We start from the raw sequence: 50,800 nt of genomic DNA, 5'->3' as shown, positions 1-50,800 counted from the left end.
TTTTTCTTTGCACACGAGGCCGCGGGTGCGCTTCGCGCCCGGCATTCCCTGCGCCCTCCCGGGTGAGAGACTCTTGCAAAGCCCGGACGCATCGCGTCGCGGGAAGGTGAACCCGTATCCTTGTGCCCGTCGTTGCGGGGCTTGACCCGGCAATCCATCGGCCACAAAAAGCGAAGTCGGATGAATGCGCGGTTCAAGTCCGCGCATGAGCGGCGAACAACTTGAGAGATTGCTGGATGCAGACGCCTCGTGAAATTCTTGAAGACCTCTGGAATCTGGCTGGCGGCGATGCCGCCGCGCTCAGTGCCGTCACGCTGTCAGGCGAAGAACCGCAATTGCCGTCGTCTTTTCGGGTCGCGGCCGCGGCGGAAGTGAGCATCGCTGCGGCCGGACTGGCGGCGGCCCGGATCTGGCAATTGCGCAGTGGCGAGGAGCAGCAGGTCGCCATCGATATGCGCCACGCGGTGGTCGAGTGCCGCAGCGAGCGTTACCTCCGCCTCGAGGGCACCCCACCGCCGCCGGCTTGGGATGCGATCGCCGGAATCTACAAGACGCGCGATCAGCGTTTTGTTCGGCTGCATACCAATTTTCCGCATCACCGCGATGCCGTCTGCCGCGTTCTGAACTGCAAGGCGGAACGCGACGCGGTTCAGGCCGCCTTGATGCAATGGGATGCCGAGCCGTTCGAGACCGCTGCATATGCGGCCGGCGGCGTGGTCTCGATGATGCGGTCCTATGAAGAGTGGTCGGCGACGCCACAAGCAAGAGCACTGGCTGCCCTGCCGGTCGCTTCGATCGAAAAGATCGGCGAGGCCGCGCCGAAGCCGTGGCCCAAGGGCGACCGGCCGCTTTCGGGCTTGCGTGTGCTCGACCTGTCGCGGGTGATCGCGGGACCCGTCGCGGGCCGCACGTTCGCGGCACATGGCGCCGACGTACTGCTGGTGTCCGGCCCCGGGCTTCCGGCGATTCCGTGGCTGACCATCGATACCGGCCGCGGCAAGCTCTCGGCTTTTCTCGATCTCAAAAGCGTCGAGGGACGCAACAAGCTGAAAGGGTTGCTCGCGGAGGCCGATATTTTTTCGCAAGGCTATCGGCCACAGTCGCTCGCCCATCTCGGCTTCTCGCCGGAGGAGGCAGCAAAGATCAATCCCGGCATCGTTTACGTGTCGCTATCGGCTTACGGGCATACCGGACCGTGGGCGGAGCGGCGCGGCTTTGATTCGCTGGTGCAGACGTCGACCGGATTCAACCATGCCGAAGGACAGGCGGCCGGCATCGACGGGCCGAAGGAATTGCCGGCGCAGATCCTCGATCATGCGACCGGCTACCTGATGGCGTTCGGCGCCATGATGGCTAAAGCGCGGCAGGGCTGCGAAGGCGGCAGCTGGCATGTCCGCGTCTCGCTGGCGCAGACCGGACGATGGATCTGGAATTTCGGACGTGTTGCCGATGGCCTTGAGACCGAGGACCTGAAAGGCGACGCGATCAAGCCATTTGTCGAACAGACGCCATCCGGCTTCGGACCGCTCCAGGCGATCCGTCATGCCGCGCAGTTGTCGCGAACGCCGGCGTTCTGGTCGCGGCCGGCAGTGCCGCTCGGGAGCCATCCGGCGCAATGGCCGGCCCGATGAATGATGGGCAAATGCCCACAGCTTTTGCCCACGCCGATTGTGGTTGACGGTTCCCGCATGCCGACCTTGACTATCCATCAGGGACGGAATGCCGGAGTTCATCATGCGGAGCGCAGAGCACCAGGGCCCAGTTCACGGCCAGCCCGGGACCTCCGATCAGATCTTGAGCGAGATCCGTGACTACTGCCGGGCGACGCAGACGGCGGAATCCACGTTCGGACGGCTCGTCGTGAATGACGGAAAGCTGGTATCGCGCTTGCGCGATGGGGCGAAGATCACGACCGGCACGCTCGACAAGGTTCGCAACTACCTGTCCGAGCATCGCAGCGTCGCCACGCCGCCCGGCGGCGGTCCACCGGTGCAACCGAAGCCCGGCAACGGAGCGCTGGTGAGGCCGGAGGCGGCGCCTCCCGGATTCCGGTTCTTCGATAACAGGCAGAAGTATCTCCTGTTCGTGTCCACCTGTAGCGAGAAGACTGACGTTGCAAACCGGATATCGCTTGAACTCGGCAGCTTGCAGCCGGCGCCACCGGCGCTTCGGATATTCGACGCGGGCGTGGGAGACGGCACCGTGTTGTCACGCGTCATGCGGGCACTGCATGCGCGCTTTCCCACCATGCCGCTTTATGCCGTCGCGAAAGAGATCAGTTACGAAGACGTCCGCCTGATGCTTGAGAAGATGGCGGACCGTCTGTTCGAGCATCCTGCGACGGTGCTGGTCGTTACCAATCTTTATTATGCCGAAGCGCCCTGGCTGACGCCGCGCTCGGCAACCGCGGCACAAGGTCTGATCTGGAAGGATGTCGCGCTGTCGGGCAACACGGCCCACGGTTTTGCCGAGCAGATCAGGGAGCTGGAAGGCTTTCTCGCCCAGAACTGGCGCGCCGGAATCAGCCCAACCACCGGCAATCCGGTTTATGCGCGGCCGATCGTGCTGACGCTGCGGCGGGAAGACCATTCCTTCCTGCTCGATCCGATCATGCCGCGGCCCGGCCGTGTCACAGCCGACTATGACCTTGTCATCGCATCGCAGCCTTATCGCGCGAGGGCCAGCGTCGAGTTCAAGGCATCGAAGGTGATTGGTCCACTGGTGCGGTCCTTGCGGCCGGGCGGTCGGCTGATCGGCATCCACTCGCACGGCAACGATCCCGGAATGGAGATCATCGAAGGCGTCTGGCCGGGCGACAATCCCTTCACGTCCGATCGCCACGCCATACTGCGCCAGGTCAAGCACGAACTGGGCGCGGCGGCCCGGCATTACAATTTCAATGCGTCTTCGGATGCGCGCTCGATTTTCCGCTATCACATGCACACACTTCCGGATGAGGTCAGTGGGCCGATCGGAACCTCCACGCTGTTTGCGGCCTGGAATGCGGCGATCTATGTCGCGCAGATTGAGGACAACAGGCTTTCGGAAGTGGTTCGCGACGGGCGATATCTCGAGGCCACCGACCGCGTCCTGAAAAAGTACGGCGGCTTGTGGTTCAACGATGAGACCTATGTGATTTCGCGCCGACGCGCGCCGGCCTGACGTTCGGGAGCGCGCGATGACGGCATCGGATCAACTCATCTCCAGCGAATTCGCGGCGCTCGTGTCGACGGCCTCCGTCGAGATCTCATCGGATGGTCATCAACTGTCTGCGCTGCAGGACAATTTTGATCGCGGCACCAGCGTGACGATCACGTTTCTGCCGGGCGACAATTACCGCCGTAACATCGAGACTGCGGCCGCGCTGCGCCGGGCCGGCTACAACCCCGTTCCTCACATCGCCGCGCGGGAGATGACCTCGCGCGATGCGCTCGGCGATTTCCTGCAGCGGGCGCGGGGAGAAGCGGATGTCACGCGCATTCTCGTCATCGCCGGGGATGTCGCGGCCGCAAAAGGGCCCTTCCGGTCGAGCCTTGATGTGTGCCACAGCGGATTGATCCAGGCGAACGGGATCGAGTCGGTGAATGTTGCGGGTCACCCCGAAGGTCACCCGTACCTCGCGCAGCAAAACGCCTTCAAGGCTCTTGGCACCTGGCGGGACTGGGGTCGGCAGGCCGGCATTCAGGTCGAGGTCATCACGCAGTTCTGTTTCGAAAGCGCGCCGATCCTCGGATGGATCAGCGAATTGGAGGCGCACGGCGGAGGGCTTCCCGTCATCGTCGGCCTTGCCGGTCCGGCGACGCCGGCGACCTTGATCAAATTCGCTCTCCGTTGCGGGATCGGAACCTCGATCAGATCCGTGCGCAACCAGATCGGCCGCTATAGCCGCCTGCTGACCGATGCCGGGCCGGGTGACGTCATTCGCGGATTGCAATCCGGCTGCGAAAAATCGAAGGCTTCAATTGCCGGATTTCACCTGTTTCCATTCGGCGGACTGCGCAAGGCCGCCGAATGGCGGCGCAGCTATAACGGGCGCGCACCGCGCAGTGCGGTTCCGCTTGGCCGTCACCCGCCGCAATGGCCGGCGCGGTGAGCGCCGGCCACAGGAGTCAAATCATGCTATGCGAAACCGTAGAGCCGGGCCGGATTGTCGACCAGGATCTTCTTGCGGGTCGCGGCATCCGGCGCCCAGACCGCGAGCTGATTGAGCACGCGGGCGTCGCCGATCTGATAAAGCGGCGTCAGGTCGGTCGGCTTCCTGCCCGGCGGCGTCACGGAATCCGGATGCGGCCAATCCGTGCCCCAAACCAGACGGTCCGGGTTGGCGGCGATCAGGGCCTTGGCGAACGGTACGGCGTCCGGATAGTCCGGTGCCTTGTTCGACAGGCGATAGGCGCCGGAGATTTTCACATAGGCCTTGCCGCTCTTCACGGCCTCGATCAGTTCTGCCCAGCCGGGCTGTTCGAGACCCTTCGCCGCTTCGGCGCCGCCGAAGTGATCGAACACCACCGGCACCGGCGAGGAGGCGAGGACATCGGTGATGTTCTTGAGCAGGGGAAGAATGGTGTAGACCTGAACGTGCCAGCCGCGGCCCTTCACGCGATCGATCGCCGCCTCGAGGCGCTTGCGGCCGACCGAGGGATCGTTGATGCCCCCGGTGGCCAGATTGACGCGGATGCCCTTGATGCCGGCCTTGCCCATCGCATCGAGATCGCTCTCAGGCGTCTTGTCGTCGATGACGGCGACGCCGCGCGCCGTATTGCCGCGGAATTTCATGCCGTCGAGCGTCGCCCGGTTGTCGGTGCCGTAGACGCTCGGCGTCACGATCACGACGCGCTCGATGCCGAGCGCCTTGTGCAGCGCCGCCATTTCCTCCGGCGAGGCAGACTCCGGCGTGTAGACGCGTCCGGCAAAGAACGGAAACTTGTCGGGCTCGTGAATATGCGTGTGGCAGTCGCAGGCGTGGGCAGGAACTTCGAAATTTACCTTGGTCGATGGCTGCGACGCCTTGGCGAAAGCTGCCTGATTTTGCATCGCGACGCCGGCGGCAACGGATGCAAGCAAAAGGTCTCGTCGATTGAGCATGGTCGTCTCCTCTTCCAGTTCTTGTTGATTATTCGGCGGCACTTGGGTTCGGTACAGCAGCGGGGGCGCCCGCCGCGCGCGCCGCAAGGAACGTAATGACGGCCGCCATCAGCGAACAGGCGGCCAGGAAATAAAGTCCGGCACCGAAGCTCTTGGTGGATTCCCTGATCCAGCCAACGACGAACGGGCCGACATAGCCGCCGAGATTGCCGACGGCATTGATCATCGCGATCGCGCCTGCCGCTGCAGTTCCTGTCAGGAACATCGATGGAATCGGCCAGAACGCCGTGCGCGAGCCGTAGATGCCGACGGTGGCGACCGCCATTCCAAGCAGGGCCCAATAGGATGCGCCGGACCAGCCGGCGTAGGCAAGTCCGAGTGCGCCCAATGTTGAAGCGGCGATCAAATGCCAGCGCCGCTCCTTGTTGCGGTCCGACGACCAGCCCCAGGCGATCAGGCCAACCGTGCCGACGACATAGGGAAGCGCAGAGACGACGCCCGTCATCATGTCGGTTAGACCCATTCCCTTGACGATCTGCGGCATGAAGAAAACGATGCCGTAATTGGCAGTCACAGACATGAAGTAGATCGCCGACAGCGCAACAACCCGTCCATCGGCCAGCGCCTTTGTCCAGGTCAGATGTCCACCGCTCGCGACCTCGCGGCTTTCGCTGTCAAGTCTCGCTTGCAGCCAGTTTCTTTCGTCCTCGGCAAGCCAGTCGGCGTGCGTCGGCCGGTCTGTCATGATCCGCAAGATGACTAGCCCAAGCAGGACCGCCGGCAGGGCCTCGATGATGAAAATCCACTGCCAGCCTTTGAGCCCGAGCACGCCGTGCATGCCAAGAATGGCGGCAGAGGCGATCGACGCGACGGCATTGGCGACCGGCTGTGCGATGAAGAGGGTTGAGATAACGCGGCCGCGGTATTGGGCCGGAAACCAGTAGGTGAGATAGAGAATCATGCCAGGAAAAAATCCGGCTTCCGCGGCGCCGAGCAAAAATCGGATGGTCAGGAAGCTGGTGGAACCGGTCACGAGCGCGGTGAGGGCTGAAATGATTCCCCAGGTTATCATGATCCGGGCGATCCAGATTCGCGCACCGATCCTTTCCAGAATGAGGTTGCTGGGAATCTCGAACAGGAAGTAGCCGAAGAAAAAGATTCCGGCGCCCCAGCCGTAGAGATAGGCGCTGAGACCCAGATCCTTGTTCATGGTCAGTGCAGCGACGGAAACGTTGCTGCGATCGATATAGGCGATGCAATAGGCGAGAGCGACCAGGGGCAACAGCCGCCAGGAAACCTTTGCGATCGTTTGGCGCTCGATTGCGGTTGTGGCTTCCGTAGCCGCCATGAAATTCCTCTTGCTTGTATTCAACTTCTTGAAGACGCTTTGCTATCGCGCCTGCCTGATGCTTGTGGAAGGAGCTAGTTGGAATGGGTGATAAAAGTCCCGCATTGCCTGGAGAAAAAGCAGGAGGGATACGACGTTCAGGAGGTTGACAAGCTTGGTCGGCGGCGGCTGACGAAAACAATCATTGCCGCGATCAGCATAATCGCACGCCGCAGCTGTCTCATGGCACGCTTCTCTCCCTCCCGGGCGTTATGATCCCCCGGCTTTGTCGTCACACTATCGAGATAAGCCTCGGGCGGGAAGGGCCCTAAGCTCGATGGCTATCAGGCCTTTTCGGCCGCCACCACCTTGCTGACGGCGGGCCGCGCCGCCATGCGGTCGCGGTGCGCCTTGACCTTGGGGAAGCGCGCCGGGTCGACGCTGTCGCCTTCCAACCAGTTCGCGATCGTGAAGAGGTAGGGGTCGCAGATCGTATACGTATCGCCCATCACCCAGGGTCCCTTGATCATTTTGGTTTCGATCAGCTCGAAGCACGCGCCGACGGTTTCAGGTACCTTGCGCTTCATGGCATCGATCGCCGCAGGATCATCGACCCAGCGTGTGCCACGCATGCGATGGGCGTGAGCGACGTGAACGGTCGAGCAGAGATAGCTGTTGAACGCCTGCACCTCGGCAAAGCCGAAGGGATCGTCCAACGGCGCCAGCTTTGCCTTCGGATAGGATTGGGCGATGTAAGCGAGCATCGCGGGCGTCTCGGTCAGAATGCCTCGCTCCGTCACCAGCGAAGGGACGCGTCCCTTGGGGTTGATGACGAGATATTCCGGCGAGCGCTGTTCACCGGTTGCGAAGTTGATCTTGACGGTCGAATAGTCGGCGCCGGCCTCCTCAAGCGCGATATGGGAAGCCAGTGCACAGGTGCCCGTCGCGTAATACAATTTCATCATCGTCGCCTCCCATGGGAATTTCCGGCGCTCGTCCACTTTTTGCCGAAGCGAACCATGCCATTGACAAATCCGATATCGCAGCCGAACGAACAGGGAAAGCGGTATGTCGCATGTCGCCAATGCGGCAGGCGGATGGCGTTGTGCCGGCCCGGGCGGCGCTGAGGAAAAATCGATGCCGAAGATGTTCTCCGATCCCGAGGCCATTGCGGAAGACATCATCCGCGACCTCGGCACCAATCTTGTCGTCGGCTTGCCGCTTGGTCTCGGCAAGGCCAACCACGTCGTCAACGCGCTCTACGCGCGGGCGGCTGCGGACCGCTCGATCCATCTCACTTTGTTCTCGGCGCTGACGCTGGAGAAGCCTCACCCGTCCAGTCTGCTCGAGCGGCGCTTCATTTCGCCCGTCATCGATCGGCTGTTTGGCGGCTATCCGGACCTCGCTTATGCCGGGGCGCTACGGGCGAACCAATTGCCTCCCAACGTAGAGGTGAACGAGTTCTTCTTTCTGGCTGGCCGATGGCTGCACGTGCCGTTTGCTCAGCAGCACTATATCTCCGCGAACTATACCCATGCCGCATCCTATCTGCTCGCGCGCGGGCTCAATGTCATCGCTCAGCTCGTCGCCAAGCGCACGTCCGATGGGGCCGCCCGCTACAGCCTGAGCTGCAACACCGACATGACTCTCGATTTGCTGCGGGCGCGTGCCGAGGGGCGTGCGACGTTCAAACTGATTGGGCAAGTGAATTCCGAATTGCCGTTCATGCCCGGCGCCGGCGATCTTGCAGGCGAGGAATTCAGCGCTGTCCTTGAGAGCCGGGAGACTGAGTTTCCGCTGTTCGCGCCACCCTCCGAACCCGTGACCGACACGAAATACGCGATCGGACTGCATGCGGCCGGTCTCGTTCGCGACGGCGGTACGTTGCAGATCGGCATCGGCCAGGTCGGCGATGCGCTGGCGCAAGGCCTGATCCTGCGCCATCGCGATTCCGCTCAGTTCGCCGCCACGATGAAGCGCCTTGCGCCCGCGACTCCACCGTCTGAAACCTCTTCGTTCGAAAAGGGGCTTTACGGCGTCAGCGAAATGATTTTCGAGGCTTTTCTCGGCCTGATCGATGCCGGCATCATCAAGCGAGAGGTCGACGATGTTCTGCTACACGGCGCATTTTTCTTAGGACCAAAATCGTTTTACCGCGCCTTGCGCAGCATGACGCCGGAGCAGATCGCGCGCATCCAGATGACCGCGGTTTCGTTCACCAACGAACTCTATGGCGACGAAGATCGCAAACGTCACGCACGTGTGGATGCGCGCTTCGTCAACAACGCGATGATCGTGACCCTGCTGGGAGCCGCTATATCCGACGGCCTCGACAACGGCCAGGTCGTGAGTGGCGTCGGCGGACAATATAACTTCGTGGCGCAGGCATTTGCTCTGCAGGGCGCACGCTCGGTCCTGACCGTCGAGGCGACCCGATGGGCAGGGCGCCGCCTGGAATCCAATATTCGCTGGAACTACGGCCACGAGACCATTCCGCGGCACATGCGTGATGTCATTGTCAGCGAATACGGCGTCGCCGATCTCCGGGGAAAATCCGACGCCGAAGTGATCGCGGCAATGTTGCAGGTCGCGGATTCCCGTTTCCAGGATGAACTGACCCGCCAGGCGAAAGATGCCGGTAAATTGCCGGTCGCTTTTGAAATTCCGCGTGCCTTCCGCGAAAATTATCCGGAGCGGATCGCACAAGCATTGCGGCCAGCGCGGCAGGCGGGTTGGCTTCCGTCGTTTCCCTTCGGTTGCGATTTTACCGATGCCGAGCGGCGCCTGATCCCCGCTTTGCAATTCCTTCAAGAGGTGCCGCGTTGGCCTCTGCGTTTGCCCGCGCTGATTTGGCAGGGATGGAGGCAGCAGCCTCAACCGCACGACTTCGAATGCCTGGCGAGATTGGGGCTGGACAAGCCTTCGACCTGGCAGGAAAGGCTTTATCGAGCGCTGGTGATCGCAGCCTTGGCGCAGAGCCGGGCGAACCTGTGCCTCTGAGTGTAGGCGCAGTGATCTACCGGTTCCTGTTGACCGGCTTTCGCTTTTCAATGAACGCCGCCATGCCTTCGGAACGATCCTCCAAGGCAAAAGTGGAGTGGAACAGGTCGCGCTCGACCTGAAGACCTTCCGAAAGCGGAGTTTCGAATGCGCGATTGATGGCGCGTTTGGCCATTTCCGCCGCCGGGTGCGACATCTCGGCGATCTTTTCCGCCATTGCCAGCACTTCATTCATGAGCCTGTCGGCGGGAACGATACGGCTGACGAGGCCGGAACGTTCCGCCTCCGCGGCATCCATCATCCGTCCGGTGAGGCAGAGGTCCATCGCCTTGGACTTGCCGATTGCGCGCGTCAGCCGCTGCGTGCCGCCGATGCCGGGAATGGTGCCGAGCGTGATTTCCGGCTGGCCGAACTTTGCCGTGTCGGAAGCGATGATGATATCGCACATCATCGCAAGCTCGCAGCCGCCGCCGAGCGCATAGCCGCTCACGGCGGCAATCGTCGGCTTGCGGCAGGTGGCAACGCGATCGCCGCGGATCGCGATAAAATCGCTGGAAAACATGTCGATGAAGCCTTTCGGCTGCATCTCCTTGATGTCGGCGCCGGCGGCGAATGCCTTTTCATTACCGGTCACAACGATGCATCCGATGCCGTCGTCCGCCTCGAGATCGTCGATGGCAGTGGCGATTTCGCGAAACACGCCGAACGACAATGCATTGAGCATCTTCGGGCGGTTGAGCGTAATCATGCCAACCTTACCCTTGGTCTCGACGATAATGTGCTCGTAGGTCTTCATGCTTTCGCCGCCTGTGCTTTAACCGGTGTCGGCAATGTGCCTGCCAACGAGACAAGCTTCAAGGGGGCGTTGTTTCGCCCGGCTTCTGGCCGGACAATGTCGCATTATCCGACCAGCAGCCGATCATCCGGCGCTGCGATCAGGTCATGAACATGCGGGCGGCCGAGGCCATTGTCAGCAGGGCGCCAAATCCGATGAAAATCTTCCCGATCAGCGAAGTCTGATCCCAGACGGAGCTTTCGCCGGTCATCGTCGCTGCGGATGCCTGCGGTGGGCTGGTGTTTGTCGCCGGCGACGGGCTAGCCTCCTGCAGCGTCCGATCGATATCGTTCAGTTGATCCGAGGCGACCACCACCCCCTTATTGTCCGCGCTCGCGGTGTTGGTTGTTGCCGCCTGCGGAACGTCCGTCCCTGGCGGCATCGCCACGGCAGCATTGATCTGGACTCCGGCGAGCATCATCTGCGCATTGGCGTTGGCGACCGACGGCGGCATCTCGGCAGAAGGCTTGTTGTCGCTGGCGACCGTAGCCGCCTCCGGCACGACAGGCTTTTTGACGTCGTCGGCCGTTCTATCCTCGTCGGCCTTGGCGACCGCATGGGACTTGTGGTGCGCGTATTGCCTCCGATGGTGCCACGCTTGCTTGTAGGTTCTGTGGAGCTTCGCAGGCGCCGCGGCCTGATTATCCGATGCTGCGCCGGATGTGGAATCTGCCCCGTCGGTGGCCATGACCGGGCCTGCGAGCAGCACAAAAAGTCCGGCGGTGGCTGCGATCAAGGCCGAGCGTCTGCTGGCTTCCATGATCATTGGCAATCTCCCGTTTGCCAGTCCCCGTGGGCAAAAAGACCGCGTGCCATGTCCGCAGCGGGGCGAAAAATGGGAATCTTCGGACAAGTCCGGGCCAAAACGGGGCAGGCTCATTGAATTAGCCGTGATTCATCAGGCCCGGCTTCAGCGGCGTAGAATGTGTTATGAGCCTTGCGGAGCGAAGGTCAGGTGGCGATTTCCGGATATCGTTGCGAGGGGCTCTATCACGAGTTTGTGATCACCGCCCGTCAGCGTAACAAATTGAAGAAACGAGCGAATTGAAGTTTGGGAGCGCGTGTGCGCGAAGGTGAAGACGAGTGGACCGGCCTGATGCGGCTGGCCATTTCAGGCAACAACTCGGCCTATCACCGCCTGCTCAAGGCGGTCACTCCGGTATTGCGGGCCGGGGCTCGCCGCGGGCTGGCGCGGGCGGGTCAGCCGCTCGATCAATCCGAGGATATCGTGCAGGAGATTTTGCTGGCGGTGCATCTGAAACGGCATACCTGGGACGTTAACGCGCCGCTCGCGCCCTGGCTGTTCGCGATCGCCCGTAACAAGCTGATCGATGCGTTGCGGCGCCGGGGCCGCCGGGTTTTCGTCAACATCGACGATTTTGCCGAGACCATTCCTGAAGAGCCCGCCGCCGAGACTGCTTCCGCCAATGAGGTTGCAACGCTATTGCAAACGCTTCCTCCGCGTCAGCGTGAGGTCTTGCAGTCGATCGCGGTTGAAAGCGCCTCGATCCGGGATACGGCCGCGAAGTTTGCGATGAGCGAGGGAGCAGTCCGCGTGGCACTTCATCGCGCACTTACCGGCCTCACCGCAAAATTGCGGGAGCAATAGAACATGGAAACCGAACAGCTCATTCGAACGCTCGCCGCCGACAATCGGTACCGTGCTCGTCCTGTCGGATTTATCCTGACGCTAGCTCTGTTGGCGGCAGCGCCGGTGTCGTTTCTGATGTTCATGACGGCGCTTGGCGTGCGGCCCGACGTCATGACGGCGATGCATAATCCGTTTTTCGATCTGAAGTTTGTCGTCACGCTGGCGCTGGCGATTTCGGCCATTATCGTCGCGCTGCATTTGTCACGTCCGGAGGCCTCGATGAAGGGATGGGGCTGGCTGTTGCTGATCCCGGTCGGAATCATTGCCGCCGGGATCGGGAGCGAGATGATGCTGCCGCAGCGGCTGCCGGCGATGACGCGGCTGATCGGTCAAAATTCCCGCATCTGCATGACCGCCATTCCGCTGCTGTCGTTGCCGCTTCTGGCGGGAGCGCTGGTGGGCCTGCGTCACGGCGCTCCGGCGCGCCCGGCACTGGCCGGGGCCATTGCAGGGCTGATCTCGGCAGGCCTCGCCGCGACGCTATACGCCTCGCACTGTACCGACGACTCTCCGCTGTTCGTGGTGACGTGGTACTCGATCGCGACCGCGATGGTGACGGCAGCAGGCGCGTTGATCGGCTCGAAGGTGCTCAGGTTCTAGCCAAGCGCGACAGTGCCGGTATCAGGCCGCAGGCGGCGATGCAGTCTGCTGCATGCGGTGGAAGCGAAGTACCTGCTGCGCGGTCGAGGGACGAAGCCGCTCATAAGTGGCCTTGCAACTGTCGAGGTCGGACGGCTCCCTGCCCGATAGTTCGTCGCGCATCTGGATGATCGACTTGACGGTTGACCATGACATGCCGGAAATCTTGGCGAGGATCATCACGCCCTCGGCGCGCGTTTCTACCATCATATTCTCGGCGATCGAGACCGAGACATTGGCGAGCGCGGCGATGGCGGCATTGGCTTCGTCGAACTTGCCCGCCTCGGCAAATGCCGCCACCTGATATTCGTCCAGGCGGCCATCGTCGTACAGTGATTTGACCAGCGCGTGCGCGATGGTGGTTTCCTGGCTCATGGCCGATGGCGCCGAACGCGCCAGCCGCGTCGCTTGCCGGACCGCATTCGTCACCTCCTTTGCCATCGGCTGATTGGCGGCCTCCAGCTTGGCCCGCACCGTTTCCGAAGCCTTGGCAAGCAGCTTCAGGTACACGTGGCGCGGAATGTTGGGACGCAAGCCGATGCAGGTGGCAATCCCATCGTTACCTTCAGCGCGGTTGACCAGCCTGGCAAAGCCGCGGTCGGAGAATTCGGCGCCGGCGTTGCGGACGACGCTTTCAACCACTTCATCGTTACCCCGTTGGACCAGTACATCGGTGACGGCGCCGCTCAGCACCTTGCGGGTCGAAATCGCCATCAAATGAGCCTGGCTCTTGCTTCGTGCAGTTTCGATCAGGGCATCGTCATCGAGCCGTTCCGATTGGGACAGCACAGGAGCGGCAACTTCGATCAGGTCGTCGAACGCCAGCGCGCGCACGGTCAGAGGGGGCGCGCGGTCGATCGGGGCGAGGCGGTTGGAAAGCAGCGCTCTGGCGGAGGTCTCTATGTGATGAATGAGGCACTGGAATACATCGTCAAACAAAGCGATCTGATCGTCCGAAAACTCGACGACCCCGCTGATGAAGAGATCTGTGACACGGCGCAGCGTTTCGACGCGGCGTGCGACGGTTCCGTGGGCCAGTGTGGCTTGCAATTCGTCAAGCAGGCCTTCGGAAGTGGAGACGAATTTCGAACTCATGACTCTGTCCTGGAGTAGCTATCGGTTGAACCCGCGGCGGCTTCTTTGCCCCCGGGATGAATAATCAAATTCAGGCGCTGGCGATGCGGTTACGTCCTCGTGCTTTGGCCTTGTAGAGCGCGCGATCTGCCCGGGCGAGAAAGCTGTCAGCCGTCTCGTTCGGGCCGAGCGAGGCGACGCCGGCGGAAATGGTCACCCGCAAGCCACTCGAGAATGCGCTCCAGTCGAGATCGGCGACGATGGTCCGCAGCCGCTCGAGCATGCGCGTGGCGGTCTCTCCGGGCGTATCGGGAAGCACCAGCAGGAATTCCTCACCGCCATAGCGGCCGAACCGGTCGACCCCACGGATGTTCGCAAAGACAGTGATGGCGAATGTCCTGAGAACTTCATCGCCGATCGGATGACCGTAGGTATCGTTGATCCGTTTGAACCAATCGAGATCGATTAACGCGATGGAGCAGGGGGCGTCGATGCGCTGGGCGCGCAGGATTTCGTCGTCCAGCAAGTGCATGATGCGGCGGCGATTGAAGGAGCCGGTGAGATCGTCGAGTTCGGCGAGTTCTTCGATGCGCTGGTTGGCTTCCTTCAGCGCAAGCCCGCTCTTGTAGAGCGATTCGCGCAGGGTGCTCGAGAAGATGCCGATGTACATGCACCGCCCAATGGTGAGTATGAACATCGCCATCGTGGCGAAGCGTTCCAGAAAGGTTGTATGGGGAAGCGAGATCGGCTTGTGCGTCAGCAGGAAGAGCCCGGCAAGGCCCAGTGCCATCGCGGTCCAGACCACCGCTGCTTGCCACGGCGTCGAGCGCAGCGAGCTGAAGGCAAACACGACGAACAGCTCGCACAGGAACATCGCGCCCACTTCCGGCGCGGCATAGGTGAAAGCGAGCATGATGATCATGCTGACGATCGATTGCGGGACCACCAGGTAGTGGTCCTTAAAACGCTCGTTGAACCCGGATTCCGACAGCGCGATGTATCCGGTGACCGAGATGAGACCGCAAACGGCGAATGCCGGGCCAACGCTCGCTGAGGTGGTGCCTGCGTGGGCATAGATGAGCAGGATCATGGCATCGACGACATAGCTGACGCCGATCATTCCCTGGATTTGCCGCCGTTGCCGTGCCCGCCGCGATAGCGCGTCGGCCGTCAGCTTCCTGCCGACGCCGCTCGGCGTATCCGCCGTCGGATTCAAAAAAGGCGACGCAGCAATGCCCATAAATTCGCCGATGGTGAAAGCGATGGGCCAGAATCTACGCGGCAAAGCCTTTAGGTTTGGTATCTTTCGCGGCGAAATCTGACCCCGAAGACAGGCTTCATCCTTGTTCGGACGGGGAAAATTGCCATCCGGGGGTGCGGCACGTCCTCATCGCCCCAGGTGGCAGGAGTGCCCAATGCCGGACGGATATCGGTAATAAGATACTGCAAGCCGCAGCTTCTCAGTCTGCGGGGGAGATCACGGTTTCGGCCGCGCCGTTGCTATCGGAATCTTGCCCTTCAAATCGAACCATCCGCCGATCCGGCTCGACCAACCTTCCGAGATGGCCGTTGAGCGCCACACCGGCGGCTTTGGACGGAGTTCTGATCGCCCACGGCGGCCCGGCTTGTCATGCAAGTGTTGTATGGACGCACCAAGGTGTTCCGGTTCGGTCTCCGGCTCGTCCGGGACGAGCAAGTTGCCGAAGGCCTGATCAGCGAAGTGTTCCCTCTCGAAACTCTTAGAACAGTCCGCGGTTTCAACCTGGCTTGTGGCTACCAAGCGGTTCAAGGCACCTTTCGCAGGAAGGATGCGGCGCTGGATGACGGCAAGAAGTCGATAGAGGAAGCGCGGCAATTGTCGGCCTATCGGAGAATACCGTGAAGACCCGCTTGTTCTACGCACGCGAGAAATTGCCAGAGCTGCTCAACGCAGCGAGCATCGAACGTGGCCGGCCATGATGGCTGCGAACAGCAACATCACGGCGCTGACGGCCGAAATCGAACTACTGCTGCCGTGGCATGCAGCCGGCACGCTGAACGCGTGCGATGCCTGCAAGGCGGAGGAGGCGCTCGCCCGCGATCCCGGGCTCGCCCGGCAATACGACATCGTTCGCGAAGAGTATGCCGGAACCATCGATCTCAACGAAAGCCTGGGCACGCCGTCGTTGCGCGCGATGCAGAAGCTGTTTGCTGCGATTGATGCGGAGCCGGCGCGCACTTCGACGAAAATTGCGGCCCGGTTCAACGCTTTCTTTCCGAGCCTTTTGCCGAGGACACTCGTATGGTCCGCCAGCCTCGCAGCGCTGGTCGTCGTTTTGCAAGCCGGCGTGACTATCGCGGTACGGATGAATGATCGGCTGTCCACGTTTCAAACTGCTTCATTGAGCATGAATGAATCGCGGATGCCCGAGCCGATTACGCCCGATCTTGCGGCCACGCCGGCGCTGCGTGCGCTGGTGCGGTTTACGCCGGATGCGCGCGCTAGCGACATCACCGCGCTGCTTGACAAATATCAGGCCTCGATCGTCGACGGCCCCAATGGCGGCACGTTCCGCCTGCAATTCGCCAACGCGGCGAGGTCGAAGGACGGGTTCGCAGGTGTCCTCAATCGATTGGAGAACGAAAAGATCGTCAGTCTCTCCGTGGCGACGCCGTGAGCAGATCGGCAAGTCCCGGAGTGCCGACTTTCCTAAGTTCGTGCGCCGACGCGGCAGCCGCCTTTACGAACTCGGGGTCCGCGTGATCCTGGTGAAAACCGGAAGGCCCTCGATCCGCCCGGCTGGACGACCAGTTTAGGGCGGAGGGCCGATGTCTTTGCCGCTGTCTTGGGGATCGCTGTTGTCGATGCCGGTTACGCCGGCGGAAAACCCGGCCGAAGACCAGTTGCCAAAGGCATAGGAAACGGCGCCAACAGAGCGCCTTCGGCCCCGGCCGAGGCGGGCGAGCCCTCAGCCCGGATAGGGACCAAACGAGGCCGCGAGGCCCGAGATTTCGCTCTCGCAGACGTGAAACGCAGTGCGAAAAATTTCCTAACAGTCTTTGAACGCCCACCGCTTTTCCCGCGACCCATATGCGTGGGGAGCGGTCATCCCTCCCCAACAGCTATATCTGGCGCGAGCGCCCATCCACCCCAAGCGCCCATATGGCTCGACCCGTCCGGTTGTCCCCCCGGACGGGTCTTTCATTTTCCGGAGGTCCGCAAGATCAAGGAAGCGGCGATCTCCGATGACGCATACCGCTAGACATGGTTTGGGTTTTCCACAAAATATATTCATCGCCTTCGGCTGATTCGTACCGGTTGCGTCCGCGTCTTTCCTCCTTGCGGGCAGATTTATGGCACCTCAACTGGACGTCGCCAAAGGGCGCGAGATCGTCGCGCGCTGGTGCAATCTCGCCGAACGGCGGCTCGAATACCTCACCGAGCTCTTTGAAACGGGACGCTGGCGCCGCTTTCACAGCGAGCAGGGCTTCCTGGAGAACATCCGCGAGGCCAAGGCCGCCGTGGAAGCCTGGCGCGAGCTGTTGTCGCGCGAGGCCTCGCGTGACAATCGTGCGATCGACTTGTCCTGGATTGGAGGTGACCGAACGGCGCCGCCACGGAATGAATTTCGGCGTGATCGCATCGGTTCGCCGAGGGTAGCGGACATTTCGATGAAGCCGCTTCGAGAGGTGTCAGCTCTTGCTGAGAAGGAGGTCGCGAGCGAAACCGCGGCCGCCGAACCACCTCAGGAAGATACGTGGGCGGCGGTGCTGGACCTAGCGACGATCGCGGCACGCTATCCGCTGCTGCGGAATACCTTCTAAGTGGTTGTCGTTTTCTAAGGCATCTTCCGCACGGCATTCGCGCCGACGGTTATTTGCGCAAATTGAGGCGCGCCTTCGGTGGTAAGATCCGGCGTGATCGGTCGCGCGTGGTCGAGACCGACCACCGCACCGCGGGGGGTCTCCGAAATCACGTTGTTGTTGACGAGCGCGGTGCCGGCGCCCGGCGTCACCGAAACGCCGATGCCGGCGAGCGCCTTACGAACCACGTTGCCGGTGATCGCAACATCGCGCAGATATTTGCCCCAGCCTGCAACGATGCCGAGCGATGGCGCATTCTCAATCACATTGCCGGACACGCTGGTGTCGGCTTCGACGTAGATTCCGATGCCGCCGTCATCGTCGGGCGCGGTCCCGATCGGCCGCTTCGCCAGAAGGTTGCGGACGATATTGCCCTGCACGACCGCCAGCCGTCCGCCTTCGTTGAAGTTGCAGACCGAAACGCCGAGCGCGGCACCGTCGACGGTGTTGTTCGCGATAACCGCGCCCTCGAAGGCGAACTCGGAATAGATCGCGACCTCACGCACATCCGTGATGCTGTTGCCGGTGATCTGGATGTTTGAGGAGGAATTGCCGCGAACGGCCGAATAGTCGCAATTGCTGATGCGATTGCCGCGAACGATCACGTTGCCGGCGCGAAACGCGTTGATGGCGTTGCCGTACTGACCGGAACCGCCGGGTCCCGCCTTGATGTCCTCGAGGCGATTATCGGCCACCAGCGTGCCGTCGTCGCCGATCGAGGTGCGCAGGATTTCGATGCCGTTGTCGTTGGTGTCCTGGATCGTATTGCGCGTGACGACCAAGCCGCGGGCGTCAAATGACGTGATCGCGGTGACGGCGATCGTCGTGATTGTATTGCCGCTGATATCGCCTGCGACATTTTCCAACCAGATGCCGTTACCGCCGCTTGCGGTGATTTCGCAGCCGCTGACGCTAATCTTGTTGCCGGAAAGGCAATGGACAAGGCCGCGGCGCGAGGGCAGGGGGATATTGCCGCCGTCGAGAACGAGATCATCGAGACTGACGTTGCTGGCACCTTCGCTCGCGAACATCGACGCGCCCCCGGTGAAAACGAGTCGCGTTGCGCCGCGCACGCCGACCAACTGTGCGCCGTTTGGCAGGTGAAGTGCGCCGGTGCGATAGACGCCCGGCGGCAAGGCGAGCGGCGCTTGCACACGCGCGGCTTCGTCGATCGCCCGTTGCAGAATTCTGGTCTGGTCGTCGGGGCTGCCGGCGCGAATGCCGTACTGGGTTGCATCGCGTCCAAAGGCTGACATCGGGCGCGCTGCGCTCGCTGCGCGAGATGACGCCACGAGCGCTCCCGCACCGGCGGCTAGCGCAATCAGGTTGCGGCGGTTGACGTCCATGTCGCTTTGATCCTCACTGAAATGAGAGGGCCGCCCTCGCATCCCACAGGTAGCAAGAAAACACCTCGCCGCCGGGCGAAGATGGATGTCCGCGGGGACGATTGTTGGGGGTAGGGTTAATGAGCGGACGGTGCCGGATTTCGTATGGTCTGCCGGGCCAGCTTCACCATTTCCATCAGCATGGCTTCGCCGGCATCGACCATTGCCTCGAAGGCAACTGCGGGTCCAGCGTTCCTGCGCCGTGAAGCATCCCGCGGAAACAGCGGGATATGCACGAAAGCAGCGAGGCGGGGACCGCCACTGCGGCGGGTCGCCTCGATCACCCGCCAGCTCAAATAATTGCAAAGATAGCTGCCGGCGTCACGGGAGATGCGGGCATCGATGCCCGTCGCCAGCGCGACGCGCAAGAGTCTGTCCGTGTGCGGACCGAACGTCATGGCGTCGCCGGCGCCTGCAATCGATCCCTTGCGCGGCTTGGCGCGGCCGGCGTCGGGCCACAACGTCGTGATGGCATTACGCGCACGAGTTTCGATCCGCACATGCGCGGTGCGCGAGGCCAGGCCAAACATCAACAGTGCATGGGGGCGATGCGACACGAGCATCTCGTCCAACTCGCGATCCACATCCTTGTACGTCACCGGGAAGATATGGCCGACCAGATCGACGTCGCTCAAGGAGGGACGCCGCAGCCGCAGCAAACGAGCGATCAGCGGTTCAGTCGGGTTGAACGGTGCGCCAGGAAACGGACCAAAGCCAGTTACGATTATGCTTAGACGCTTATTCACCGCAGCATCTCCGCGATCTGTTCGGCGGCAAGCGCTGGGGAGACGCGACCGCCCGCGACTTCGGCTTCGATCCGCTTTACTTTGGCGCGCACCGAGGCATCCGCACGCAGCCGCGCCATGGTCAACTGCTCCAGCATCGACCACATCCACTTCACCTGCTGCTGCTGACGTCGGGCTGCAAACTCCCCCGAGGCATCCATCGCGGTACGGTGGTCGAGAATTTTCTGCCACAGCGTATCAATGCCGGAACCGGTCAAGGCCGAATAGGTCACGACCGGCGGATTCCAGTGCTCCGATCGCGGCGCAAGGATATGCAATGCGCCGCGATATTCGGCCGCTGCGACATTGGCGCGTTTGACGTTGTCGCCGTCGGCCTTGTTGATTGCAATCATGTCCGCGAGTTCAACGAGGCCTTTCTTGATACCTTGCAGTTCGTCCCCGGCGCCAGGCAGCATCAAGGCGAGGAAGAAGTCGGTCATGTCGCAGACCGCAGTTTCTGATTGCCCGATACCGACGGTTTCCACCAACACGACATCGAAGCCGGCGGCCTCGCAGAGCAACATCGCTTCCCGCGTCTTTGCCGCGACGCCGCCGAGCGTGCCGGAAGCAGGCGAGGGACGGATATAGGCGGTGTCAGAGGCGGCAAGCCGTGCCATTCGCGTCTTGTCGCCGAGAATGGAGCCACCGGTGCGGGCCGAAGAGGGGTCAACTGCGAGCACGGCGACCTTGTGGCCGCGCTCGATCAGGAACATACCGAGCGTATCGATCGTGGTCGACTTGCCCACGCCCGGCGAGCCGGTGATGCCGACGCGAATGGCCTTGCCGGTGTCGCGCAACAAGGTTTGGACAAGCTCGCGCGCGGACGCCTGATGATCGGTCCGCCGGCTTTCGATCAGGGTGATCGCGCGCGCCAATGCCGCGCGATGGCCGCTGCGGAGGTCATTTGCCAAGGCTTCGAGGTTCGGCGGAGCTTTCTTTGGTGTGGGCATGCCCTGCTTTACATCGGCTGAGCAAGGGAGGCGAGAGGGAGCAACTACTCCGCCGCCTCGCTGTGCCCCAATCGCGCATTCAACTTGTGGATCAGTTCTTCGGCGGCATCGGCGATGACTGTGCCGGGTGGATAGATCGCTTCCGCGCCGGCCTTGTAGAGCGCATCGTAATCCTGCGGCGGCACAACGCCGCCAACGATGATCATGATGTCATCGCGGCCATGTTTTTTCAGTGCCGCCTTCAGCTCCGGCACGGCAGTCAGATGCGCCGCCGCCAGCGACGATACACCCAGGATATGCACGTCGTTCTCGACCGCTTGGCGGGCAGCCTCCTCAGCCGTTGCAAACAACGGTCCGATATCGACGTCGAAGCCGACATCAGCGAACGCCGAGGCGATCACTTTCTGGCCGCGATCGTGGCCATCCTGGCCGATCTTGGCGACGAGAATTCGCGGCCGCCGCCCTTCGGCTTCCTCGAATGCATCGATCAGCGCTTGCACCTTCTCGACGCGGCTGGACATGGCCGATGCCTCCCGTTTGTAGACGCCGGTGATGGATTTGATTTCGGCGCGATGTCGGCCGAATACCTTCTCCAACGCGTCTGAGATCTCGCCGACGGTGGCCTTGGCCCGCGCCGCATCGATAGCGAGCGCAAGCAGGTTGCCATTGCCCTCGCCGGCGCTCCGCGTCAGCGCGGCCAGCGCCGCTTCGACGACCTTTTGGTCGCGCTCGCCTCGCAAGCGTACCAGCTTGTCGATTTGCAGCCGCCGGACATTGGAATTGTCGACTTTGAGAATATCGATCGGCGCTTCATCGGACGGCTTGTACTTGTTGACGCCGATCACGGCCTGTTTGCCGGCATCGATCCGGGCCTGCGTCTTGGCGGAGGCTTCCTCGATCCGCAGCTTGGGAAGGCCGGCTTCGATCGCTTTCGCCATGCCGCCGAGCGCTTCGACTTCCTGGATATGGCCCCATGCCTTCGCCGCAAGATCGCGGGTCAGTCGTTCGACATAATACGAACCACCCCATGGATCGATGATGCGGGTGGTACCGCTTTCCTGTTGCAGGAAGAGCTGCGTGTTGCGGGCAATGCGTGCCGAGAAATCGGTCGGCAGCGCCAGCGCTTCGTCCAGTGCGTTGGTATGCAGCGACTGGGTGTGGCCTTGGGTCGCCGCCATCGCCTCGATCGTCGTCCGCATCACGTTGTTGAACACGTCCTGCGCCGTCAGCGACCAGCCGGAGGTCTGGCAATGCGTGCGCAGCGACAGCGAGCGTGGGTCCTTCGGACCAAACGGCTTGAGCAGCTTGGCCCACAACAGGCGCGCGGCGCGCATCTTGGCGACTTCCATGAAGAAGTTCATGCCGATCGCCCAGAAGAACGATAGCCGTGGCGCAAAGCGGTCAACGTCCAAACCCGCCTTGAGCCCGGCGCGCAGATATTCGACGCCGTCGGCGAGCGTATAGGCGAGTTCGAGATCCTGCGTCGCTCCGGCCTCCTGCATGTGATAGCCGGAGATCGAGATCGAGTTGAACTTCGGCATCCGTTGTGAGGTGAAGGCGAAGATGTCGGAAATGATCCGCATCGATGGCGCGGGCGGATAGATGTAGGTGTTGCGCACCATGAACTCTTTCAAGATGTCGTTCTGAATGGTGCCCGAGAGTTTCTCCGGCGGAACCCCCTGTTCCTCGGCGGCCACGACGAACAGCGCAAGGATCGGCAGCACCGCGCCGTTCATGGTCATCGACACGCTCATCTGGTCGAGCGGGATGCCGGCAAACAAAGTGCGCATGTCGTAGATCGAGTCGATCGCAACACCTGCCATGCCGACGTCGCCTGCGACGCGCGGATGATCGGAATCGTAGCCGCGATGGGTGGCGAGGTCGAAGGCGACTGAAAGGCCCTTCTGTCCGGCGGCAAGGTTGCGGCGATAGAAGGCGTTGGAATCCTCCGCCGTGGAGAAGCCGGCATATTGCCGCACCGTCCACGGCTGGTTGACATACATGGTCGGGTAGGGGCCGCGCAGGTAAGGCGCGATTCCGGGCCAGGTGTCGAGGAAATCGATGCCGGCGAGATCCGCTTCTCCATAGGAGGATTTGACCGGAATGCCTTCGGGCGTCAGCCATGGCTCGGCGCTGCCGGCGGGCGCGGCGGGGACAACCTTCTCGAAGGCGACATTGACGAAGTTCGGTATGCGGCTCATGGCTGCAACTCTATCACGATCCGGTCTCGACAGTCGCGGCGGCTAATCATGGTCGGGATGCTGATAGCTGACGATTCCGGACAACTTCTCCTGGCCGTAATTCTGCAACGTGGTCTGGCTCGGCAGGTTCGCGATCGCGACGACCCAACCGAGCCGGGATTCAGTGCCATATTGCCGCGTCGGAACCAGCCGGTCTGGCCGGTCGAAGGTGCCGGTCAGGATCTCGATGCGGGGTCCGTCGATGCGGCGGAAGCTTAACGGGGTGCCGCAGTCCCGGCAAAAGTCGCGCTCGGCAATGGAGGACGAGCGGAACGCAGCCGGCTGGCCGCGGGTCCAGGCGAAATCGCTCTTTCCGACCTCGGCATAAGAAGCGAACGGAGCGCCCACAGCTTTCTGGCACATCCGGCAATGGCAGATGCTGACCCTGGTCGGCGGTGCTGCCAGCGCAAAGCGAATGGCGCCGCATTGGCATCCGCCCGAAAGAACAGCTTTGATCGCTTCCGTCATGCCGCCTCCGCCAGATCATAAGCCTCCTGCAGCACGGCCAAGGCATCGCCGCCGGCAAAAATGAAATCGTCGACACCGGCTGAGCGCAAAGCTGGCTCCTGCTCGCCTGCGCGGCCTGCCAAATAGATATGTCTGGCGCCGGCCGCTCGAAGAGCCTTCGCTGCTTCTTCCGCCTGTTCGGCATAGACGGTATCGGACGAGCAGAGGCAGGCGAGCGGCGCGCGGCATGCCTTGAATGCGACTGCAAGGGCCGCCGGATCGCGAAAACCCTCTGATCCGATTGCCTCGATACCGCCGGTCTCGAAGAAGCTCTTGGCGAAGGTAGCTCGCGCCGTGAAATCGGTCGCCGTGCCGAGGTTTGCGAGGAAGACTTTGGGCCTTGCTCCCTTGGCTTTCAGCATCTCGTCGGAACGGTCGCGCAAAAGCTCGAAGGGCGCGGCGAGCCGGATCGGAGACAGCGCTTCGAACTTGATCTTGGTTTCATTCGAAGGAGCGAACTCGGCCGGCTCGACGGCGAGAACCGCAACTTGCGCCTCATCGAGGTTTGGAAAAGCACTGGCGCCGGTCAGCACGTCTTTGCGCCGGGCGATATTGCCTTCATGCGCTTTGCGGATGGCCGCAACCTTGCGCTGGATCAGGTTTTGCTCGAGCGCGGCAAAGGCCCCGCCGGCCTTTTCGATCTCCTGGAATAGCGCCCAGGCCGCCTCGCAAAGCGCCTGTGTCAGCCCTTCGATGCCGCCCGAGCCGGCGGCCGGATCGGACACTTTCGCCAGGTTCGATTCTTCCAGAAGAATAAGCTGCGTATTGCGGGCGACGCGCCGTGCGAACATCTCCGGCAATCCAAGCGCCAACGTATGCGGCAGCACGGTGATTGCATCCGCCCCGCCAACGCCCGCTGCGAAGGTTGCCATCGTTGCGCGCAGCATGTTCACGTAAGGGTCGCGCTGGGTCAGCATGCGCCATGCGGTTTCGGCTGCGACGAAAGTCGGCTTCGGCGTCAGCCCGCACGCCGCCTCAATGCGCGCCCACAGCATGCGAAGCGCCCGGAATTTCGCGATCGTCAAAAACTGATCGGTGTCTGCCGCCAGCCTGAATGAGATCGCCGAGCGCGCAGCATCAAGATCGATCGCGCCATCTTCCAGCATGCGCAGATACGCCACCGCCAAGGAGAGAGCGAACGCCAACTCCTGAGCCTCAGACCCCCCGGCATCATGGACCACACGGCCGTCGGCGAGCACGAACGGACCGCGAAAGCCGCGTTTCATCAGTCCACCGACCACGCCGGCAAACGGCTTTGCCATCTCGCGCCACGGCGCCGGGGCAATGCCGTTTACCGCCATCGTGCTCAGCGCTTGATAGTTGAAGCGCAGGTTGACATTCGCTGGATCGACATGGCGCTCCTCGATCAGTGCAGCCAAGGTCTCGCCAGCATTTCCCCGTCCGATCACCGGGTGGATGGCAATCGAAATCCCGGCATCGAATAAGACGGCGTCGAACAGTCGTCTCAGCGTTTCCGGCGCGGCATCGGGGATGCCGAAGCCGCGGGCGCCGGGCCCGCCGGCAAACTCAATCTCAAGCCCGGTGGCACCGTTTTCGAGGTCATGGATGGCCTGCGCATTGGCAGCTAGAGGATCCGGATGATCCACCCGCTGCATAACCTGCCACGGCGCCGCCGCTGACCGGCCGGTGACCGGAGGCGTGCCGCTGGCGCGGCGATAGATCGGCTCGATAGTCAGACCATCATAGGTTTTGCTGACCAGCTTTTCGAATGGCGCCCCCTTCAGGACGCCGTCCACCAGCTTGCGCCAGTCGTCATAAGTCGCAGGCGCAAAATCTGCGGCCAGGATCAGTTCGTCAGGCAATATCATTTCCGAAGTCACCATGATTGGACAGCGAAATTGCCACGGGCGCCCCGCCAAGCCAAACGGAGTTTTGAGCTCAGATGGCGTCCGATAGCCGCTCAATCCCGTCGGTAGAGAGCCCGGCCAATGCGGAAGCAACGCTGCGGCCGCCGATCACGCGGTCTGGGGCGATCTCGGCGAGTGGCACCAGCACAAAGGCCCGTTCGAACAAACGGGGGTGAGGCAGCGTCAGTTCCGCTGTGTTGAGCGATACGTCATCATAGGCGATCAGGTCGAGGTCGAGCGTGCGGGGGCCCCAGCGTCGTTCTTTTCGGCGATCGCGACCGAATTTGCTCTCGATCTTTTGCAGCGCAAATAGCAGCGCGTGGGCATCAAGGCAGGTATCGATCTCGACGCAGGCATTGACGAAAGGAGCCTGCTCGACATCACCCCAGGGCGGGGTGGCATAGTCGGAGGAGCGCGCCAGAAGGGCGGCCTGCGTCATGCCGCAGATGTTGGCGATCGCCTTTCGGAAGGTGGCGCGGACGTCGCCAACATTGCCGCCGAGTGCGATCAGGGCCCGGGCCATCAGGGCATAATCCGAAAAAGCGATCGCAGCCCGGCTCTCGAAGTGATCATGCCGAGATTCAACCGTTCCGCGTGCGCGTCAGGACAACGCCGACGTCCTCGAAGATCGCTGCGATCGGCGCATGCGGCTTGTGGACGGTGACCTTGACCGCACTGATCTTAGGAAATTGCGTCAGCACCGCATCTGCCACCGCGCCTGCGGCGCGTTCCAGCAGCTTGTAGTTGTCGTCCTTGAAAGCTGCGGTCGCGGTCGCCACCACATTGGAATAAGACACGGTGTCGGCCAGCCGGTCCGTGCGTGAGGATTCGGAGAGATCGGCGGAAAGTTCAAGATCGATGACGAAGCGCTGACCGACCTCGGTTTCATGGTCCAGCACCCCGTGGCGGGCGTGGATGACAATGCCGGTGATGAAAATAGTATTGCTCATTCCCTGTCCCAGATGGCTGAGGCCACGCGCAAGGCTTGCAAGGTTTCCATGACGTCGTGCGCCCGGATGATCTGCGCGCCGGCTTTTGCCGCGATCAGATGCGCCGCAACCGAGCCGCCGAGCCGCTGATCGGGCTCGGACGGCGAGATACTGGCAATGAAGCGCTTGCGCGAGGCGCCGACCAGGAGAGGCAGTCCGAAACTCCGGAACTGGCTCAAGCGGGCCAGCACCGTGATGCTTTGCTCTTGCGTCTTGCCAAAACCGATACCGGGATCGAGCGCGATATTTTCCTGCAGAATGCCGGCTTGCGAGGCAATCTCAAGCGAGCGCGTGAAGAACTCGGCAACATCTCTCATGATGTCGAGGGCGGGGTCGGCGCGATCGCGGTTGTGCATGATCACGACGGGGCACCGCCGCTCTGCAATCAGCTTGGCCATGTCGGGATCGCCTTGCAGGCCCCAAACATCGTTGGCGATCGCGACTCCATTATCAAGCGCCCACGCGACAACGATCGCTTTCATACTGTCGATCGACACGGGAATTTGCAGCGAGACCACATCGGCCAGGATCGGCCGCAATCGCCGAATTTCTTCATCGGCGGAGATCGCCTGCGCTCCATAGGGCCGGGTGGACTCGGCGCCGACGTCGATGATGTCAGCGCCCTCGGCGGCCATCCGCTTTGCCTGGGCAAGGGCGCCTGCCGGCGCGAAGAAGCGTCCGCCGTCCGAGAACGAATCCGGCGTGATATTCAATACCCCCATCACCAGCGGATACGGTCGGGACAGGCGTTCCGGCCAGGTCCGACGATCCGCCGATGCTGCCGCCGCGGCAGTTCCAGGCGAATTCGCGGTCATGCGGTCGCTTTGCGCGGTCGGGGCCGGGGAGTCAAGGGATCAGGGAGCGACGCCGGGGCGAGCCTGGCTGACCGCACCGCGGTGAAAGGGGTCAGTAAGTGATTTTGGGCTGAAGCTTCCGCGCCTTCGCGATCAACTGTTCAACCGACTTTTCCGAAGGCAGGACTCGCACAAGTTTGCGCTTGGTATTCACTTCCTTCATGTTCTGCGCCAGACGTGACGGATTTCGCAGCGCAAGTTCGCGAACCGTCGGAACGCCGGCCGCTCGGACCAGGCCGACTTTGGCCCGGCCCATTCCGGGAATCCGCATGTAATCGGAGAAATTGGCCCATTCGAGCAACTGCTGTTCGCTGATGCCGGTCTTGGCCGCGAGCGCCTTGCGTCCTCTCACCGTACTTGCCGCCTCCAGCAGGCGGGCCGTAGTGCGGATGCCTTGCGATTTCAATTTGGCGGCTGCAAAGGAGGGAAGACCCTCAATCTCGGAAATAGGATATGTCATGATTTTTCGATCGGAAATGTGCTTCAAGCGAATTGGCTGAGACCGGGCGTCTCCGCGATGATCGCACCCATTTGATCTTCGCCGACTTTGTCGCGGCCAAACCGGAAAAGTTCGCGTGCGATGTTTTGAATGTCGCTGATGCCAAGGCCCAGGCTCATCAGCCGGGTGCCGACCGCCATCAGGCCGCCCCCCATCAGTCTGGTCAGGCCGCCGCTGTTCTCGGATGCGGAAATCGCAGCTTCGGCTCCGGGAATCTTGTCGATCAAGGCCTGGACCTTGTCGGAAGGGCCTTCGCTGCGAAGGTAGCCGAGAATGATGCCGATGGTTTTCTCGGCCATGGCACGTTCTATGCCGGCCTTGGAGGCCAGCCACGCTGTCAATTCATCCATTGCGCCCCGTCCTCGGCCAGCTTGTCCGCCGGATCCCTGCTTTAGATTTATCTTGATCTGCTGCGCCGCGAATTACAAGCGATCACGGTGCGTGCCGATGTGAATCGGGCCACGGGTGTTGCAGCCTTGCAAGGGCAAGCGCCTGTTTCCCGGATTATCGAGAAGTTTTGTTGCGAAGTTGATGACGCGGAGCCGCAAAACCGCCCGAACTGTGCCGAACTGAATGCGTTTTGATTCCTTCTTCGTTCGTTGAACGTTTCAATCCGCTGGCAACATGCCGTATAACTCCGGCGCTTGCAGGGCGCCTTGAGGCGCACAAGAGATGATACGATGACAACACCGGACGATCGGACCGCGGATACGGCTGAGAAGATTTTCATCGGCAAGGGCGAGCACTCGGCATGGCTGACGCTTGCGCTGGCCAACCGGCACGGCCTGGCGACGGGAGCCACCGGTACCGGCAAGACCGTCTCCTTGCAGGTGATGGCGGAAGGATTTGCGCGCGCCGGCGTCCCGGTTTTCGCAGCAGACATCAAGGGTGATTTGTCCGGCATCTCCGAGCTCGGCGAGACAAAGGACTATATCCTAAAGCGGGCGGCCGATATCGGGCTCGCGTTCCAGCCGGACCGGTTTTCGACGGTGTTTTGGGATGTGTTTGGCGAGCAGGGACATCCGGTGCGCGCTACCGTCTCGGAAATGGGACCGCTTTTGCTGTCGCGCATGATGGATCTGAACGATGTCCAGGAAGGCGTGCTGAACATCGCCTTCCGTATCGCGGATGAGGAGGGATTGCTGCTCCTCGACATGAAGGATCTGCGGGCAATCCTGTCCTTTGTCGCAGAGCATGCCGGCGAACTGACGACACAGTATGGAAACGTCTCGAAGCAGACCGTCGGAACCATTCAGCGCCAGCTTCTTGTGCTGGAAAACCAGGGCGGCGACAAGTTTTTCGGAGAGCCGGCGCTGGATCTGAAGGATTTTATGCGTACCGACCGCGACGGCCGCGGCATGATCAACATCCTGGTCGCGGATCGCTTGATGCAAAGTCCCCGGCTGTACGCGACGTTCTTGCTCTGGATGCTGTCCGAACTGTTCGAGCAGTTGCCGGAAATCGGCGATCCTCCCAAGCCAAAGCTCGTGTTTTTCTTCGATGAAGCCCATCTGTTGTTCAACGACGCGCCAAAGGCGCTGTTGGAAAAGATCGAACAGGTGGTCCGGCTGATACGCTCCAAGGGCGTCGGCGTCTATTTCGTCACGCAAAATCCAATCGACGTTCCCGACAAAGTGCTCGCCCAACTGGGGAACCGCGTCCAGCATGCGCTTCGTGCCTTCACGCCGCGCGACCAGAAAGCTGTGGCCGCGGCGGCGGAGACTTTCCGGCCTAATCCGAAGCTTGATACCGCCCAGGCGATCATGCAACTCGGCAAGGGCGAGGCGCTGGTGTCGTTTCTGGAAGGAAATGGCATTCCGGCGATGGTGGAACGCGTGATGGTGCGGCCGCCGACCGCGCGCATTGGGCCGATTACGCCGGAAGAACGCAAATCCATTATCGACAACAGCCCGGTGAAGGGCAAATACGATACCGCGATCGATTCCGAATCCGCCTATGAGGTTTTGCAAAACCGCCTGGCGGGCAACAGCGGCGGAGCCGGTGGAGTTCTGGGCCAAATCGGCGGGATCGTGGGGACGATTTTCGGCACAAACACGCCCCGCGGCAAGTTGTCCACTGGCCAATTGATCGCCCGCAGCGTCACCCGTTCGGTGACCAACAAGGTTGTGGGCGGCGTGGTGGCCGATCTCGGCAAGTCCGTCGGCGGTTCGATCGGAGGTTCGATCGGGCACGCCATTGTACGCGGTGCACTCGGCGGGCTGCTGCGCCGGTAGCTCTCGATGCGGCGTAATCCTGTTTCAGCTTTCAGAAAGTGAAGCGTTTTGAGACTTCCGTCATTACGAGCGCCGCTCGATATCCTTTTCCTGATCTGCTGCTTTATCCTGACCGCCGACGTGCTCGGTCCCGAAATCTTTGGTCACGGCAAAACAAAGGATTATCCGCTCTGGTTCTGGGCCGGCCAGCAGATCTTGCATGGGGGCGATCTCTATCCGCACGATCCTCACGTCTCGTTCGCGTTCCTGTATCCACCGCCGGCCGCCATTCTGCTCGCGATCCCGGCTTCGTTCGGAAAAATCCCGCTCTATCTTTGGCTGTCACTGCTCAACGCGGCTGCGTGGTGGATGACGGCGCAGCTTTCCAACGCGATGACGGGCGACGGCAAGGTTGCATCTTCCTGGCTCGCGGCGCTGCCCTCGATTGTCATGATCTCCTTCACGTTCGACATGTTCGATCTTGGTCAGCCCAACCTGGTCCTGCTCGCCTTGATGCTTTGGGGGTTCTGGCTGCTGCGACACGAGCGTCCCTGGGGTTCGGGAATCTTGTTCGCGCTCGCGACCGCGATCAAGGTTTTTCCGGTTGCGGTACTGCCCTATCTCGTCTGGCGGCGGCAGTGGAAGCCGGTCGCGAGCATGATGATCTTTCTGGTGGTCTTTCTCATTGCCATTCCGACGCCGATACGCGGCTTTCAGCACAATCTCTCCGAACTGAAGACCTGGTATCAGGGAATGGTTGGATCCAGTTCGGAAGCGGGATTTGGACAGCGCGATGACCAGAACTGGTCGTGGATGAACCAGTCGCTGATCTCATTGACCCATCGCCTGACCCGCCCGGTGGATTACAATCAGGACAACCCGAATAGCACGCCGGCCTACATGAACTTGCTCGATCTTGACTTCAAGACCGCCAACTGGGTGGTATTGGCGGCGGCGGCGATCCTAGGTCTCGGCTTTATCGCCGTAATGCCGCCGATGTCGCGCCGGACGCCGCAGTCGGATGCCGAGGAACTGGGCATCCTGTTTTGTCTTATGACGGTGGCCTCGCCGCTCGCGCGCCAATACTATTTCATATGGCTGTTCTTTCCACTGACCGTTCTGCTGCACCGTGCGGCCTACGATCCCCGCGCGGGCGCGCGCAAAGGTACATGGGCCGCACTGGCGATTGCGGGCATCCTGCTCTGCCTGGCATTGCCGTATTTCCCACGTAGCTTTCAAGCATTCGGGAACAACTTCCTTGCGACCGCAGTGCTTGCCGGGACGTTGGCCTGGCATCTCCTGCACCCCCTGGAAGATAAGACTGTGCGCCAGGTCGGCTCCTTGTCCGCATCCGCCAGCCTGCCGTAGATTTGAAAGCAAGACAGGCCCGCCAACTGAAGGAAGATCGGAAATGTCCGGCACCGCACAACTTCAAGAAGTTCTCGATCGCATTGATGCGGATTTTGACGCCAGCCTCGAACGTCTGTTCACGCTATTGCGGATCAAGTCGATTTCGGCCGACCCGGTCTTCGCCGCCGACTGCAAGGCGGCGGCCGATCATCTGGCGAAGGATATCGCCACGCTAGGATTGAGCGCTGAGGTACGGCCCACTGACGGCCATCCGGCCGTTGTCGCCAAATCCAACGGGAAGTCGGGCAGCGGGCGGCCGCACGCTCTGTTTTATGGTCATTATGACGTTCAGCCCGTCGACCCCTTGAATCTCTGGCATCGACCGCCGTTCGAGCCCGCCGTTGCCGATCACGCGGACGGCCGGAAAATTATTGTTGGGCGCGGCGCCGAAGACGACAAGGGACAGCTGATGACTTTCGTCGAAGCGTGCCGCGCCTGGAAAACCGTGACGGGGTCGCTACCGATCGATCTGACGATCGTAATCGAGGGCGAGGAAGAGGTCGGTTCGAAAAACTTCGTTCCATTCCTTGAAAAGAACAAGGCGGACCTTTCTGCGGATTTTGCGCTCGTCTGCGATACCGGCATGTGGGATCCCGCGACGCCGGCCATCACCATCTCGCTGCGAGGGCTCGTGTATGACGAAGTAAAGATCAAGGCCGCCAACCGCGATCTGCATTCCGGCATTTTCGGTGGCGGCGCGCAAAACCCGATCCGGGTGCTGACCCGAATTCTCGGCGGCATTTTCGATGACAATGGCCGCATCACGATTCCGGGCTTCTACGATGGCGTCAAGGATTTGCCGCCAGACGTGCTGGAGCAATGGCGCAAGCTCGAAATGACGCCCGAAAGTTTCCTCAAGCCGGTCGGGCTCTCGATCCCCGCAGGCGAGAAGGGACGCCTGTTGATTGAGCAGGTGGCGTCCCGACCGACCTGCGATGTCAACGGCATCGTCGGCGGCTACATCGGCGAGGGCTCAAAGACGGTGATTCCCGCGGAGGCTTCCGCCAAGGTTTCGTTCCGGTTAGTCCAGGGACAGGATCCTGACCGGATCAGGAACGCCTTTCGCGATTATGTCACAGCGCGGTTGCCGGGCGATTGCCGCGCGGAATTCACCGATCACTCCAATGCTCCCGCCGTTGCCCTCGACTGGAACATGAAGCCGCTCGCCGCCGCCCGCCGTGCGTTGGCGGAGGAGTGGGGCAAGGATGCGGTGTTGATGGGATCGGGCGCCTCGATCCCGATCGTGGCCGATTTCAAGCGCACGCTTGGTCTGGACTCGCTGCTGGTCGGATTTGCGCTCGACGACGACAATATTCACTCGCCGAACGAGAAATACGATCTTCGAAGCTTTCACAAAGGCATTCGTTCCTGGGCCCGGATTCTCGCTGCGCTGGCGGAATAGATCCGGTTCGAAACGATGGTGCGATGGGTGTCGACGACCGCTATTGCTTCGCGTCGTCGTCTGCTGCCCGTCGCATCGCTTCGGCGGCGTCCGGATGGCGGCGGTAGAACTCGCACGCACCCGGCTTGGCTGCTCGTTCCAGGCCCTCCTGCTTCGCGGCTTCCACGAGTTCCTGATCTTCCTTGAGATCAAAGACCGTCTGGTCCCTGATTTGGGCAAGCTCGCTCTCCTTTCGGGTAAGTGAACGCGACCCGGCTTCGCTCGGCACAATCTTGCAGCCGACCGCAAAATAGATGTCCTTGACGCGGCTTACGAGCTTTGCCCGGTGTTCCAGATATTTCTGTTTGATCTTGGCCGACAGCCCCTGGATGGGAGGGTCGGCCTGCTGGGCCATTGCTGAAGGCGAAAAAGCCGCCAATGCCACCGCAATGGCGATGAGGATGATGCGCTTCTTCATGGTATCTCCCGGGGCCGTCATCCCAACGAGCCGGTGGTCGCGCGCCTGTCGAGGAATATGGCGGCAACACGCAGTGGCAAAGGGAGCCGGACCGCTCAATGTAAAAACGCCGCCCGGAATTGAGCGGCGTTTGATTCGGCGTGCAGAGGTATATGGAAAAACCTTATACCGGATTTGCTGGCCTTTCAATTCCGATAGCTGGGGTCGAGCCGGTCGAGCTTGCGCAACAGTGGCGGCCATACCAGCATGGTTGAGCGCAGTTCAGCCCGTTCGGGGTTGTTGAGCAGCCGGGTGTTCTTGTCGATCACGGCAGGATCGACCGGGTAGGCGGTCGGTCCCAGCATTCGGGTCCGCACCTGCATGGTGCAGGCCCGCTCGAGGTGGAACATCCGCTCGAAGGCCGACGCAACCGAGCGGCCGACCGTCAGCGTACCGTGATTGCGCAACAGCATATGATTTTTGTCGCCGAGATCGCGCTGAAGCCGAGGGCGTTCGTCATGGTCGAGCGCGATGCCTTCATAATCGTGATAGGCAAGATCGAAGGTCACGAGCTGGGCGGTCTGATTGAGCGGCAGCAGGCCTTCCGCGGAGCTTGCGACCGCAGTGCCGTCCGGCGTGTGCAGATGGATCACGCAGCCGGCGTCCTCGCGAACCTCATGGATCGCCGAATGGATGGTGAACCCAGCCGGATTGATGTTGTACTGACTCTTGGTGAGCAGGTTGCCGTCAAGATCGACCTTGACCAGGCTCGAGGCCGTGATTTCATCGAACATCAGCCCGTAAGGGTTGATGAGAAAATGATGCTCGGGTCCCGGAACACGTGCAGAGATGTGGGTGTCGACCAGGTCGTCCCAGCCATAATAGGCGATCAACCGGTAACACGCGGCAAGATTGACGCGCTGTTCCCACTCCGCGTCCGTCATTCCAGACGGGATTTCCTTCAAAACAGCTTCGGCTCGCGACATGTTGCCTCCTCCTAATTCATTGTCGGGTTGGCGTAAGCGTATTCGCGGCGCCGGCGGCCGGCAAGGCGCGTTATGGATGTGGCAGTTATGCTTGGCGCTGCGCCTATGCGTGGTTAAGGCGGCGGTATCGACAAGAGGCTTGAGATCGTGCGTCCGCGGATATCGTAGACGCGAGCAAACACCACGTCGTCGCGTTTGATTTCTACCATCACCGGCGCACTCAGGCCCTTACAATAGAACTCGCCGAGCGTCATGGCGAAGTCGGCCGCGTGGCTGTCCCAGCCGATCGTGAAATCCGGTCCAAGCGCAACCTGGGCCGGTCGCTGCGGGCCGCACACGGCGACCTTCCACTTGCGTCCGGGCGGCGGGCTTAGGTGTTGTGCGTCCAGTTGTTCGTGGAGACCGTCGGAAGCCTGTTTGAATGCGAGGCCCCAATAGTCGAGCATATAGTGATCGTCGGCCCCGCGCACCGTGCCGGCAATGTGGTTGAAATGAGTGTATTGATAAGGATGAAGCCGGATCATTTCGCCAAGCGGCAGCAGCAGGCCGAACAAGAAAAGCGCCAGCGCGGCCGGTTGCCAAGTGCGGCGATTTTCTCCCAGCTTTTCCATTCCCCGCGCGAAGGCGAGGCCGGCTAGCACCGTCATCGGCGGAATGACGAAGATGAAATGACGGATGCCATTGTAAAGTGCCGGGCGCTTCACAATGGCGATCGCGATCGGCAATACCGCAGCCAGCGCAAGCATCAAGAGAATCGTCTTGCGGCGGCCGGAGACATCCTTGCGGACGAGCGCAATGAAAGTCCCGCCGACCCCGGCAACGGTCAGCGCCAGCAAAACCTCCGGAAGCTGAAGGGCGAACAACGTGGGAAGATATGACCATGGCATGTCGGGGACCGACACAAGCGCGCCATCGAACATCTCTTTCCACGGCTTCTCAAAGAAGTGTGAGAAGTAGGTCACGGCCAGGAACGGATGGTTGGGCGCGATGATCGACCATGGCCAAATCAACCCCATCACGAGGTAGCCGAGGATCAGGCCGGGCAGCAGCGTATAGGCCGTCTGCGCAAATCGCTTGATAGCATCGCGTGCATCCTTGGTGCGGACTTCCTCGATCAGCAGCGGCATGAACCCGATCAGCGCGTAAAGCAGCGCGAGGCCACCAAGAACGCGCGAGCCGATTGAAAGCCCGGCGCCGAGGCCGGTGATCAGAACCGTTCGCGGGGTGGGATGCGGATATTCTTCCACCAAGCGGACCAGGCCGAGCATCAGGATGATCATCGCCACCGCGAATGGCGCGTCCTTCGGGTTCATGAACATGTGGCCGTAGAAGGTCGGACACAGCGCAAGAAGCAACAGCGCCGCAAGTCCTGCCAGCGGGCCGCCGACGCGACGAGCCAGTCGCCAGTTCACCGTGAAGCCGATGATGCCGACAATGGCGCCGAGCAGGCGCCGGGTTTCAAACAGCTCAAGCGGGATCACCTTGTGCAGCAGCGCCGCTGCCATGTCGAAACCGCCGCCATACATGTAGAGGTTGGCAAACGATAACGCGCTGGTGTCCCTGAAGCCCGAACCGTACATCTTGAGCAGCAGGTCGGCATATTCAGCGTGGGTATAATCATCCCAGCCAAGGCCGTAGTCGCGGAAGGTGAAGCCTGCGATCACTGCGACCACGACCAGCACCAATATTGCCGTGTCGTCGCAAGCCCGCTCGATCGAGCGCCGCGAAGGCGTGTCGACGGCGGAAGTCGTGATTGATGTCATGCTATTGAGTAACCCGGCGTCCCCTCGGCCCATCCAGCGCCTCGTGGGCCCTTAACCCCGGCGACCATATAGCGCAGTTCGGAGGCCAAGTAATTGGCAATTGTGGCGTAATTCGCCTATTGCAACGCAACGAAATGGGCGATTTGGCTCGCAACCATGGTTCCAGCGAACGCAGCTCCCGGAATGACCTTGTTAATTGGCGGTTGGCTCGGCACGCAATATGACGGTATCGTGGCGGCGGGCGCGGTAGGGGCTGCGCCATGGCGAAGCGCGGCCCAGGGGTAAGTTTGATGATGATTGGAATGTTGATCGCCGGGATCGGCTGCGTGGGGGCAGGTCTCGCAGCCATCGGTTTCGGGATCCCCATCAACGAATTTGGCCTTGGCAACACTCTGATCCTCGCTGGCGCCGTCGCCACCTGCTCCGGGCTGATTATCCTGAGCTTGTGGGTCGCGGTCAGAGAATTGAAGGGCACCGCGGGCCAGCTGGCTTCGAGGCCCGCCTTCGATTTGAAGAGCGGCGCAAGCCAGCGGGCGGCCTTGCCGCGCCCGGCCGGCACCGCGGGCGATAGCATGGAACCGCGCGCCGAGCAGCCGGCATCGCCTCCAGCGCCATCTTGGGACGAAGAGAGTGCGCCGCACGATCGATCCCGCCAGGAGGCGCCATTGCCATCCGCCTCCGAACAACCTGCAAAACCTCGACGAAACTTGATGTTTTCCTCCTCCTCCCGCCGGGACCGTGAACGCGCCCAAGGGCTTCCAGGCGATACAGTGGCCGCCGAACCCCTCCCGGGAACCGCGGGGGACGCGTCGCCTCCCGAGCCCAGCGAGGCTGCACCGCCGAGCTTTGAGGATGCCTGGCCGAAGTCCGAACGGGCGCGGCCGGCCGATGTGCCGCCTCGGCGCCGCCCGCCACGGAGTCCTCCGGCGTTCAGCGAACCTGCCGCCGCGATGCGCCAGCCCGCTTCTGCCGAAAGTCAGCCGCCGGTGACGGTCCTCAAATCCGGAGTCGTCGACGGTATGGCCTATTCGCTCTATTCCGACGGTTCGATCGAAGCGCAGATGCCGGAAGGCATGATGCGTTTCGCCTCGATCGACGAGTTGCGCGCGCATCTCGATCAACGGCCGTGAAAACCGCATCCCCGTTCTTGTCTCTGCCCAAGTAATCCGCTCATATCGGCCAAGCTGGTGCCGCAGCGTAAATCGGCAAGGGGATCACTTGCGCGATGAAGATCTTGAGAAGGCTTTGGCCATGACCGACACAACGGGCAAGAATTTCATCGACCTGACGGCGAATATCGTCTCCGCCTACCTCAGCAACAATCCGACGCCCGCATCGGAAATTCCCGGCCTGATCAACCAGATCCATGCCGCTTTGGTGCGCGTTTCGACCGGGCGACCCGAAGCTCCCGCCGAGCCGGCAAGGCCCGCGGTTTCTGTCAAGAAATCCATCGCGCCCGATTATCTGGTGTGTCTTGAAGATGGCAAACGCTTCAAGTCGCTGAAACGGCACCTGCGTTCGCAATACAACATGACGCCGGAGCAATATCGGGAGAAATGGGGCTTGCCGCCGGACTATCCGATGGTCGCACCCAATTATGCGGTGGCCCGTTCGCAACTCGCCAAGAAAATGGGGCTTGGCCAGCAGCGCCGCCGTCGCAAATAGCGCTGCTCCTATGACGCCGCAGCCAGTGCTTCACGCGCGTCGGTGCGGATGCGCTCGACCATCGAGCGCAGACCGTTGGAGCGTTGCGGCGTGAGGTGTTCGCGGAAGCCGAACTCGTCGAAGACGGCGAGGGCGTCGGTTGCCAGAATTTGCTGCGGTGTCTGGCCGGAATAAAGCGTGAGCAGGATCGCGACCAGTCCGCGAACGATGTGGGCGTCGCTGTCGCCCAGATATTTCAACAAGGGCTCACCCGCGCCGTTGCGTTCGACTTTTTTGGACAACCAGACCTGGCTGACGCAACCTTGCACCTTGTTGGCTGAAGAATGCTCGGCTTCCGGCATCGGTTCGAGCGTGCGGCCGAGTTCGATGACATACCGGTAGCGGTCGTCCCAGTCGTCCAGCAGTTCGAAATTTTCACGGATGTCGTCAATCGTCGCCATAAGCGTGCTCAACCTTCGCAAACCCTTATATAGGGGTGAAGGCGGGCGAAAGCGAGGTCGTTCCCGATCAGAATTGTTCCTGATCTCGGCGGGATTTATGGTGATGGCGGGGCGCCCTGCCATTCGATCTGCACGTCGTCCGGCGTCAACGTGTCAGGCGCGCCATCCGACTGTGCGGGATCGCCGCTATCCATGCCACCGATCGATCCGGTTTGATCGGGCGCATGCTTATCGGATTTGTTGGTCTTGTCGGGTTTATCGGTGATGATCTGGTACAGCTTCCTCGCGCCACTTTGGGCACGCTGACCGATCACGGACGCTGCCTGACCGCCGACTTCGCACGCCGCGGGCTGGCGTTTGCAAAACTGGCTCATGTCGCTTACGGCCGCGGTGGCTGCCGAGATCGCCTCGGAGGCATTGATTTGCGGCGTCTTGTCAGAGTCCGGAGATTTGTCCCTCGGCAGCAAGACGAGGACCAAGCCAATCCAAAACGCCAAGCGAAGCAGGAAAAACATCTTGCTAGTCCGGCTGTCTCTCTTGTCCCGTTGTCTTCAATCCCGATCTCTAACAGCCGTCGATAAAGCCCAAGTGTTTGCATTGAAGTTAATGGTGAAGGATTTGCGCAAAAACCGCTTCGTTTGATTCGGCGTAAATTTTTCATTGATATCCAGTGCGGCCGCTTATGATGGGCCATCCACGATTTCGAAACCATAGCCGATGACTTGCGGAAACCCGCCGTTCACCATCTGCGTTGATTGAAGCTCGCATTGCAGATGGAAAGCGCCGTGGAGATACGGTCTTTTGCCGCAATGCGGGCCGCCTTAGCGTTCGTTTAATGTGGCTCTGACACGGTGCGATTTCGACAAGGGGGGCGTTTCGGGACGTCGGTTTCGACGCGCAGGCCGAAGCGAAAAGTAGTGATAGTTCTGAGTACCATTCGCGATTGCCTAGATGCGCTGCTGCACCCGTCCGCACGGCAAGATGTGCTGGCCCGAGCCCGCCACCGGGCTTTTATCGCCCCGCGACTATTGGGGAGCCTCACGGCCTTTGCAGCGTTCCCCGTTTATCTTGCCCTGCACGGCGCGCCAACGGCGCTAGGGGTCGCGGCCTTCGCCTGGCTGATTGCGCCTATTCTCCTGTCTTGGTTTCTGTCGCGCACCGGCCGTTACGAGGAGGCCTGCTGCCTTTCATCGCTGGCGTTTGCCGGACTGATCATGACGTTGGCATCGAGCACCGGCGGCATCGGATCGTTTGCGGCGATCTGGCTGGTGGTCGTGCCGGTAGAGGCCGCGCTTTCGGCCTCGCGCCGTGTCGTCGCCTTCGCTTCGGCGCTTGCTTTGATCTGTGTTGGCCTCTTGATCGCATTTGGCCATTTCGAGCTACTGCCTGTCCTGGATGTCAGTCCGCATATGCGCGCGATCCTGACCGCATTTGGCGTGGCCGCCGCAACGCTTTACGCCGGAGGCCTGGCGTTTGGCACCGAATTGCTCGCGCGAACCAGCGCGTCGTTGCTTTATGTCGAGGAAGACCGTTATCGCCTGCTGGCGCAAAATATGAGCGACGTGATTTCACGTCATCACCGTAACGGTGCCGTGCGGTTCATCTCGCCGGCTGCGGAGGCGCTATTGGGGACGCCGACCTCGGGTCTGCTCGGCTTTGGCCTGTTCGACCGCGTTCATGTCGCCGATCGCCCGGCCTACCTTACCGCGCTTGCGGATGCGGCTTGCCGAGGCGATGCGCAGAGCGTCGAGTTCCGCCTGAAGCGGGACGCAGTCTGCGGGTGCGAGGCCGGACGGGTCAATCAGGTGAATTTCATCTGGGTGGAGATGCGTTGCCGGCCGCTCGAAACGGTGTTCTCGCAAACCACCGAAGCCGAGGTCGTCGCGGTCATGCGCGACGTCACCGAGCGTAAAAATCAGGAACATGCGCTGGATCTGGCGCGGACGGCGGCAGAGCGGGCAGATGCTTCCAAGACGCGCTTCCTCGCCACCATGAGCCACGAGTTGCGCACGCCGCTTAACGCCATTATCGGCTTCTCCGAGTTGATCATGCAGGAAGACGCGCTGATGCTAAATGCTGCGCGCCGCAAGGAGTATGCCCAGCTGATCAACGATTCGGGGCAACACCTTCTGTCGGTCGTCAACGGCATTCTCGACATGTCGAAGATGGAGTCAGGAAATTTCGAGATCATGCCCGAGCCCTTCGCTCCGCGGGCGGCGCTGGTCAACTGCTGCAATCTTCTGGCATTGAAGGCGCGCGAGAGCGGCATCGATCTTGTTACCCGGGCCGCGGACGATTTGCCGGTTATGATCGGCGATCCCCGCGCATTCAAGCAGATCGTGCTTAACCTGGTCTCCAACGCCGTCAAGTTCACCGAGCGCGGTGGCAAGGTCACGGTGTCGGCCGCAGTCGAAGGTGCGCGGCTTCTGGTACGCATCGCCGACACCGGCGTTGGCATCACGGCCGATGATCTCAAGCGGATCGGCGATCCTTTCTTTCAGGCAGGCAAGACCTATCAACGCCGCCACGAAGGCACAGGCCTTGGATTATCAATCGTCAAGAGTCTCGTTGCCCTGCATGGCGGCGAATTGGCCGTGCAGAGCAAGGTCGACGAAGGCACGGTCGTTACGGTAGCATTGCCGTTGACACCTCAGCCATCGCAACCCGGAAGCAATATTACCACGCTCGCGCTGCCGTCGCGTTCCGCGATGCCCGAGCAAGCGCCTCAGGTGAAGAGAAGTGCCTAGGAAATTGACTGACAGTGATGATATGCCGCGCCGCCGCCGCTCCAGAGCGGCAGCGACCAAGGAAGATTCCGAGCGCAGCCTTGCGATGCGCATTTTTTTGTACAGCCCGAAGGATATGATTGCGGGCGGGCTTGCGTTAGCGGCCGTCATCGCGATCATTGCGAACGCGCTGCTCATGCAAGCCGGTCGTCATCCCGCGCCGATGTTCGGAACTGTGACAGTGATGCCGGCGGTTGCGGCCGTGCCTGTCAGCCACGTGCCGCGGCCGCGCCCGGTTGAAGCGGACGTCCCGCTGCCCGAAGCCAGACCCGCCGACGCGAGAGGCGTGGATTCCCTGACCAATCTCGTCAAGACGACGAGTACGGTGCAGCCGGCCACAGCCAATATTCCGCGTCCGCCGATGACCGTGCCGGTATCGACCCGCGCCGAGGGCACCGCCCTCCCGGGCTCGCATCGCGTGGCCGCGGTGCAGCGCGCGTTGACCGAATATGGCTATGGTCAGTTGAAACCCACCGGCATTTTGGGGCCCGACACCCTGGCTGCGATCCAAAGATTCGAACGGGCGCGGCGGCTTCCGGTTAACGGCCAAATCTCTGATCGCTTGGTGCGGGAACTGGCTGCCATGATCGGGCATCCGATCGAGTAGGCTGAGCTAGCATCCCGACGTGGGCTGGCCTATCGTCGTTTGATGCGATTGAAATCGAATATTTGGGTCGCGGCTTATTTGCGCCGCTGCCAGACTGCGGGCATCTTCGGCGCGGTGCGCCGGCGTGGAGCGGAGGAGGCAGGCGCCGTATTCGTGAAGGTGGCGCTGCTCGACGGCAACGCCATGCTCTACGTGCCCGCGCCGCAGACGGTTTACGACGACTCAAGACCTATCGAGCGGCTTTTCATGCCGATCTCGAAAGACCCTCTGCCTGAGCAGTCGGTTGAGGAGCGTCTGAAGAAGGAAATCCGGTTCGATCCGGATGCCTGGATCGTGGAAACCGAGGATCGTTCGGGACGGCACTTCCTCGACCTGACGCGCGATTAAGGCCAACGCGGTTTTTTAGCGTCTCCGCGTCTGCGAAAATCCCTCGCGAGGCGGCGCGGCGCCGCCAGCAGGCTGCGAGGCAGTCCTGGTCTGCGATGCCGCGCTGCGCGCCCGGCCGCGTTCGTCGTCATAAAGCATCGGCCGATAATTGGCGCGCGTGACCACCAACGTCGAGCCGCGCCAGGCGGCGAGCATGATCAGCGCTGAGCGCTCGTTCAGCGTGTCATAGAGCCGCGACAGCCGGTAAACCAGATGAACGGAGCTGCCGATTTCGGGTTTGAGGAAAAGCAGGACCCGCTGATAAACCGGGCTCGTCATGCCGAGCGCCTTGGCGGCGCAAGCAAGCGGCTCGCCGGTGGGATCATTCACCACCTGGGTTGCGAGCTTCCTTGGCAGGATCAACGCCTCGGCGAGTTCGAGCGTAAAATTTTCGACGTCGGCGACCCAGGCTGCCATCTCAAGTGTTTCGATCGCTCGTTCCGCGCGCAGGGCGGGAATACGCGGCGACGGCTTCAGCGGCGTTTCAGTCAGGTTGTGCAGGATCAAGGCGCGCTCGGCTGAGGCAGCGCCGAAAAACAGACCGCTGATTTCCGCCGCATCGGCCGGCTGCATCGACAGCTTCGAGCTCATCCGCAGGCGGGGTTCGCGTGAGATCGCCGGCGGCGGCACAGCGCTGGAAGATGCATTGATTTCGCCTGTCAGAGGCTCGCGCTGCCCGGAATGTGTGGGTTTGAGCCCGAGGTGCCTTAGAACCGCTGCCGGGGTTGCCGGATAAAGGGCAAGGCGCGCTCGCACGGCTGCGCGCGTCGCGTCGTCGACCTGGTCGATCAGGCGCGACGTCAGTTCGACGAACTGGCGGACTTCCTCATCGCTATGCGTGCTGGTCTGAACGTAGAGATCAACAAGAACGCGAAGCAGAGTAGGGCGGATATCGACGCCCTCTCGGCGGGAGAGGTTCATCAAACCGTCAAAGCCCGAGAACAGCGGAGGCTTGGTCATCTTGGCGATACGCGACTGATTTCAAATCTCGCGTAAGCCTAGGCGCGTTGCTTTAACGCCGCGTTAATCTTAACGATTCTAAACCGTTGAAATATTGACAGCCAGTGCGCGGCCGGCGGCACACCCGCGATGCCTCGTTCGTCGATTTTTTTCTGTTGCATTTCGCGGTACGAGCATTGCCTTTCGACCAGTCGAATGACCGCCCGATGGCCACGGGCATCGTGCCGCTTAGAGTGGCCGACGGCGTGCAACCGCGTGTTTGATCCGGGCGCGAAACCGACGATGCCTCCGGCCGCTGAATTCCGCGACCGATACGCATCCAACCTCTCTTTGGCCTATGACCGCGCCGGACCATCATCCGTTTCAAAGGTCCCCATCGGGTCACACAAGCTCAGCTTCATCAAAAGACATCTGCCCGGTTCGTTGATGCATCCGGAATGCCTGAGAGCCTATACCGGCGAAGCGGATCTTTTATCTCGGAAGAGGCTGTAGGTCGCCAACCAGGTTTGATAACTGGACGGCAAGTGCGCGAAGCCGGGCATTCGCTTCTAGCAGCAACAGAATGTCATTGTCCGTGCCTTGGCGCCGCGCGCCGTCGTCTGAAACGGTCGCAGGCTCTTCAAGTAGCAGTGACAATAACTCGAACAATTCGTCATGCGGCGTACCCATGGGCAGTTCCTTGTTTCGACGACACGGCCCGCGCTGTCGTTTAACAGGGTCGATCGAGTTGCCGGCAAATCTGAGTCCAAAATGGGACCGCTCTCCGCGGCGGATGCGCCGTCTTTGCGACGCAGTCCCGGAGTGTCGCCGTCGGTCTTTGCGAAACGTACGCCGCTATTCGACCGGGGTCGCAAATTAAGAAGCCGTTAACCACGTTTTGTTCTTAATGACCTCCGTCGCCGCAAATCGCGTCGCACGCGGCAACCGGAGAGAGTTCGGCATGGGCACCATCATTGAATTTCCAGCAGATGCGGCCTCGCGGCGGCTGGGATCAGCCACGGATGGCAGCCCACAGGAAGGTAAGGGAACGGTCTTGATCCTTCCCGTCATCCGGATCGAGCGCCAGGTTGAAGAAACCACTGGGGATCGCGGGCCGGAGGAGGGGACGGCCCCGGGGCGCCGTCGCCGCCGTCGCTAGGCGGCGGATTTGATATGCCGACTAACTCTCACTTGATCCGGGCTTCTGCATCATTCGCGATGCTGCTTGGCGCAGGTCTTCTGCTGGGCGCTTGCAGTGGCGGTGATTTCGGCCGCACCCGCGAAGATTTCCGCAACGACGACATGCATCGGTGGATGGGCGCCGAAGCGACCGGCAGCGTGGGTTTGAGAGCCTCTCAGTTTCAACTCACTGACGACGAAAGACAGCTGCGCGACCGGGCTTATCCGCTAATCGAGCCTCCGCATTCCCGGCCGGCCTGGAAAGCGGTGTTCGGCGATTACCAGGTGATCGCTTCGCCGTGGCGGCAGAGGGTTGTCTTCGATCGCACCGCTTACGGTCGCGCGCTGATCGACGAGCCGCACCGCTCCGATGCCTCGCGCTATTCCCAATTGATCGACGATGCACGCGACGACATCACCCGTTTCGATCCGTTTTATTCAACGGCCGCGCGCGTGCTGGAGCTCGATAGGAAACGTAATGCGAGCCTTGCCCATGTCTCGCAATTGTCTCCGCGGGAGCGCGCCGACGCGGTCGCACGGATGGAAGAGAACGCCTTGATCGTGCAGTGGGTCCAGCAGTGCCAGGAGCGGCGGGTTTCGTCGTATCGCTGGGCGCTGGAGCGGCTCGTCGTTCAGGGCCCCAACAGCATGGCCGCCGAAGCGGACCGGCTGATCAACGAATTGGCCAGCCTAAGGGCCAATCCACCGGTCATGATCCAGCCCGCTACAGGGTATGCTGTGAGCTCGCGCGGTTAAGTTCAGCGCTTTGCCTGTGCTGGCTCCGCCTGTACCTTGCAACTTGATGCGGCAAGGGAGGCCTGTGCCTGCGCCATCAATCCCGGCTCCGGCGCCAGCGCTTTCATGACGATCAGTCCGGCCGTGCTTGGAGAATCGATGATCAGCCGGTCCGCGGCGGTCACATCCTCGTCCTCGGGCAGAGCTGCATGTTGTGCTTCCGTCATCAGATCGAGCTCGATGACCTTGCGCCCGGCGGAACGATCGTTGATGGCGTAGTAGGCGAGCTCATTGCGTGTATAGAACGACACCGAGGTATAAGCCTGGCTCACGGGGACCGCGAGCTTGATCGGTCCGCCGGAAAGATCATAACGGCAGACCGCGACTGCGAAGGCCGGGTCCATGAACGGCAGGGGTTCTGTGGCGGGGTCGGGCTGCGGCAGCGATGTGACGGCGTTCAGCTTGGTGATCGGGGCGAGCCGCGAATAGGCATCCTGGGTCGCAATCCGCGGCAGTGCCAGCACGCTGACCAGATGGACGATACCGCCCAGGAATATGCCGGCTAGGATGGTGAACAGCAGCCGGATCATGGGCAGCTCACGGTCGCGATGGCGGGCATCGGGGCATCGCGCTGGGAGCGCGTCGCAACGCCGACCGGGGTGTCGTAGAGCCGCAGCTTCAACGTGTAGCGTTCGATCCCGCCGGTCGGCAGCCAGTTGCCGGCGCGCGAGCGCGCGGCGATCCGCACCTCGAACGAGCCATCGGCGCCGCGGACGACTTCCTCGCTGGTGAAGCCGTAACGCTTTAGTGCATTGGCCACCACTCGGCCCTTCGCGTCATAGAGCGTCAGAGTCCAGAACCGCGCCGGCGGCGTAATGCCGCTCACCAGCACATCGCAGCGTCCGTCCAGAGGCCGTTTGCGGTCGTCGCGGGTCGCCGAGAATGCAATGCCGTCGCCGGTACCGATCGGCAGTTCACCGCTTCGCGCGATGGTTGCGCGCGAATAAGGGTCCACCTCGACGGTGCCGGTCCTCGGTCGTGCCGTCCAGGCGCCGATGGTCAGCGTGCCGATCTCAGTGCCGCGGGTCGCTGTTGTCCATGTGGCGCCCAGGCCAATAACGGCGGCCAGGATCAACGCCAGTAAGGTGACAAGAATGAGCCGCACGTCTTAGTTCTTTGAAGCAGTTGCGGACACGCCGGGAAGTGCCGAAGCGAAGCTTTCAGTATACGCCGCCGAGGTCGAGGAGACAGGCTTGGTCGGCTTCGCGGATTCGTCGGCGGCCCTGGCGGCATCATCAAGCATTCTTTCCACCCGCACCAGGACGTCTGCGCCACGCTTGGTCAGCACCGGGGGCGGCCTGATATCGGGGAGTTTCGGCGCCGCGCCATGAGATGCGAGCAGGGCCGCGGACGGCGACTGCGGCAGTTTTGTACCCATGCCGACGCCGGGGAGTTCCCTGATCTCGACGCCCTGGTGGGCGGCGAGCATAATGTCGTGCCAGGTCTGCGCCGGCAGCGAACCTCCCGTCATGCGGTTGGTCGGTGAGTAGTCGTCGTTGCCGTACCAGACGGCGCAGGTGAAGTTGCCGGTATATCCGACAAACCAGGCGTCGCGATAATTATTGGTCGTACCCGTCTTGCCGGCGGTTGGGATGCCGTCCAGCGCCGCGCGGCGCGCCGTGCCTTCGCTCACGACGTGGCTCATCATCTCGGCCATTTCTGCAGCAATATTGGCCGGAATTGCCTGCCGCGGTTTAGGACCGTCGCGGTCGTAGCGCCAGACCAGATCGCCGGCGCCGGTGCGAACTTCCAGGATCGCGTGCGGGGTCACTGCCTTGCCCCGGTTCGGGAATGTCGCATAGGCGACCGCATGTTCGAGCACCGTCACTTCATCGGCGCCGATCGGCAGCGACGGCGTATCGGGCAGGGGCGCCTTGATGCCGAAGCGGCGGGCGACCTCGACGATCTTGGCGCGGCCGACCTTGGCCGGATTGGGTGCCTTGCCGCCGAGCGCAATCGACAGCTTCACCGGAATGACGTTAATCGAGTGCGTCAGAGCCTGTGTCAGGGTCACCGGGCCGGAATAGGAATGTCCGTAGTTCTGCGGACACCAGTTGCCGATGCACACCGGTCCATCGACCACGACTGACTTCGGCGTGAAGCCGTTCAAGAGCGCCGTGGTGTAGACGTAAGGCTTGAAGGACGAGCCCGGCTGCCGGTAGGCATCGGTTGCGCGGTTGAACTGGCTTGCGCCGTAGTCACGGCCTCCGACCATGGCGCGGACGCCGCCATCGAGATCGGCTACGACGGTTGCGGCCTGTGTGGCGTGATAGTCGCGGCCGAACTGGCGTAACTGGTTTTCGATTGCTTCCTCGGCCGCGCGTTGCACGTTCATGTCGATTGCGGTGCGTACGACGAAGACACGCTCGTTATAGGATTTCGGGAATGTGTCGACGAGCTTGCGCATTTCGTCGAAGGCCCAGTCGAGATAGTAATTCGGCGAGTTCTCGTCGCGGCGGTCAACGACGCTCGCCGGATTGCGCCTGGCGCCGAACACCTGTCCCTCGGTCATGAAGCCGGCATCGACGAGATTATCGAGCACGACATTGGCGCGGGCGCGGGCGGCCGGCAGGTTGATATGCGGCGCGTATTTGGTCGGTGCCTTGAACAATCCCGCCAGCATGGCGGCTTCCGCCAGATTGACGTCACGCGCCGACTTGTTGAAGTAGAAATGGGCCGCGCCGTCCACGCCGAAGGTGCCCCCGCCCATATAGGCGCGGTCGAGATAGAGTTTCAGGATTTCGTTCTTGGTCAGCCGCGTCTCCAGCCAGATCGCCAGAAACGCCTCGTTGATCTTGCGCTCGATGGTGCGTTCGTTGCTCAGGAACAGGTTCTTGGCGAGTTGCTGAGTGATCGAGGAGCCGCCTTGCCGCACGCCGCCGGCCTGCGCGTTGGTCACGAGTGCGCGCAACGTTCCAGCGATGTCGATGCCAAAGTGGTCGTAGAAGCGGCGATCTTCGGTTGCCAGCGTCGCCTTGATCAAGACGTCCGGAAAGTCTTCGAGTGGGATCGAATCGTTATGTTTGATGCCGCGGCTTCCGATCGGATTGCCGTAGCGGTCGAGGAAGGTCACCGCGAGATCAGATTTCTTCAGCCAGTCCTCATCGGCCGTCTCACGGAAGGCGGGCACCGCCAGGGCCAGCAACAGGATCAGGCCGCCGAGTCCAAGGGTGGCGGCTTCTGACAGGGGTTCGATGAACACCCACCGTTTCCAGCGACCGACATAAAATCGGTCCATGAAGGCCGAATACCGCTCATAGAGTTCGCGGGTGCCCCTTCCGGCGGAGAACAGCGTGGAATCAATACGCGCGTCCAGATCCAGCATCCAGTGCCGGATCTTCCTGATCCATTCGGCTAAAACGGTCTTGAGCACGAGCAGGCGTTACCTGAAACCGGAATTCTCGTTTTCGACTTGAGATCGATCACCGCTGGCGGTGGACCGCGCTCAAATCGTGCGGGAATGTTGCGGCAAACCGAAGGCATTGGACGCCCAGGCTGTCACATCCCTATCTAGCCGAGCGGGGACGATAAACCAACGGCCCGCCTCACATTTTAAGGGGGAAGGGATAACGGCTTAAGGGGTATCGCAAACTAGGGTCGTCATCCCCACTTGCGGTGGTGTTGCCGCAACCTCTAGAACGGCAAAAGCAGCAAGGTTGCGCAAATTTGGGTCCAAAATCCTGATCCCATGACCAAAAAGCCTGAGCCACCCTCCGGACAGGAAGGATTCTTCTGGAAGACCAAGACGTTGGAAGAAATGTCAGTCGTCGAATGGGAGAGCCTGTGCGACGGCTGCGCCCGCTGCTGCCTGGAAAAGCTCGAGGACGAAGACACCGGCAAAATCTATTTCACTCACGTGTCCTGCAAGCTTCTCGATGCAGGTCTTTGTGCCTGCAAGGATTATCGGCACCGTACCGAGCGGGTTCCTGATTGCGTCAGGCTGACGCCGGCAAATGTCCGCACGATCAATTGGCTGCCGCCAAGCTGCGGTTACCGCTTGGTGGCTGAAGGCCGCGATCTCTATTGGTGGCATCCGCTGATTTCCGGTGATCCGAATACGGTTCATGAGGCCGGCGTTTCCGTGCGTGGGCGCGTGGAGGGAACCGAGAACGAAATTGCCGATGAAGATCTCGAGGATCACATCGTGCAGTGGCCGGCGACCCTACCCAAGCGCGCCCGGCTTAAGAAGCGCCCGACATCCGCTCGCCAACCCTAATCCACGCCTCCGTTAGCGAATTCTTGAACCAAGCCGCGTCGTCTGGGACGCACCCATGCACGCCGCCGGCTGCCACAGTCTCGAATCATCGCCTAAGTAGGGAACGATGTTTCGCGGCGAACCGCCCCTTTCCAGCTCTGCTTCCCCATGAACAAGTTCGAACGGCAGGGCCGTCCATCGGCCGATCAGCAGACGTTGTCGGAAAGCCTCGCCGGCGAGCCGACCGTGGTTCCTGCGGACATCCTCGACGTGAGCGATGCGCCGCCGATAGCGCCGCCCGCCGCGCTGGCGCCTAACGAAGTCCGCACGATTTTGATGAGCCTGATGCTGACGATGTTTCTGGCCGCGCTCGACCAGACCATCGTAGCGACCGCGTTACCAACCATCGGCCGGCAGTTCAGGGACGTGTCCAGCCTGTCGTGGGTGATCACGGCCTATCTACTCGCGTCGACAGCGGTGGCACCGGTGTTCGGCACTTTGAGCGACATCTATGGCCGCCGTGCCATGATCATCAGTTCCATGAGCCTTTTCATCCTTGGCTCGATCCTGTGCGCGCTCGCGCCTAACATGTCCGTCTTGATTATCGCCCGCGGGCTCCAGGGACTGGGCGGGGGAGGCATCCTGCCGCTCGTTCAGACCCTCATCGCCGACGTGGTCACGCCGCGCGAGCGTGGCCAGTATCAGGCCTATTTCAGTGGCGTGTGGATGGCCGCCGGCATCGGTGGCCCCATCCTCGGCGGTGTTTTTGCCGAACATCTGCACTGGTCGATGATCTTCTGGATCAACGTGCCGCTCGGGCTTACCTCGCTCGCGATGCTGGTGCCGAAGATGGGCCGGATCCCGGTTTATCATCGCCGCCGCGAGGTCGATTGGCTCGGCGGCCTTCTGCTGATGGCCGCGGCGGTCGTTGTCATGCTGGTCTTGACCTGGGGTGGCAACCGCTTCGCCTGGCTATCGCCGGCGACAATGGCCATGGTCGGCGCTTCGGTCGCGCTGGCGCTGGCGTTTGTGTGGCACGCCTTACGGGCTGACGAGCCGTTCCTACCGCTTTCGCTGATGGGCGGGACGGTCGTACCTTATGCGATGGTTTGCGGCGGCTGCGCCATGGGTGCGATGCTGGGGCTAACGGTCTATTTGCCGCTCTACTACGAGGGGGTGTATCACCTCAGCGCGAGCGAGGCGGGCATGGCGCTGATTCCGCTGGCTGCGGTTTCCACCCTCGGCGCGGCGATCGCCGGACGGACCATGGCGCGTTCGAAACACTACAAGCGTGTTGCCATCGTTGGAACCATTGTAGCCGCCGTCACCGCGACGGCACTGGCGCTCGCGCTGATGCCACTTTGGCTGTTGCTGGGATTGTTGTCGATATTCGCCTTGGGCCTTGGCACGGCCTTTCCGGTCTCGACCGTCTCGTCGCAAAATGCGGTCGCACGCTCGCAGGTCGGCACCATTACGGGAGCCACCAATTTCTTCCGCGCCTTGATGGCCTCCTTCACTGTTGCCGTATTCTCGGCCATCCTGCTGACGGCGCTCGGCTCCGACGTCTCTCTTTCGCGTGACCACCACGGCGCCGCGAGCCTGATTCCGTCCGCCGATATGATCGCCGCGTTCCGTTTTGTGTTTGGCGCCGCAGCGGCGTTGATGGTGATCGCCTCGATCTGCATGGCTCTGATGGAGGAGAGGCCTCTCGCGGGCCCGGCGCGACCGGTCGAGCTCGCGGAATAAAGCCGCTGTGCGCGCAAAGCGGGTCTTTTCACCGGACGGTTCAACGACTGGTCAACCGCAAGTGGCGGTACTTTAAAAAATATCCGGCTCGGTTGTGCGACGCACCGGCGGATGCGTCTAATTTCCCATATCGAAGAAGGGGTTGGCCGAAAATCGAAGAATGAAGGCTCCTCCGATTAATCCGCCATTCAGAGCGTTCCTCAATGCACCCGTAACCAATGCAATTTAGATTTCGCTGTCAGTCTAGGCTGCCAGCCTGGGCCATGCAGGTGCTTTGGGTC

General features: G+C 61.7%; 47 protein-coding genes and 1 pseudogene. 21 read left to right on the top strand and 27 right to left on the bottom strand.

The window, feature by feature from the left end; genetic code table 11:
• Positions 1-236: 236 nt before the first annotated feature.
• The 3 genes from NEZ08_RS04650 (at position 237) to NEZ08_RS04640 (ending at position 4,093) form a co-directional block, all read left to right on the top strand.
• On the top strand, positions 237-1,631 hold the full coding sequence (locus tag NEZ08_RS04650) for a CoA transferase (RefSeq protein WP_298104192.1): 1,395 nt from the start codon (positions 237-239) through the stop codon (positions 1,629-1,631).
• A gap of 103 nt (positions 1,632-1,734) precedes the next feature.
• Positions 1,735-3,162, top strand: coding sequence for a hypothetical protein (locus tag NEZ08_RS04645; RefSeq protein WP_298104189.1), 1,428 nt, complete (start codon positions 1,735-1,737; stop codon positions 3,160-3,162).
• A gap of 16 nt (positions 3,163-3,178) precedes the next feature.
• A complete protein-coding gene (locus NEZ08_RS04640; RefSeq protein WP_298104186.1) occupies positions 3,179-4,093 on the top strand; it encodes a hypothetical protein in 915 nt (304 codons plus the stop codon).
• Between the two features lie 26 nt (positions 4,094-4,119).
• Here the strand turns inward: NEZ08_RS04640 and NEZ08_RS04635 are convergent, their stop codons facing one another.
• The 3 genes from NEZ08_RS04635 to NEZ08_RS04625 all read right to left on the bottom strand — a co-directional run bounded on the left by NEZ08_RS04635 (position 4,120) and on the right by NEZ08_RS04625 (position 7,377).
• Positions 4,120-5,085 (bottom strand): amidohydrolase family protein, encoded by a 966-nt coding sequence (locus NEZ08_RS04635; RefSeq protein WP_298104183.1) that lies wholly within the window; start codon positions 5,083-5,085, stop codon positions 4,120-4,122.
• A gap of 28 nt (positions 5,086-5,113) precedes the next feature.
• Positions 5,114-6,433, bottom strand: a complete 1,320-nt coding sequence (locus tag NEZ08_RS04630; protein WP_298104180.1) for an MFS transporter — start codon at positions 6,431-6,433, stop codon at positions 5,114-5,116.
• Between the two features lie 323 nt (positions 6,434-6,756).
• Positions 6,757-7,377, bottom strand: a complete 621-nt coding sequence (locus NEZ08_RS04625) for a glutathione S-transferase family protein (protein WP_298104178.1) — start codon at positions 7,375-7,377, stop codon at positions 6,757-6,759.
• A 172-nt stretch (positions 7,378-7,549) separates the two neighbouring features.
• Between NEZ08_RS04625 and NEZ08_RS04620 the strand changes: the two genes are divergently transcribed.
• Positions 7,550-9,412: an acetyl-CoA hydrolase/transferase C-terminal domain-containing protein gene (locus NEZ08_RS04620; RefSeq protein ID WP_298104173.1), complete on the top strand. Its 1,863-nt coding sequence runs from the start codon at positions 7,550-7,552 to the stop codon at positions 9,410-9,412.
• 16 nt (positions 9,413-9,428) lie between these two features.
• Here NEZ08_RS04620 and NEZ08_RS04615 read toward each other — a convergent pair whose 3' ends face one another.
• Together NEZ08_RS04615 and NEZ08_RS04610 are read right to left on the bottom strand one after the other, a co-directional pair.
• Entirely contained in the window at positions 9,429-10,208 is a 780-nt protein-coding gene (locus NEZ08_RS04615; RefSeq protein ID WP_298104170.1) for an enoyl-CoA hydratase, read from the bottom strand.
• Between the two features lie 139 nt (positions 10,209-10,347).
• On the bottom strand, positions 10,348-11,013 hold the full coding sequence (locus NEZ08_RS04610; RefSeq protein WP_298104167.1) for a hypothetical protein: 666 nt from the start codon (positions 11,011-11,013) through the stop codon (positions 10,348-10,350).
• A 297-nt stretch (positions 11,014-11,310) separates the two neighbouring features.
• On the opposite strand from NEZ08_RS04610, the gene NEZ08_RS04605 reads away from it, so the two are divergent.
• Complete coding sequence (locus NEZ08_RS04605) at positions 11,311-11,856, top strand: sigma-70 family RNA polymerase sigma factor (RefSeq protein WP_298104165.1); 546 nt, start codon at positions 11,311-11,313, stop codon at positions 11,854-11,856.
• Positions 11,857-11,859: 3 nt separating this feature from the next.
• The gene (locus tag NEZ08_RS04600) at positions 11,860-12,498 is read left to right on the top strand and encodes a DUF1109 domain-containing protein (protein ID WP_298104162.1); all 639 of its coding nucleotides are present in this window, start codon (positions 11,860-11,862) and stop codon (positions 12,496-12,498) included.
• A gap of 21 nt (positions 12,499-12,519) precedes the next feature.
• On the opposite strand, the gene NEZ08_RS04595 is transcribed toward NEZ08_RS04600, so the two are convergent.
• Together NEZ08_RS04595 and NEZ08_RS04590 are read right to left on the bottom strand one after the other, a co-directional pair.
• A complete protein-coding gene (locus NEZ08_RS04595; RefSeq protein WP_298104160.1) occupies positions 12,520-13,632 on the bottom strand; it encodes a DUF2336 domain-containing protein in 1,113 nt (370 codons plus the stop codon).
• A gap of 70 nt (positions 13,633-13,702) precedes the next feature.
• Positions 13,703-14,851, bottom strand: a complete 1,149-nt coding sequence (locus NEZ08_RS04590) for a GGDEF domain-containing protein (protein ID WP_298104157.1) — start codon at positions 14,849-14,851, stop codon at positions 13,703-13,705.
• 329 nt (positions 14,852-15,180) lie between these two features.
• Between NEZ08_RS04590 and NEZ08_RS04585 the strand changes: the two are divergent.
• From NEZ08_RS04585 to NEZ08_RS04575, 3 genes and pseudogenes are all read left to right on the top strand, one after another.
• Positions 15,181-15,570, top strand: a pseudogene (locus tag NEZ08_RS04585) (hypothetical protein).
• Complete coding sequence (locus NEZ08_RS04580; protein ID WP_298104153.1) at positions 15,567-16,268, top strand: hypothetical protein; 702 nt, start codon at positions 15,567-15,569, stop codon at positions 16,266-16,268. The pseudogene NEZ08_RS04585 and the gene NEZ08_RS04580 overlap by 4 nt, the downstream one beginning before the upstream one ends.
• Positions 16,269-16,944: 676 nt before the next feature.
• On the top strand, positions 16,945-17,415 hold the full coding sequence (locus tag NEZ08_RS04575) for a TIGR03809 family protein (protein ID WP_298104150.1): 471 nt from the start codon (positions 16,945-16,947) through the stop codon (positions 17,413-17,415).
• Positions 17,416-17,429: 14 nt separating this feature from the next.
• On the opposite strand, the gene NEZ08_RS04570 is transcribed toward NEZ08_RS04575, so the two are convergent.
• From NEZ08_RS04570 to NEZ08_RS04520, 11 genes are all read right to left on the bottom strand, one after another.
• Positions 17,430-18,800 carry a TIGR03808 family TAT-translocated repetitive protein gene (locus tag NEZ08_RS04570; RefSeq protein ID WP_298104147.1) on the bottom strand — a complete coding sequence of 457 codons (1,371 nt, stop codon included), beginning with the start codon at positions 18,798-18,800 and terminating at the stop codon, positions 17,430-17,432.
• A 116-nt stretch (positions 18,801-18,916) separates the two neighbouring features.
• Positions 18,917-19,585, bottom strand: a complete 669-nt coding sequence (locus NEZ08_RS04565) for a pyroglutamyl-peptidase I (protein ID WP_298104144.1) — start codon at positions 19,583-19,585, stop codon at positions 18,917-18,919.
• Positions 19,582-20,574 carry a methylmalonyl Co-A mutase-associated GTPase MeaB gene (gene meaB / locus NEZ08_RS04560; protein WP_298104140.1) on the bottom strand — a complete coding sequence of 331 codons (993 nt, stop codon included), beginning with the start codon at positions 20,572-20,574 and terminating at the stop codon, positions 19,582-19,584. Before meaB ends, NEZ08_RS04565 begins: the two co-directional genes overlap by 4 nt.
• Positions 20,575-20,618: 44 nt before the next feature.
• Positions 20,619-22,775, bottom strand: a complete 2,157-nt coding sequence (scpA, locus tag NEZ08_RS04555) for a methylmalonyl-CoA mutase (RefSeq protein ID WP_298104138.1) — start codon at positions 22,773-22,775, stop codon at positions 20,619-20,621.
• A gap of 42 nt (positions 22,776-22,817) precedes the next feature.
• Positions 22,818-23,282 carry a GFA family protein gene (locus NEZ08_RS04550; RefSeq protein ID WP_298104135.1) on the bottom strand — a complete coding sequence of 155 codons (465 nt, stop codon included), beginning with the start codon at positions 23,280-23,282 and terminating at the stop codon, positions 22,818-22,820.
• Positions 23,279-25,150 carry a methylmalonyl-CoA mutase subunit beta gene (locus NEZ08_RS04545; protein ID WP_298104130.1) on the bottom strand — a complete coding sequence of 624 codons (1,872 nt, stop codon included), beginning with the start codon at positions 25,148-25,150 and terminating at the stop codon, positions 23,279-23,281. Before NEZ08_RS04545 ends, NEZ08_RS04550 begins: the two co-directional genes overlap by 4 nt.
• A gap of 70 nt (positions 25,151-25,220) precedes the next feature.
• Positions 25,221-25,712 carry a 2-amino-4-hydroxy-6-hydroxymethyldihydropteridine diphosphokinase gene (folK, locus tag NEZ08_RS04540; protein ID WP_298104128.1) on the bottom strand — a complete coding sequence of 164 codons (492 nt, stop codon included), beginning with the start codon at positions 25,710-25,712 and terminating at the stop codon, positions 25,221-25,223.
• A 58-nt stretch (positions 25,713-25,770) separates the two neighbouring features.
• Positions 25,771-26,139 (bottom strand): dihydroneopterin aldolase, encoded by a 369-nt coding sequence (gene folB, locus NEZ08_RS04535; RefSeq protein ID WP_298104125.1) that lies wholly within the window; start codon positions 26,137-26,139, stop codon positions 25,771-25,773.
• The gene (folP, locus tag NEZ08_RS04530; protein WP_298104122.1) at positions 26,136-26,993 is read right to left on the bottom strand and encodes a dihydropteroate synthase; all 858 of its coding nucleotides are present in this window, start codon (positions 26,991-26,993) and stop codon (positions 26,136-26,138) included. Before folP ends, folB begins: the two co-directional genes overlap by 4 nt.
• Before the next feature lie 91 nt (positions 26,994-27,084).
• Positions 27,085-27,492, bottom strand: coding sequence for a DUF4332 domain-containing protein (locus tag NEZ08_RS04525; RefSeq protein ID WP_298104119.1), 408 nt, complete (start codon positions 27,490-27,492; stop codon positions 27,085-27,087).
• Positions 27,493-27,515: 23 nt separating this feature from the next.
• Entirely contained in the window at positions 27,516-27,881 is a 366-nt protein-coding gene (locus NEZ08_RS04520) for a DUF2267 domain-containing protein (protein WP_298104116.1), read from the bottom strand.
• Between the two features lie 330 nt (positions 27,882-28,211).
• On the opposite strand from NEZ08_RS04520, the gene NEZ08_RS04515 reads away from it, so the two are divergent.
• The 3 genes from NEZ08_RS04515 to NEZ08_RS04505 are packed head-to-tail and all read left to right on the top strand — an operon-like array spanning position 28,212 to position 32,556.
• On the top strand, positions 28,212-29,765 hold the full coding sequence (locus NEZ08_RS04515; protein ID WP_298104112.1) for a helicase HerA-like domain-containing protein: 1,554 nt from the start codon (positions 28,212-28,214) through the stop codon (positions 29,763-29,765).
• A gap of 48 nt (positions 29,766-29,813) precedes the next feature.
• The gene (locus tag NEZ08_RS04510) at positions 29,814-31,112 is read left to right on the top strand and encodes a glycosyltransferase family 87 protein (protein WP_298104109.1); all 1,299 of its coding nucleotides are present in this window, start codon (positions 29,814-29,816) and stop codon (positions 31,110-31,112) included.
• Between the two features lie 43 nt (positions 31,113-31,155).
• Positions 31,156-32,556: a M20/M25/M40 family metallo-hydrolase gene (locus tag NEZ08_RS04505; RefSeq protein ID WP_298104106.1), complete on the top strand. Its 1,401-nt coding sequence runs from the start codon at positions 31,156-31,158 to the stop codon at positions 32,554-32,556.
• Between the two features lie 40 nt (positions 32,557-32,596).
• Here the strand turns inward: NEZ08_RS04505 and NEZ08_RS04500 are convergent, their stop codons facing one another.
• From NEZ08_RS04500 to NEZ08_RS04490, 3 genes are all read right to left on the bottom strand, one after another.
• The gene (locus tag NEZ08_RS04500; protein WP_298104104.1) at positions 32,597-33,013 is read right to left on the bottom strand and encodes a hypothetical protein; all 417 of its coding nucleotides are present in this window, start codon (positions 33,011-33,013) and stop codon (positions 32,597-32,599) included.
• A 185-nt stretch (positions 33,014-33,198) separates the two neighbouring features.
• Positions 33,199-33,978, bottom strand: a complete 780-nt coding sequence (locus NEZ08_RS04495; protein WP_298104101.1) for a class II aldolase/adducin family protein — start codon at positions 33,976-33,978, stop codon at positions 33,199-33,201.
• Positions 33,979-34,091: 113 nt separating this feature from the next.
• A complete protein-coding gene (locus NEZ08_RS04490; RefSeq protein ID WP_298104098.1) occupies positions 34,092-35,741 on the bottom strand; it encodes a glycosyltransferase family 39 protein in 1,650 nt (549 codons plus the stop codon).
• A gap of 950 nt (positions 35,742-36,691) precedes the next feature.
• On the opposite strand from NEZ08_RS04490, the gene NEZ08_RS25745 reads away from it, so the two are divergent.
• Both NEZ08_RS25745 and NEZ08_RS04480 read left to right on the top strand, forming a co-directional pair.
• Positions 36,692-36,871 (top strand): hypothetical protein, encoded by a 180-nt coding sequence (locus NEZ08_RS25745; RefSeq protein ID WP_367278374.1) that lies wholly within the window; start codon positions 36,692-36,694, stop codon positions 36,869-36,871.
• 121 nt (positions 36,872-36,992) lie between these two features.
• The gene (locus tag NEZ08_RS04480; RefSeq protein ID WP_298104092.1) at positions 36,993-37,406 is read left to right on the top strand and encodes a MucR family transcriptional regulator; all 414 of its coding nucleotides are present in this window, start codon (positions 36,993-36,995) and stop codon (positions 37,404-37,406) included.
• A gap of 8 nt (positions 37,407-37,414) precedes the next feature.
• Here NEZ08_RS04480 and NEZ08_RS04475 read toward each other — a convergent pair whose 3' ends face one another.
• Positions 37,415-37,846 (bottom strand): SufE family protein, encoded by a 432-nt coding sequence (locus tag NEZ08_RS04475; RefSeq protein ID WP_298104089.1) that lies wholly within the window; start codon positions 37,844-37,846, stop codon positions 37,415-37,417.
• 95 nt (positions 37,847-37,941) lie between these two features.
• Entirely contained in the window at positions 37,942-38,361 is a 420-nt protein-coding gene (locus tag NEZ08_RS04470; protein ID WP_298104086.1) for a DUF5330 domain-containing protein, read from the bottom strand.
• 402 nt (positions 38,362-38,763) lie between these two features.
• Between NEZ08_RS04470 and NEZ08_RS04465 the strand changes: the two genes are divergently transcribed.
• Genes NEZ08_RS04465 through NEZ08_RS04455 form a run of 3 tightly spaced genes read left to right on the top strand, consistent with a single transcriptional unit; the run spans position 38,764 to position 41,626 of the window.
• The gene (locus NEZ08_RS04465; RefSeq protein WP_298104083.1) at positions 38,764-40,593 is read left to right on the top strand and encodes a PAS domain-containing sensor histidine kinase; all 1,830 of its coding nucleotides are present in this window, start codon (positions 38,764-38,766) and stop codon (positions 40,591-40,593) included.
• 4 nt (positions 40,594-40,597) lie between these two features.
• The gene (locus NEZ08_RS04460; protein WP_367278373.1) at positions 40,598-41,239 is read left to right on the top strand and encodes a peptidoglycan-binding domain-containing protein; all 642 of its coding nucleotides are present in this window, start codon (positions 40,598-40,600) and stop codon (positions 41,237-41,239) included.
• Between the two features lie 42 nt (positions 41,240-41,281).
• Positions 41,282-41,626, top strand: coding sequence for a DUF1491 family protein (locus NEZ08_RS04455; protein WP_298104080.1), 345 nt, complete (start codon positions 41,282-41,284; stop codon positions 41,624-41,626).
• Positions 41,627-41,641: 15 nt separating this feature from the next.
• Here NEZ08_RS04455 and NEZ08_RS04450 read toward each other — a convergent pair whose 3' ends face one another.
• A complete protein-coding gene (locus NEZ08_RS04450) occupies positions 41,642-42,625 on the bottom strand; it encodes a DUF2336 domain-containing protein (RefSeq protein WP_298104076.1) in 984 nt (327 codons plus the stop codon).
• 940 nt (positions 42,626-43,565) lie between these two features.
• Between NEZ08_RS04450 and NEZ08_RS04445 the strand changes: the two genes are divergently transcribed.
• Both NEZ08_RS04445 and NEZ08_RS04440 read left to right on the top strand, forming a co-directional pair.
• Positions 43,566-43,763 carry a hypothetical protein gene (locus tag NEZ08_RS04445; protein ID WP_298104073.1) on the top strand — a complete coding sequence of 66 codons (198 nt, stop codon included), beginning with the start codon at positions 43,566-43,568 and terminating at the stop codon, positions 43,761-43,763.
• Between the two features lie 59 nt (positions 43,764-43,822).
• Entirely contained in the window at positions 43,823-44,539 is a 717-nt protein-coding gene (locus NEZ08_RS04440) for a hypothetical protein (protein WP_298104195.1), read from the top strand.
• A 2-nt stretch (positions 44,540-44,541) separates the two neighbouring features.
• Here NEZ08_RS04440 and NEZ08_RS04435 read toward each other — a convergent pair whose 3' ends face one another.
• The 3 genes from NEZ08_RS04435 to NEZ08_RS04425 are packed head-to-tail and all read right to left on the bottom strand — an operon-like array spanning position 44,542 to position 47,903.
• A complete protein-coding gene (locus NEZ08_RS04435; RefSeq protein ID WP_298104069.1) occupies positions 44,542-45,108 on the bottom strand; it encodes a DUF1254 domain-containing protein in 567 nt (188 codons plus the stop codon).
• Entirely contained in the window at positions 45,105-45,683 is a 579-nt protein-coding gene (locus NEZ08_RS04430; RefSeq protein ID WP_298104066.1) for a DUF1214 domain-containing protein, read from the bottom strand. Before NEZ08_RS04430 ends, NEZ08_RS04435 begins: the two co-directional genes overlap by 4 nt.
• Before the next feature lie 3 nt (positions 45,684-45,686).
• Complete coding sequence (locus tag NEZ08_RS04425) at positions 45,687-47,903, bottom strand: transglycosylase domain-containing protein (protein WP_298104063.1); 2,217 nt, start codon at positions 47,901-47,903, stop codon at positions 45,687-45,689.
• 363 nt (positions 47,904-48,266) lie between these two features.
• On the opposite strand from NEZ08_RS04425, the gene NEZ08_RS04420 reads away from it, so the two are divergent.
• Both NEZ08_RS04420 and NEZ08_RS04415 read left to right on the top strand, forming a co-directional pair.
• Positions 48,267-48,794 carry a YcgN family cysteine cluster protein gene (locus NEZ08_RS04420; protein WP_298104060.1) on the top strand — a complete coding sequence of 176 codons (528 nt, stop codon included), beginning with the start codon at positions 48,267-48,269 and terminating at the stop codon, positions 48,792-48,794.
• A gap of 147 nt (positions 48,795-48,941) precedes the next feature.
• Positions 48,942-50,519 (top strand): MDR family MFS transporter, encoded by a 1,578-nt coding sequence (locus NEZ08_RS04415; protein ID WP_298104058.1) that lies wholly within the window; start codon positions 48,942-48,944, stop codon positions 50,517-50,519.
• The last annotated feature ends 281 nt before the right edge of the window (positions 50,520-50,800 follow it).

Origin of the sequence: Bradyrhizobium sp., assembly GCF_027451485.1 — a bacterium.
GTDB lineage: Bacteria > Pseudomonadota > Alphaproteobacteria > Rhizobiales > Xanthobacteraceae > Bradyrhizobium.
This window is presented reverse-complemented; position numbering and strand designations above follow the sequence as displayed.

Excerpts from the sequence above, each read along its gene's own strand:
- NEZ08_RS04650 (WP_298104192.1), top strand. The coding sequence starts at position 237 with ATGCAGACGCCTCGTGAAATTCTTGAAGACCTCTGGAATCTGGCTGGC.
- NEZ08_RS04645 (WP_298104189.1), top strand. The coding sequence starts at position 1,735 with ATGCGGAGCGCAGAGCACCAGGGCCCAGTTCACGGCCAGCCCGGGACC.
- NEZ08_RS04640 (WP_298104186.1), top strand. The coding sequence starts at position 3,179 with ATGACGGCATCGGATCAACTCATCTCCAGCGAATTCGCGGCGCTCGTG.
- NEZ08_RS04635 (WP_298104183.1), bottom strand. The coding sequence starts at position 5,085 with ATGCTCAATCGACGAGACCTTTTGCTTGCATCCGTTGCCGCCGGCGTC.
- NEZ08_RS04630 (WP_298104180.1), bottom strand. The coding sequence starts at position 6,433 with ATGGCGGCTACGGAAGCCACAACCGCAATCGAGCGCCAAACGATCGCA.
- NEZ08_RS04625 (WP_298104178.1), bottom strand. The coding sequence starts at position 7,377 with ATGATGAAATTGTATTACGCGACGGGCACCTGTGCACTGGCTTCCCAT.
- NEZ08_RS04620 (WP_298104173.1), top strand. The coding sequence starts at position 7,550 with ATGCCGAAGATGTTCTCCGATCCCGAGGCCATTGCGGAAGACATCATC.
- NEZ08_RS04615 (WP_298104170.1), bottom strand. The coding sequence starts at position 10,208 with ATGAAGACCTACGAGCACATTATCGTCGAGACCAAGGGTAAGGTTGGC.
- NEZ08_RS04610 (WP_298104167.1), bottom strand. The coding sequence starts at position 11,013 with ATGATCATGGAAGCCAGCAGACGCTCGGCCTTGATCGCAGCCACCGCC.
- NEZ08_RS04600 (WP_298104162.1), top strand. The coding sequence starts at position 11,860 with ATGGAAACCGAACAGCTCATTCGAACGCTCGCCGCCGACAATCGGTAC.
- NEZ08_RS04595 (WP_298104160.1), bottom strand. The coding sequence starts at position 13,632 with ATGAGTTCGAAATTCGTCTCCACTTCCGAAGGCCTGCTTGACGAATTG.
- NEZ08_RS04590 (WP_298104157.1), bottom strand. The coding sequence starts at position 14,851 with ATGGGCATTGCTGCGTCGCCTTTTTTGAATCCGACGGCGGATACGCCG.
- NEZ08_RS04580 (WP_298104153.1), top strand. The coding sequence starts at position 15,567 with ATGATGGCTGCGAACAGCAACATCACGGCGCTGACGGCCGAAATCGAA.
- NEZ08_RS04575 (WP_298104150.1), top strand. The coding sequence starts at position 16,945 with ATGGCACCTCAACTGGACGTCGCCAAAGGGCGCGAGATCGTCGCGCGC.
- NEZ08_RS04570 (WP_298104147.1), bottom strand. The coding sequence starts at position 18,800 with ATGGACGTCAACCGCCGCAACCTGATTGCGCTAGCCGCCGGTGCGGGA.
- meaB (WP_298104140.1), bottom strand. The coding sequence starts at position 20,574 with ATGCCCACACCAAAGAAAGCTCCGCCGAACCTCGAAGCCTTGGCAAAT.
- scpA (WP_298104138.1), bottom strand. The coding sequence starts at position 22,775 with ATGAGCCGCATACCGAACTTCGTCAATGTCGCCTTCGAGAAGGTTGTC.
- NEZ08_RS04550 (WP_298104135.1), bottom strand. The coding sequence starts at position 23,282 with ATGACGGAAGCGATCAAAGCTGTTCTTTCGGGCGGATGCCAATGCGGC.
- NEZ08_RS04545 (WP_298104130.1), bottom strand. The coding sequence starts at position 25,150 with ATGATATTGCCTGACGAACTGATCCTGGCCGCAGATTTTGCGCCTGCG.
- folK (WP_298104128.1), bottom strand. The coding sequence starts at position 25,712 with ATGGCCCGGGCCCTGATCGCACTCGGCGGCAATGTTGGCGACGTCCGC.
- folB (WP_298104125.1), bottom strand. The coding sequence starts at position 26,139 with ATGAGCAATACTATTTTCATCACCGGCATTGTCATCCACGCCCGCCAC.
- folP (WP_298104122.1), bottom strand. The coding sequence starts at position 26,993 with ATGACCGCGAATTCGCCTGGAACTGCCGCGGCGGCAGCATCGGCGGAT.
- NEZ08_RS04525 (WP_298104119.1), bottom strand. The coding sequence starts at position 27,492 with ATGACATATCCTATTTCCGAGATTGAGGGTCTTCCCTCCTTTGCAGCC.
- NEZ08_RS04520 (WP_298104116.1), bottom strand. The coding sequence starts at position 27,881 with ATGGATGAATTGACAGCGTGGCTGGCCTCCAAGGCCGGCATAGAACGT.
- NEZ08_RS04515 (WP_298104112.1), top strand. The coding sequence starts at position 28,212 with ATGACAACACCGGACGATCGGACCGCGGATACGGCTGAGAAGATTTTC.
- NEZ08_RS04505 (WP_298104106.1), top strand. The coding sequence starts at position 31,156 with ATGTCCGGCACCGCACAACTTCAAGAAGTTCTCGATCGCATTGATGCG.
- NEZ08_RS04500 (WP_298104104.1), bottom strand. The coding sequence starts at position 33,013 with ATGAAGAAGCGCATCATCCTCATCGCCATTGCGGTGGCATTGGCGGCT.
- NEZ08_RS04495 (WP_298104101.1), bottom strand. The coding sequence starts at position 33,978 with ATGTCGCGAGCCGAAGCTGTTTTGAAGGAAATCCCGTCTGGAATGACG.
- NEZ08_RS04490 (WP_298104098.1), bottom strand. The coding sequence starts at position 35,741 with ATGACATCAATCACGACTTCCGCCGTCGACACGCCTTCGCGGCGCTCG.
- NEZ08_RS25745 (WP_367278374.1), top strand. The coding sequence starts at position 36,692 with ATGCGCCAGCCCGCTTCTGCCGAAAGTCAGCCGCCGGTGACGGTCCTC.
- NEZ08_RS04480 (WP_298104092.1), top strand. The coding sequence starts at position 36,993 with ATGACCGACACAACGGGCAAGAATTTCATCGACCTGACGGCGAATATC.
- NEZ08_RS04475 (WP_298104089.1), bottom strand. The coding sequence starts at position 37,846 with ATGGCGACGATTGACGACATCCGTGAAAATTTCGAACTGCTGGACGAC.
- NEZ08_RS04470 (WP_298104086.1), bottom strand. The coding sequence starts at position 38,361 with ATGTTTTTCCTGCTTCGCTTGGCGTTTTGGATTGGCTTGGTCCTCGTC.
- NEZ08_RS04455 (WP_298104080.1), top strand. The coding sequence starts at position 41,282 with ATGCGATTGAAATCGAATATTTGGGTCGCGGCTTATTTGCGCCGCTGC.
- NEZ08_RS04450 (WP_298104076.1), bottom strand. The coding sequence starts at position 42,625 with ATGACCAAGCCTCCGCTGTTCTCGGGCTTTGACGGTTTGATGAACCTC.
- NEZ08_RS04445 (WP_298104073.1), top strand. The coding sequence starts at position 43,566 with ATGGGCACCATCATTGAATTTCCAGCAGATGCGGCCTCGCGGCGGCTG.
- NEZ08_RS04440 (WP_298104195.1), top strand. The coding sequence starts at position 43,823 with ATGCTGCTTGGCGCAGGTCTTCTGCTGGGCGCTTGCAGTGGCGGTGAT.
- NEZ08_RS04435 (WP_298104069.1), bottom strand. The coding sequence starts at position 45,108 with ATGATCCGGCTGCTGTTCACCATCCTAGCCGGCATATTCCTGGGCGGT.
- NEZ08_RS04425 (WP_298104063.1), bottom strand. The coding sequence starts at position 47,903 with ATGCTGGATCTGGACGCGCGTATTGATTCCACGCTGTTCTCCGCCGGA.
- NEZ08_RS04420 (WP_298104060.1), top strand. The coding sequence starts at position 48,267 with ATGACCAAAAAGCCTGAGCCACCCTCCGGACAGGAAGGATTCTTCTGG.
- NEZ08_RS04415 (WP_298104058.1), top strand. The coding sequence starts at position 48,942 with ATGAACAAGTTCGAACGGCAGGGCCGTCCATCGGCCGATCAGCAGACG.